Genomic DNA, 57671 nt, shown 5'->3' with positions numbered 1-57671 from the left:
CACCGAGCCGATCTCCGAGACCCGCCCAGTGTCGTTGCGCCCCAGGTCAATCAGCATCAGGTGCTCGGCGATTTCCTTGTCGTCCGACAGCAGGTCCTCTTCCAAGGCCCGGTCAGCTTCTTCCGTGGCGCCACGGGGGCGAGTGCCGGCGATCGGCCGCACGGTGATCAGGTTGTCTTCGACCCGCACCAGCACTTCCGGCGAGCTGCCCACGACATGGAAGTCGCCGAAGTTGAAGAAGTACATGTACGGCGTCGGGTTGAAACAGCGCAGCGCCCGATAGAGATCGATGGGCGCTGCCTTGAAGTCGATGGACATCCGTTGCGACGGAACGACTTGCATGCAGTCACCGGCGAGGATGTATTCCTTGATGGTATCGACGGCCCTTTCGTAATCGTCCTGGGTAAAACTGGAGCGGAATACCGGGTCGGTCGCCGACTGCTTGCTGAAGTCCAGGCCGGGACGCGGAGCGATCGGCTGACGTAACTTTTCCAGCAATGCTTGCAGGCTTTGTTGACCTTGCTCGTAGGCATCTTCCTGGGATGGATCGGCCAGGACGATGGCGTGCATCTTGCCGGCGAGGTTGTCAAAGACAACGACCGCGTCGGACACCATCAGCAAAATATCCGGCACACCCAGCGGATCAGGGTTCGGGCAGGTGCCCAGGCGTTTTTCCACGTAGCGCACGCAGTCGTAGCCGAAATAACCCACCAGGCCACCGTTGAAGCGCGGCAGGCCAGGAATGGTCGGCACGTTATAGCGGGCCTTGAAGGTTTCGACGAACGCCAGCGGGTCTTCGACTTCGAGGCTTTCGATTTCGACACCGTCGTGGGTCACGCTGATGCGATGGTCATGGACCCGCAGCACCGTGCGGCACGGCAGGCCGATGATGGAATAACGGCCCCATTTCTCGCCACCCTGCACCGATTCGAGCAAGTAGGAGTTGGGCTGGTCGGCCAACTTGAGGTAGATCGACAGCGGCGTGTCGAAGTCAGCCAGGGTTTCACAGGCAAGGGGGATGCGGTTGTAGCCGGCAGCGGCTAGACGCAGGAATTCTTCGCGGATCATGGGGTGCCTCGTGGCAAGAGGAGCTGACAGTCAGGTATGCAAACGCGCCGGATAACCGGCCAGGATCACGTCAGGTGCGCCAACGCCAGCGGGCCAGGGCCTTCATGACTTTCATCCAGAGTTTGCGAGTGACCACCACGATGGCGTTTCCAGAAGAGGATTGAACAGCGTCGGGCAACGTTATCTCAGCGGCCGGGTCCAGGCAACCGGGAATTAACAGGCGCAAATCGTCGATCACCAGCGTCGGAAACTCTTCGGCGATTGGCCGGCCGTGGTTGTAGCCGTAACTCAGCGCCACGCATTTGACCCCTGCCGCTTTCGCCGCCAGCACATCGCTGCGCGAGTCGCCGACGAACAGGGATTGGGAGGCCGGGATGTTAGCCATTTTCATCACGAAAAACAGCGCGGCCGGGTCAGGCTTTTTCTGCGGTAAGGTATCGCCACCGATGATCCAGCGGAAATAGCGACCGATCTTCATCTGGTCCAGCAACGGCGCAACGAAGCGCTCCGGCTTGTTGGTAATCAGCGCCATTTCCACGCCCTGCTTCTGCAGCCACTTGAGGGTGGAGCGCACGCCGGGGTAGACCACCGTCAGTTGGTGATTGTCTTCGTAGGCTTCATTGAACAACTCCAGCGCCCGCTCGACCTCGGCATCATCGACACCTCGGGCATCGATGTCATTGGCCAGGGCCCGGCGCACCAGCATCGGCGCGCCATTGCCGACCCAGTGGCGTACCGAATCGAGGCCGGCGGGCGGGCGTCCAAGCTTGAGCAGCATCGTGTCCACCGCCGCCGCGAGGTCCGGGACCGAATCGACCAATGTGCCATCGAGGTCGAACATCACCAGACGCGGCAAGCTGCCGGGGAACAGCTGCTCGAAGCCGCTCATGGGCGCGCCAGGGCCAGTTCGGCGCGCATTTGTGCAATCACCTCTTCGTAGTTCGGTGCATTGAAGATCGCCGAACCCGCGACGAACGTGTCGGCGCCGGCGGCGGCGATTTCACGAATATTCTTCACGTTCACGCCACCGTCGATTTCCAGGCGGATATCACGGCCCGAGGCATCGATCAACGCACGGGCTTCGCGCAGCTTGTCGAGCGTACCCGGGATGAACTTCTGCCCACCGAAGCCAGGGTTGACGCTCATCAACAGGATCATGTCGACCTTGTCCATCACGTACTTGAGCACGTCCAGCGGCGTGGCCGGGTTGAACACCAGGCCGGCCTTGCAACCGCCTTCGCGGATCAACTGCAGGGAGCGGTCGATGTGCTGCGTGGCTTCAGGGTGGAAAGTGATGTAGGTAGCACCGGCTTCGATGAAGTCACCGACAATACGGTCCACCGGGCTGACCATCAGGTGCGCGTCGATCGGCGCGGTGATGCCGTACTTGCGCAGCGCCGCGCAGACCATCGGGCCGATGGTCAGGTTGGGCACGTAGTGGTTGTCCATGACATCGAAGTGCACGATGTCGGCGCCGGCGGCCAGAACGTTGTCCACTTCTTCGCCCAGGCGGGCGAAGTCGGCGGAGAGAATCGACGGAGCAATAGCGAAGGGCTGCATGACGCACCTGTTTTGAGCGAAATCACGATGGCGCGCATTGTATACCTCAAGATTTGGCGCGCCCACCGTGGCAATCGATCAATACGCCGCGCGGTAGATCTTCTCGATATCGGCGGCGCTCAGTTTGCGCGGATTATTGCGCATCAGCCGTTCTATTCCCGCCGCTTCCACCGCCATGGATGGAATCACCTCCTCGGTCACGCCCAGGCTGCTGAGGCCGTTGGGTATTTCCACGGCGGCGCACAACGCAACCATGGCCTCCACGGCTTCGTCGGCCGCTTCAAGATCACTCAGGTGCGCGGTCTTGAGGCCCATGGCTTCGGCGATGTCACGCATGCGCTCGACACAGGCCATCTTGTTCCAGGCCATGACGTACGGCAGCAACAAAGCGTTGGCGACGCCATGGGACACGTGAAAGCGCCCGCCCAACGGATAGGCCAGCGCATGCACCGCCCCGACCCCGGCATTGCCGAACGCCATGCCGGCCATCAGGCTGGCCGTGGCCATGTCTTCGCGGGCTTGCAGGTGAGCCGGGTTGGCATAGGCCTTGGGCAGCGCGCGGGTGATCAGCTTGATTGCGCCGATGGCCAGGGCATCGGTGATTGGCGAAGCATTGAGCGACAGGTAGGCCTCGATGGCGTGTACCAGCGCATCAACGCCACTGGCAGCCGTGACGCTGCGCGGGCATGTGAGGGTCATCTGCGGACTGACCAACGCCACGTCCGGCAACAGATAATCGCTGACGATGCCTTTTTTCAGCTGCGCAGCCTTGTCGGAGAGGATCGCCACGTTGGTGACTTCCGAACCGGTACCGGCCGTAGTGGGGATGGCAATCATGGGCGGGCCTTTGCGCGGCACCTGATCGACACCGAACATATCCTGCAGCTCGCCGTGGTAACCGGCATAGACCCCCACGCACTTGGCGATGTCGATGGCACTGCCACCCCCGAGACCGATCAGGCCGTCATGACCACCGTCGCGATAGGCTTGCATGCAGTCTTCGACAATGGCGATTTCCGGGTCCGGCATGACCCGGTCGAAAATCTCGTAGTCCCGTCCGCCCAGATGTTGCAGGGCCAGTTCCACGGTGCCGGATTTAACCAACGCCGCATCGGTCACGATCAGCGGGTTGTCGACGTCCAGGCGCGTCAACTCCGCGGCCAGTTGCTCGATGGCAGCGGCACCGGTGATCAGTTTATGGGCGATCTTGAATGAGGAAAGACTCATGTGCGCGGCCTCTTATTCGAGTATGGGCTGGCACAAGGATAGCTCGGTATTGAGGGTTGTCTGCCATTCAGCGTATGAATGCGATAAGGAACCTGTGGATGAGGCCCCTGTGGGAGCGAGCTTGCTCGCGATAGCGGATCAACATTCAACTTCTGTTTTGAATGTATCACCGCTATCGCGAGCAAGCTCGCTCCCACACTGTTTTTGCTTGGGCGTCAGGCTTGGGTAGTACGCAGCTTCTCGCTACGCCCACGCAACCACTCCAGGGTCAGCAACAGGATCACCGAGAAGGCAATCAGCAGCGTTGCCGCAGCGGCGATGGTAGGGCTGAGGTTTTCGCGGATGCCGCTGAACATCTGCCGTGGCAGGGTTGCCTGCTCGGGGCCGGCCAGGAACAGGGTCACCACTACTTCATCGAACGACGTCGCGAAGGCGAACAGTGCGCCGGAGATCACGCCCGGGGCGATCAACGGCAGGGTCACCCGACGAAACGCCGTCAGTGGCGAAGCCCCAAGGCTGGCGGCGGCCCGAACCAGGTTGTGGTTGAACCCCTGCAGGGTCGCCGACACCGTGATGATCACGAACGGTACACCCAGCACGGCATGGACCACGATCAGCGAGAAGAAGCTGTTGCCCAGCCCCAGCGGTGCGAAAAACAGGTAGCTGGCTACGCCAATGATCACCACCGGCACCACCATTGGCGAAATCACCAGGGCCATCACCAACGCCTTGCCTGGGAAGTCACCACGGGTCAGGCCGATGGCCGCGAGCGTGCCGAAGACCATCGCCAGCAACGTCGCCGCCGGGGCCACGATGATGCTGTTTTTCAGCGCCCGCATCCATTCGGCCGAGGCGAAGAAATCGTGGTACCACTGCAGCGAAAAGCCCTGCAGCGGGTACACCAGGAAACTGCCGGAGTTGAACGACAGTGGAATGATCACCAGCACCGGCAGGATCAGGAACAACAGAATCAGCCCGCAGAGTGTGCGCAAGCAGTAGAACCACACCCGCTCGACGGGGGACATGTAAGGACTCACCATTTTCGATCTCCCCTTAGCTCAGGCGCAGGCGGCTGGCGCCCACCAGCCAGCTGTAAATCAGATAAAGCACGATGGTCGCCAGCAACAGCAGCCCGCCGAGCGCCGTGGCCATGCCCCAGTTGATGCTGGTGTTGGTGTAGAACGCGACGAAGTAGCTGACCATCTGATCGTTCGGGCTGCCCAGCAGCGCCGGCGTGATGTAGTAGCCGATGGCAAGGATGAACACCAACAGGCAACCGGCACCGACCCCGGCATAGGTCTGCGGGAAGTACACCCGCCAGAAACTGGCGAACGGGTGGCAGCCCAGGGAAATCGCCGCACGCATATAGGTTGGCGAGATGCCCTTCATCACGCTGTAGATCGGCAGGATCATGAACGGCAGCAGGATGTGGACCATGGAGATGTACACACCGGTGCGGTTGAACACCAGTTCCAGGGGCTTATCGATGACGCCCATGGCCATCAGCGCACTGTTGATCAGGCCACCGGACTGCAGCAACACGATCCATGCGGCGACACGTACCAGGATCGAGGTCCAGAACGGCAGCAGCACCAGGATCATCAGCAGGTTGCTCTGGCGCGAAGGCAGGTTCGCCAGCAGGTAGGCCAACGGATAGGCCAGCACCAGGCAGATAGCGGTGATCACCAGGCCCATCCAGAAGGTCCGGGTAAAGATGTCGAGGTAGATCGCCTGGTCCGGGGTGGCCGTGGCCAGTTCGCCGAGGTCATCGATGCGGTGATCGACGGCCGCCAGCAGGTAATACGGGGTGACGTTGCTGGTGTTGCGGCGGATCACCTGCCAGTACGCCGGGTCGCCCCAACGCTCATCGAGGTTTTCCAAGGCTTCTTTATAGGAAGCCGGCTCGGTGGCAAACGGCAACGCCCGAGCAGTCTTGGTCAGCAGGCTGCGATAGCCGGCCAATTCCATGTTCAGGCGCTTGGACAAGTCGCCCAGGGTCTGATTCTTGCGGGCTTCGGCCAGGTCTTCACTGGCAGCCTTGTACACCGGCTCGCCCGGCAAACCACGTCCGTCCCAGGCAGCGACGGCGGTGACCGTACGCGGCATGGCGCCCACCACTTCCGGGTTGCTGACGCTTTTGAACAGCAGCGCCACGATCGGCACCAGGAACACCAGCAACAGAAACAGCACCAGCGGCGCAATCAAGGCCTGGGCCTTCCAGCGGTTGATCCGCTCGGCGTGCTTGAGCCGTTGCTTGAGGGTGGGGCTGGTGCCCGCGTTCAGTGGAACGGCGATGGCCATGGCGAACTCCGCAAATCTTTTTGATCGTTACAGGGGCGGCGGGCCGCCTCTGTTCTTTTGAAACACCCGGGTCGATGGAAGAACCTGTGGGAGCGAGCTTGCTCGCGATGGCTGCGGCACATTCAAGTATTGATGTGCCTGACAGACCGCTATCGCGAGCAAGCTCGCTCCCACATGGATCTCATCCGGTTTCAGACCGTCGGGTTACTTCGCAGCCCAGGAGTTGAAGCGCTGCTCCAGTTGCTCACCGTTGTCAGCCCAGAAGCTGACGTCGATCTGCACCTGGTTGGCGATGTTTTCCGGGGTGGTTGGCATGTCTTTCAGGACATCCTTGGCCAGCAACGGTACAGCCTGGGTATTGGCCGGACCGTAGGCGATGTTTTCCGAGTAGGTCTTCTGCTGCTGCGGCGCCACCGAGAAGGCGATGAATTTCTTCGCCGCTTCGGCGCGGGTCTTGTCCAGGCCGCGTGGGATGGCCCAAGCGTCGAAGTCATAGATGCCGCCGTTCCACACCACTTTCAGGTTGCTTTCTTTCTGTACCGCGGCGATCCGGCCGTTGTAGGCCGAGCTCATGACCACGTCACCGGAAGCCAGGTACTGCGGTGGCTGGGCGCCAGCTTCCCACCACTGGATGTTCGGCTTGAGCTCATCGAGCTTCTTGAACGCACGGTCCTGGCCGTCTTTGCCAGCCAGCACTTTGTAGACGTCTTTCGGCGCTACGCCATCGGCCATCAGGGCGAATTCCAGGGTGTACTTGGCGCCTTTGCGCAGGCCGCGCTTGCCTGGGAATTGCTTGGTGTCCCAGAAGTCAGCCCAACTGGTCGGCGCGGTCTTGAGTTTGTCGGCGTTGTAGGCCAGCACGGTCGACCACACGAAGAAGCCCACGCCGCAAGGCTGGATAGCACCCTTGACGTAGTCTTCGGCCTTGCCGAACAGGGCCGGATCGAGTTGTTCGAACATGTCTTCGTCACAACCACGGGACAATTCCGGGGACTCGACTTCTACCAAATCCCAGGAAACGCTCTTGGTATCGACCATGGCCTTGACCTTGGCCATTTCACCGTTGTACTCGCCAGCCACGATCTTGCCATTGCCGGCCGCTTCCCACGGTGCGTAGAAGGCTTTGACCTGAGCCGCCTTGTTCGCCCCGCCGAAAGACACCACGGTCAGGTCCGGGCCCGCCGCCATCGCGCTTGCCGCACCCATCATGCCCAGTGTCAGGGCTGTGAACTTCAGGGATCTCAACATTTATTGTTCTCTCCACGTGCAGGGTTGGTGTTGGTACAGCAGGGGGCGATCAATTCGCCTCTAGAAGGGGATCGAGCGCACGCACATGCTCGACTTGCCAGCCAAGCGGAACCACGTCCCCGACGGCGAGCCCGGGATCGAGCTCGGCAATCGGTTGTTTCACAAAGAAGTCGTTCTTGCCGCAGACTTCCAGGCGAACCCGGACGTGGTCGCCCAGATAGATGAATTCCGCCACCCTCCCTGAGAAGCGGTTGACACATTGTTCGCTTGCGCCGTTGAGGCTCACCCGTTCCGGGCGGATCGACAGAGTCACCGGCTCGCCTGGCTTGCCGACATTCACCGCCAGTGCCTCGACCTTCTCACCACGCCCCAGCTCCACCAGGCAGCGCTCGCCGGTTTGGCTGTGCAGGCGGCCGTTAAGGCGGTTGTTCTCACCGATGAAGTTGGCGACAAAGGTGTTTTTCGGCTCTTCATAAAGGGTGCGCGGCGGGGCGATCTGCTGGATCTCGCCCTGGTGGAACACCGCCACACGGTCGGACATGGTCAGGGCTTCGCCCTGGTCGTGGGTCACATAGACCACGGTCACGCCCAGGCGCTGGTGCAGGTGTTTGATTTCCATCTGCATGTGCTCGCGCAATTGCTTGTCCAGCGCACCCAGGGGTTCGTCCATCAGCACCAGCTGCGGCTCGAATACCAGCGCCCGGGCCAGGGCCACCCGTTGTTGCTGGCCGCCGGACAATTGCGCCGGGTAGCGTTGGGCGAAGCTGTCCAGCTGGACCATGCTCAAGACGCGCTTGACCCGATCACTCACGTCGCTCTTGTTCAGGCCCCGCACCGTCAGCGGGAACGCCAGGTTCTCGGCGACGGTCATGTGAGGAAACAAGGCGTAGTTCTGGAACACCATGCCGATGTCGCGCTTGTGCGGTGGCACATTGTTGATCGAGCGCCCGGCCAGCAGGATCTCGCCGGCGGTTGGGGTTTCAAACCCGGCCAGCATCATCAGGCTGGTGGTCTTGCCGGAGCCGGAAGGCCCGAGCAGGGTCAGGAATTCGCCTTTGCGAATATCCAGGTTGAGGTCTTTGACGATCAGGTTCTCGCCGTCGTAGCTCTTTTGCACACCACGAAAGCTGACCAGCACATCACTGGCCCCCGCGCTTGAATCGACCTGGCTCATACCCGCACCTTTTGTATTGATGACTGCTTGTGAGTCAAGCCTAGTGGAGCCTGGGGCCCGCGCAAATCGGGACGCAGGAGAGAATCACCTCAGCGGGATGGAAGAGTCGGGGTAGGGATTGCCCTACAGGGATGGCGGGATTGGATAAGGACGGTGGGCAGTTGGCAGCGGCACGCCGCAAGTAGGGGCAAAAGCGCTATTGGGGCGTGTCGCAAATGGATATGCCGACACATTTCCCCTGTGGGAGCAAGCTCGCTCCCACAGGGGAAAATTGCGAGTCTTAGAGCAGCTTGTGCTCCATCGCATATTTCACCAGCTCTGCCAATGAGGTGATGTTGAGCTTCTGCATCAGCCGTGCCTTGTGGGTGCTGATGGTCTTGCTGCTCAGGGCCAGTTGCTGGGCTATGTCGTTGACGTTGGCGCCCTGGGCCAGGCGTTCGAAGACTGAGAATTCACGCTCGGACAGCAGCGAGTGCAGCGGTCGCGTGTCGGTCAGGCCGACCTCAAAGACCATGCGGTCGGCCAGGTCCGGGTCGATATAGCGTCCGCCGGCCGCGACCTTGCGAATCGCCATGAGCAGCAGGGCCGGGTCGCTGTCCTTGGTCGCGTAGCCGGCGGCGCCGACCTTCAGGGCGCGGGCGGCCATTTGCGCTTCGTCATGCATCGACAGCACCAGGATGGCCGGCGGATTGTTCAGCGCCCGGATCCGTGGGATCGCCTCCAGGCCGTTGACGCCTGGCATGGAAATGTCCAGCAGCACCACTTCGCAGGGCACGTGGCGCAAGGTCTCGAGCAACTGTTCGCCATTGCTCGCCTCCCCCACCACCACCAGATCCTTGGCCAGGCCGATCAACTGCTTGATGCCTTCACGGACGATGGTGTGGTCTTCGGCTACCAGTACACGGATCACGTTGTTCTCCAGATTCAGGATCTCATCGCGAGCAAGCTCGCTCCCACAGGGTGTATGTGTACATCTCAATCAATGTGGGAGCGAGCTTGCTCGCGATTGGGCCCACCCAGGCAACCCACCCATCAGGCCCCATGCAACGGCACCCGCACCGACAGGGTCGTCCCCTCCCCCGGCTCACTCTCCAGGGACAATTGCCCGCCCATGATCAACACCCGTTCACGCATGCCGACCAGGCCAAAGGAGGTTGGCCGACCCGTATCGGCAATAAATCCTACACCGTCGTCGCTGACGGTCAGGCACAATTCGTCGCCCTCCTGAACCAGCGTCAGCTCTACAGTATGCGCTTGGGCATGGCGCATCACGTTGGTCAGCGCTTCCTGGAGAATCCGGAACAGGCCAATGGCCTTGGCGTCACTCAGGGCCGGCAGATTGTCCGGCACCTGCACCAGGCATGGAATCTGCGTTCGCGCCTCGAAACGCCGAGCCTGCCATTCGATGGCCGAGGCAATGCCAGCATCCAGAATCGGCGGGCGCAACGCCGTCGCCACGTCCCGCACCAGTTGGAACAACTGGGCAATCAGGCGCTTCATGCTGTTAAGTCGCTCATGCAGGCCTGGGTCGAGTTGTGCGTAGGCCAATTCACACATGGATGTTTCTAGCTTCAACACCGTCAACATTTGGCCCAGCTCGTCGTGGACTTCCCGGGCAATACGCGCCTTTTCCTCTTCCCGCACGCTTTCCAAGTGCGCCGACAATTCGCGCAACTGTTCCCGGGAGCTGGCCAGCTCCAGCTCGATGCGCTTGCTTTCAGTGATGTCCCAGACAATTCCGTCCCAGACATAAGCGCCATCTTCGAGACGGCGGGTGATCGCCTTGATCTCGGCCCAGCGCTCCTGGCCTTCGCGGGTCAGGATGCGGCCCTGCCATGACCAGTCACTGTCGGTGTCCAGCGCCTGGTCCTGAGTGCGGTGGTAATCGGCCTTGTCCTGCGGGTGCACCAGGCTGCGCAGCCCGGTATCGCTGCGGGCCAGGGTTGCAGGGGAATAACCCACCAGGCTTTCGCTGCCTTCGCTGATGTAGGCAAAGTCGATCTGGCCGGTCACCGGCGCCCGCTCCAGGCGAAAGACCAGGCCCGGCACGTTGGCGGCGATGCCTTGCAAGCGCGCTTCACTTTCGCGTAACGCCGCCAGGGCACGTCGGCGCTCGGTCACGTCGTTGAGGTAGACCACCAGGTATTCGGCGTCGCGAAAACGCAGGAAGCTCAGGGAAACGTCAGCCGGCAAGATGCTGCCATCGGCTCGCACGCATTCGGTTTCGAAACTCTGCGGCCCCTCTTCACTGGCCCGGGCGCGCTTCCACAGATTCAGCCAGCGATCCATGTGCAAGCCCGGCTCGAAGTCGATCAAAGGGCGGTCGATGATGGCGCCCGAGGCGTAGCCAAGCATGGTTTCAGCCGCTCGGTTGGCATAACGCACGTGGCTGTCCCAATTGACCCAGAGGATGCCGACCGTACTTTGATCGATGGAAAACTGCGTCAGGCGCAAGGCTTCCTCGCTGGCAGTACGCTGGGCGATGTCCTCCCTCGCGGCACGCAAACGGCGCTCCAGTGCGCGTTGCTGGCGGCGCTGCCAGAAGACGATGGCGACGCTGCTGAGCAGCAGGGCCAGAATCAATAGGGTCAAGTTCTGCCAGAAGCCCGGGGTCTCGGTCAGGCGTGGATATTTTGGCTTGAGCCAACGGCTGTGCAGTTGCTCCAGCTCCTTGGCCGGGATCGCCTGCAATCCGCTGTCGATGATCTCGGCCAGTTCCGGCCAGTCCCGGCGCGTGGCAACCCGCAGCAACTGCGGCAGGCCGATGTCGCCCACCACCGCCAACTCGGCGAATTCGGGCTCGACCATCAGCCGCCCGAGCTGTGCCTCGTCGACCACCGCGTATCGAGCCTGCTGGGTCAGCAATAATTGCAGGGCCTCGCGCTCCATCGGTACACCTTGCAGATTCAGCGCCGGGTAGTTGCTGCGCAGGTAATCGGCCGTCGCGCTGGGCATGCGCACCGCGACCCGGGCCTGGGTGTCGATTTTTTCCAACTCCACCCCTTCGGCGCCCTTCTGCGCGCCGACGATCAATTGCGGCACGCGCATGTAGGGGTCGGAAAACTGCCAGAGCTTGAGTCCGCCCGGGGATTGGGTCAGGCCCGGAGCAACGTCCACCTCGCCGGCACGCACCGCTGCTTCCAGTTGTGCCAGGTCCTGGAAGTTGCGCCAGGTGAGTTCGACGTTCAACGCCTTGCCCAACCATTGCATCAACTCGACGTTAGTGCCAGACAAACGCTGCAGGCGCCGGTCGTATTGGGCATAGGGCGCCTGTAATACCAGGCCGACCCGCCATTGCGGATGTTGCACCAACCACTGGCGCTGCCCTGCATTCAATTGCACCCCGTGCGCCGACGGCGCGGGCGCGGCCCACGCCATCAAGGGAAGCCATAAACAGCCGATAACCCACAGGCAGCAAAAACGCATCATCGAAGTCTCATGCACTGACAAATACTGACCAACCCATTAGGCTGCCGGAAATACTTCTGGTCATGGAATATCCGATGCCCTCTGTTTATCGCCTGGCGTTGCCAGCATTGTGCCTGTCGCTGATCCTGCCAAGTGCATTTTCTGTACAGGCCAGCGAAACGGCGCCCGCCGCGCAGCAACCTGCCGAGGAAAAACCCGTCGAGCGCCAACCCTTGCTCGAACGTAGCCTGGAAGAAGCGACCGCACTTGAGCGAAAAGTCCCGGCCCAGGAACAACAACAGTTACAGACCGGCAGCGATGCCTTCCTGGCACTGTGGAAACCGGCCAATACCAGCGACCCCAGGGGCGCAGTCATCATAATCCCCGGTGCTGGCGAAACAGCTGACTGGCCTCAAGCTATCGGCCCGTTACGTAAAAAATTGCCCGATGTTGAGTGGAGCAGCCTGAGTATCACCCTGCCGGACTTGCAAAGCGACGTCATTGCACCACGCGTGGTGGAAGCACCGCCCGAGACCAAGCCGACCGATACCGCTGCCGCAGCACCGGACGCCACCACGGCGGCGCCGATCGAACAGGTCGCAGGCGGCGAAGCCGATGCGGCAGATCCTGTCGTCGCCCAAACCGATGAAGAACATGCCAAGGCCGACGCCGAGCGCATCTTCGCCCGTATCGATGCAGCACTGGCCTACGCCGAACAGCAAAGCGCACGCCGCATCGTGCTGCTGGGCCATGGCACTGGCGCCTATTGGGCGGCGCGTTACTTGAGTGAAAAGCAGCCCTCGCAGGTCGAACGCTTCGTGATGGTGGCCGCCCAGACCCCAACCACCGCCAAGCCGGCCCTGGCCGAACTGACCTCGACCTTGAAACTGGCGACCGCCGACATTTTCTACATGGACAAGCCGCTGGATCGCAACGCGGCGCTGGAGCGCTTGCAGGCGAGCAAACGCTTGAAAGGCTCGACCTTCAGCCAGGTGTCCCTCAAGGCCCTGCCGAACCCGGCGGCGGAGCAGGAGCAGCTGTTTCGTCGGGTTCGGGGTTGGTTGAATCCGCAGAAAGCGGGGGAGTAAGGCTGACTCATACCCAAGTGAAGCACTGTTGTGGCTAGGGATTTATCCCCCCGCCACAATTGCTCCCCGTGTGGCTAGCGAAAATCCCGTCGTTCCCGAATCAGTCGATAGGCGTTATGCAGTTCCCGGGTTTTGTCGGTGGCTTCACGCACCTGCAAGGGCGTTGCCCCGCTGCCGGCAATCTTGTCCGGATGATGACGACTGAGCAGGCGTCGGTAAGCGCGCTTGATCTGTGACGGTTCGCTGGTGGCCGAAACCCCCAGCAAGCGCAAGGCTTCCTGATAGGTCACCCCGCTGTTGGGCCGCGACAGTTTCTGCGGCTCGTAATCAGCCGCCAGCGCCTGAACCTGTTGCGGCGTCCAGCCCAACCAGCGCCCCCACTGGGCCACCAGTTCTCGCTCGCTGACTCCGGCACGGCCATCGGCCCAGACCATCCGCCAACACGCGCGCAATACCCCTTCAGCCGCATGCGGCTGGACAGCCAGGCGGCGCATGTAACCGCGCAAGCGATCATTCCCGGATTTACCCCGGTTGAATGCTGCGATCGCCCGGCGTTGCGCCGACTCGCTCAAGTCCAGTGCACGCATTTCCTGGCGAGCCTGCTGGATGTGGCCATCGACCACGCGGCCATCGCTTTTCGCCAGCCGCCCCAGCAATACAAACAACAACTCATCGTTGCGCAACGCCGGGCGTCCACCCAGGCGCTCACGTACCTGCGCCCAGCCCTGCAGATTCAGGCGTCGATCCAGCGCCTGTCCCAACAATGCCCCAAGCATGGCCCCCGGAATGCTGGCTATGGCAAAGCCCGCCCCGGCTCCAATCAGAGTCCCTGGCCACCACATATCAACCGCTCGCTTCTATCAAGGTTTCGACCTGCGCCAAACGCTCATGGGTGCCGACATCGACCCAATGCCCTTTGAGGTGCTCGCCACTGACGCACCCCTCGGCCATGGCCGCGCGCAACAGCGGTGCGAGCTTGAACGCACCGTCCGAGCAACCATCGAACAACCGCGGATGCAGGACGGCGATGCCGCTATAGGTCAGGTTGTCGGCAGGCGCGTGCCTATCGTGAACCTTTCCGTCGACCAGGACGAAATCGCCGTCCGGGTGATGCTCGGGATTATCGACGAGCACCAGGTGCGCGACCCCTTCGAGCGGCCGGCGCAAAGCGCTGAAGTCGTAGTCGGTCCAGACATCGCCGTTCACCACCACAAACGCTTCGTCGCCCAGCAGCGGCAAGGCCCGGAAGATTCCACCGCCGGTTTCCAGCGGCTCGCCCTCAGGGGAAAACCGAATACTCACGCCAAACCGTGAACCATCCCCCAGGTGATCTTCGATCTGCTGACCGAGCCAGGCGTGATTGATCACGATCTCGGTGAACCCGGCCCTGGCCAGCGCCCGCAGGTGGTATTCGATCAAGGGAACACCACCGACGCGAATCAACGGCTTTGGCGTGGTAAGGGTCAAGGGCCGCATGCGCTCGCCCTTGCCCGCCGCCAGAATCATCGCCTTCATGCCGTTGCTCCGGCCGATTGCCGCAGGCTGCCCAGCAGTTCATCGAGCGGTGCCAGTTCCGGACGACGGGCAATGACCGCTTCTATATAAGCAAAGAAGCGCGGCACATCACCGAGGTAGCGTGGCTTGCCATCACGATGACAAATGCGCGCGAATATCCCGATGACCTTGAGATGGCGCTGCACGCCCATCAAGTCGCTGGCCCGCAGGAAGTCCTCGAAGTCCGGCTGGACGGGAATGCCGAGGGCGCCGGCCTGCTGCCAGTAACTCTCCAGCCAGCCGCGCACACGTGCCTCGGGCCAACTGAGGAAGGCGTCCTTGAACAAGCAGGTCACGTCGTAGGTGACGGGGCCATAGACCGCATCCTGAAAATCCAGCACGCCGGGGTTCGGCACGCTGAGCATCAGGTTGCGCGGCATGTAGTCGCGGTGCACCAGCACTTTGGGCTGGGCCAGGGCGCTGTCGATCAGCAGCTCGCTGGCCTGCTGCCAGAGTTGCTGCTGAGCCGAATCCAATTCGATACCCAGCTCGCGCTTGACGTACCACTCGGGGAACAATTCCAGCTCCCGACGCAGCAACGCGACATCGTAGCTCGGCAACGGCGCAACCATCGGCAATTGCTGGAAAGCCAGCAAGGCTTGCAGGGCATCGCGGAACAAATCGTCGGCATTTTCGCCGTTGATCACGTCCAGATAGGTCTGGTTGCCCAAGTCATTGAGCAAAAGAAAGCCGCGTTCGAGGTCTTCGGCATAAATTTTTGGCACGTTAATGCCGGATTTCGCCAGCAGAAAAGCAATATCCACGAAGGGTTTGCAGTTTTCCTGGGGCGGTGGCGCATCCATTACGATCAAACTGCGACCCTCGCCTTCCCAGCGGAAATAACGCCGGAAACTCGCGTCGCTGCTGGCGGCGGTCAACGTGGCCGGGGGGACGGCGCCCCAGTCCTGTTGAGTGAAAAGGATCGGCAGTTGTTCATCGAGCCAAACTTTCAGGTGTTGCAAGCGTACATCTTGGTCGGGCATTGCAAGGGTCTCCGACGGCGCTAGCCGTCAAGCGGGTCATGCTTTATTATCCAGCATCTTTTTCAGACCATCGAGAGGCGTGCGGCCCACACCGCGGGCAGATGGCACGCAGGAAGCCCGGACTAATAAGATGGCATTGAAATCCCCCGCGTTTCGTAAAAAATTTCCGTTGCTGGTTACCGGCAGTCTGCTGGCCCTGCAACCCCTGGCCTCTTCATTCGTCGTCGCGGCGCAGCAGTATGACTGCTCCGTCTCCGCTTCGGGTGCCTGGGACTGTGCGCCCAAGACACCGGCCGCCGCGTTGCCGCCGCGTCCCGTGCATGACGGCAGTGCGGTTTCCGACAGCGGCGCGGCTCCGGCCGACAGCAGCTCGGGCGAGGAAGCCGGCGAAAAGCCGATGCTCGTTACCGAAGCCAAGGGCCGTGGCCTGAAGTCGCGCAGTGCAGACTACAGTCACCTGGATTGGGTTCCACGAGAGAACCTCACCCCTGCGCAATTGGCTGAAACCGGGCCTTACTGCTCGGGTGCCTATATCGAGCCGACCCGTCCTGGCATGAACGACAAGACGGCCAAGAGCGACGCCCCCACCTTCCTCGGCGCCAAGGCTTCACGCTATCAGCAGGAAGAACAGGTGGCGACCCTGGCCGGTGACGTGGTCATGCGCCAGGGCAGCATGCAGGTCGAGGCCGACGAGGCCAGCCTGTACCAGGCCGAAAATCGTGGCGAGCTGAGCGGCAACGTGCGGGTTCGCGACAACGGAGCACTGATCGTCGGCGACCACGCCGATGTACAGCTGGACACCGGCGAAGCCAAGGTCGACAACGCCGAATACGTGATGCACAAGTCGCGCATCCGCGGTAACGCGCTGTACGCCAAGCGCGCCGAGAACGCGATCATCCGTCTCAAGGACGGTACGTACACCACGTGCGAACCGAACAGCAACGCCTGGACGCTCAAGGGCAACAACATCACCCTGAACCCGGCCACCGGCTTCGGTACCGCGACCAACGTGACGCTGCGGGTCAAGGACATTCCAGTCCTGTACACGCCTTATATTTATTTCCCGATCGACGACCGTCGCCAGTCCGGCTTCCTGCCGCCGACCATCGGCAGCGGCAGCGACACCGGTTTCCTGCTGGTCACCCCGTACTACTTCAACCTGGCGCCAAACTACGATGCCACGTTGTACCCGCGCTACATGAGCAAGCGTGGCATGCTGATGGAAGGCGAGTTCCGCTACCTGACCAAGTCCAGCGAAGGTCAGTTCGGCGCGGCGTACCTCAACGACGAAGAAGACGAACGCGCCAAGCAGTCCGATTACAGCAAGACCCGCTACATGTACAACTGGCAACACAAAGGCGGTCTCGACTCGCGCGTGCTGACGGAAGTCGACTACACCAAGATCAGCGATCCTTACTACTTCCAGGATTTGCAGACCGACCAGATCGGTGTCGAATCCAGGGATTATGTGAACCAGCAAGGGGCCATCAGCTATCGGGGGGACAACTACGTTGCCCGCTTGAATGCCCAGGCTTACCAGATGGCGACGATTTCCAAGATCACGCCCTATGATCGTTTGCCGCAGATCACTTTCAACGGTGCGTTGCCACAGCATCCATATGGCCTGGATTTCGCTTACCAAACAGAACTGGTCCGATTTGATCGCAACTTGAGAAATGGCCTGTACAGCAACGACGAAGGCGTTACATCGCCGTGGCTGGACAACAACATCCGCGGCCTTGCGCGAGCGAACGGCAACCGCCTGAATTTGGCTCCGGTCATGAGCTTGCCGATGGAGGCGAGCTACGGCTACATCAAGCCATCCTTGAAATACCAGTACACCCAATATGACCTGGATCTGGATGGCAGAGGCAAATCGCAAATTGCGGCACAGAGCGCCGAGGCCGATCGCCTGCAGGGCACTTATAGCAGCAACCAGAGTCGCGGCATTCCGATCGCCAGCATCGACAGCGGCTTGTATTTTGATCGGAATACCCAATGGTTCGGCACCAACTATCGCCAGACCCTGGAACCACGCCTGTTCTACCTCTACGTACCGGAAAAGGATCAGAGCGATATCCCGGTTTTCGATACCAGCGAATCGACCTTCAGCTACTCCTCGCTGTTTCGGGACAACCGCTTTACCGGCTCTGACCGCGTCGGCGACGAGAACAAGCTGTCCCTGGGCGTAACCAGCCGCTGGATCGAAGAAAACGGTTTCGAGCGCCAGCGCATCAGCGTCGGCCAGGCCCTGTACTTCAAGGATCGCGAAGTCCAGCTGCCAAGCATCGACTTCAAGACACGTGAAGACGCCAAGTCGAACGTTTCCCCGTACGCACTGGAATACGAGTACCGCTGGAACCGCGATTGGCGCACCACCGCCAACTACAACTGGGATCCGGATACCCATAGCCCCCGTTCGGGCAGCGCGATGTTTCACTACCAGCCCGAAGACAACCCGAACAAGGTCATCAACGCTGGCTATCGCTATCGCAACGACCTGGTCCGCTACGATGAAACCACTGGCCAATGGCAAGTGGGCGGTGGCGACTACGGCACGCCAGGCACACCTGGCTACGTGAAGGATTACTACAAGATCAAGCAGCACGACTTCTCGGTCATCTGGCCGATCGTGCCGCAGTGGAACGTAATCAGCCGCTGGCAGTATGACTACAACCGCAACCGCACCCTGGAAGCCTTCGGTGGTTTCGAATATGACAACTGCTGCTGGAAACTGCGCCTGATCAACCGTTACTGGGTCGACTATGAAGAGTTCAGTCAGGCCGCCCCGGAAAACGAAAAAGGCGACCACGGCGTCTTCCTCCAAATTGTTCTGAAGGGACTCGGCGGCCTCACCGGCGCCAAGGTAGAGAGCTTCCTCGACAAAGGCATCCAAGGTTATCGTGAACGTGAAGACCAAGCTTTCTGATTGTCTGCGCCCGCTGATGCTGGGCGCGCTGTTCCTGGGTACCGCGGCCAACGCCGCGGTACAGTCCATCGATAAAGTGGTGGCCATCGTCGACAACGACGTGGTCATGCAGAGCCAGTTGGACCAGCGCGTCCATGAAGTGCAGCAAACCATTGCCAAGCGCGGCGGTGGCCAGCCGCCACCAGGCGTACTGGACCAGCAAGTGCTCGAACGCCTGATCGTCGAAAACCTGCAGTTGCAGATCGGCGAACGTTCCGGCATTCGCATCACCGATGAAGAACTGAACCAGGCCGTCGGCACCATTGCCCAGCGCAATAACATGAGTATCGACCAATTCCGCGCCGCCCTGGCCCGCGACGGCCTCTCCTACGAGGACGCCCGCGATCAGATCCGCCGTGAAATGGTCATCAGCCGTGTGCGCCAGCGCCGTGTGGCCGAACGCATCCAGGTGTCGGAACAGGAAGTGAAGAACTTCCTCGCCTCGGACCTGGGCAAGATGCAGCTTTCCGAAGAACTGCACCTGGCGAACATCCTGATTCCGACCCCGGAAAGCGCCAACTCCGAAGCGATCCAGAGCGCTTATCGCCAGGCGATGGATGTCTACCAGCAGCTCAAGCAAGGCGCTGATTTCGGTCAGATGGCCATTGCCAAGTCGGGCAGCGACAACGCCCTGGAAGGCGGTGACATGGGCTGGCGCAAGCCCGCTCAACTGCCGCCTCCGTTCGACCGCGAACTGAGCGCCATGGCCGTGGGCGATATCACCCAGCCAGCTCGTACGCCAGGCGGCTTCATCATCCTGAAAGTGCTGGAGAAGCGCGGTGGTGGAACCCAGGTCCGTGACGAAGTGCATGTTCGCCACATCCTGATCAAGCCAAGCGAGATTCGCAGCGAAGCCGAGACCAAGCGCCTGGCGGAGAAACTCTACGACCGCATCGAAGCGGGCGAAGACTTCGCTGAACTGGCGAAGAGCTTCTCGGAAGACCCGGGCTCGGCTCTCAACGGTGGCGACCTGAACTGGGTTGACCCGAATGCACTGGTTCCCGAGTTCCGCCAGGTCATGGCCGACACGCCGCAAGGCCAACTGTCCAAACCGTTCAAGAGCCCTTATGGCTGGCACGTGCTGGAAGTCCTTGGCCGTCGCGCCACTGACAGCACCACCCAGGCTCGCGAACAGCAAGCAATGACTGTCTTGCGCAACCGCAAATACGACGAAGAGCTGCAAACCTGGCTGCGTCAGATTCGCGACGAAGCCTACGTTGAAATCAAACTTCCTGGTGCAGACCAGGCAGCGCAGTGAAACCCAAGCGTTTCGCGCTGACCCCCGGCGAACCAGCCGGCATCGGTCCCGACCTGTGCCTGCTGCTCGCCTCGCAAGCCCAGCCACATCCCCTGATTGCCATCACCAGTCGCGACCTGCTCCTTGAGCGGGCCGCGCAACTGGGGCTGGTCGTCAACCTGTTGCCCGTGACACCGCAGGCCTGGCCGGACGTCCCGGCGCCCGCCAACAGCCTGTATGTCTGGGATACGCCCCTGGGCGCTCCGGTCGTCACCGGGCAGTTGGACAAGGCCAACGCCGCGTTCGTCCTCGAGACCCTGACCCGCGCCGGCCAAGGCTGCCTGGACGGGGCGTTCGCCGGCATGATCACCGCCCCCGTGCACAAAGGCGTGATCAACGAATCCGGGATTGCCTTTTCCGGGCACACCGAATTCCTGGCTGAACTGACCCACACCGCGCAAGTGGTGATGATGCTCGCCACCCGCGGCTTGCGAGTGGCCCTGGTGACCACTCACCTGCCCTTGCGGGACATCGCCGACGCTATCACCGCGCAACGCCTGGAGCGGGTCACGCGCATCCTGCACGCCGACCTGCAGGAAAAATTCGGCATCGCCCAGCCACGCATCCTCGTCTGTGGGCTCAATCCCCATGCCGGTGAAGGCGGACACCTGGGCCGTGAAGAAATCGACATCATCGAACCCACCTTGGAGCGCTTGCGCAGCGAGGGCATGGACCTGCGTGGCCCGTTGCCTGCCGACACTCTGTTTACCCCAAAATATCTGGAGCACTGCGACGCGGTGCTGGCGATGTACCACGACCAAGGCCTGCCCGTACTGAAGTACAAAGGCTTTGGCGCGGCGGTCAACGTGACATTGGGCCTGCCGATCATCCGCACCTCCGTGGACCATGGCACCGCCCTGGACCTGGCCGGCAGCGGCAAGATCGATACCGGCAGCCTGCAAGTCGCGCTGGAAACCGCCTACCAGATGGCCGAGACCCATTTATGACCGAGCAATACCAACACCGCGCGCGCAAGCGTTTCGGCCAGAACTTCCTGCATGACGCCGGCGTGATCGATCGCATCCTGCGCTCGATCCGGGCCAAGCCCGACGACCGCCTGCTGGAAATCGGCCCGGGCCAGGGCGCCCTGACCGAGGGCCTGCTCGACAGCGGCGCGCAACTGGACGTGGTGGAACTGGACAAGGACCTGGTGCCGATCCTCAACCAGCAGTTCGCCGGCCGGAGCAATTTCAGCCTGCATCAGGGCGACGCGCTGAAGTTCGACTTCAATAGCCTGAACGCCGCGCCGAACAGCCTGCGGGTGGTAGGAAACCTGCCGTACAACATCTCCACGCCGCTGATCTTCCACCTGCTGAGCAACGCCGGCCTGATCCGCGACATGCACTTCATGCTGCAAAAAGAAGTGGTCGAGCGCCTCGCCGCCGGCCCTGGCGGTGGTGACTGGGGTCGCCTGTCGATCATGGTCCAGTACCATTGCCGGGTCGAACACCTGTTCAACGTAGGCCCGGGTGCATTCAACCCGCCGCCGAAAGTCGACTCGGCCATTGTCCGCCTGGTGCCCCACGCCGTCCTGCCGCACCCGGCCAAGGATCATCGCCTGCTGGAGCGGGTGGTGCGCGAAGCATTCAACCAGCGCCGCAAAACCTTGCGCAACACCTTGAAACTGCTGCTCAGCAGCGCCGAAATCGAAGCCGCTGGCGTCGATGGCAGCCTGCGCCCCGAGCAGTTGGACCTGGCAGCGTTCGTGCGCCTGGCCGACAAACTCAGTGAACAAGCCGCCCCGCAAGTCGACGCCAACTGAACCGGTGACGAGCGCTATCGGGCAGTACGCTAGTCTGGTCTACTACCCGATACTTGGCCTAGACTGAACTCTTGAGTCGCGCCCGCGTCCCGCTTCGCTTTTAAGGCCTTTTTGCATGTCCGATCCTCGTTACCAGGTCGACGTCAGCGTCACCACCCGTTTTCTGGCAGAACAGTCGCAACCCGAGCATGACCGCTTCGCCTTCGCCTACAGCATTACCGTGCGCAACAACGGCTCCTTGCCGGCCAGGCTGCTGTCACGGCATTGGATCATCACCGACGGCGATGGCCATGTCGAAGAAGTGCGTGGCGAAGGTGTGGTCGGCCAGCAGCCGTTGATCGACGCTGGCAAAAGCCACAGCTACAGCAGCGGCACGGTGATGACGACCAAGGTCGGCACCATGCAGGGCACCTACCAGATGCTGGCCGAGGACGGCAAACGCTTCGACGCCGTCATCAAACCCTTCCGTCTGGCCGTGCCCGGAGCCCTGCACTGATGGCCACGTATGCGGTCGGCGACCTGCAAGGCTGCCTCGATCCGCTCAAGTGCCTGCTGGAGCGCGTTGCTTTCGATCCTCAAAAAGACACGCTGTGGCTGGTGGGCGACCTGGTCAACCGTGGCCCGCAGTCCCTCGAGACGTTGCGCTTTCTCTACAGTATTCGTCAGTCGCTGGTGTGCGTGCTGGGCAACCACGACCTGCATCTGCTGGCTGCCTGGCAGAACATCGAGCGCCTGAAAAAGTCCGACACCTTGAGCGAAATTCTCGACGCCCCCGATTGCGTTGAACTGCTGGAGTGGTTGCGCCAGCAGAAGCTCATGCACTACGACGAGGCGCGCAACCTCGCACTGGTTCATGCCGGCATTCCGCCCCAGTGGTCCCTGCGCAAGGCGCTCAAGTGTGCTGGCGAAGTCGAACAGGCATTGCGCGACGACAATCTGTTCGCCCCCTACCTGGATGGCATGTACGGCAACGAGCCGGTCAAGTGGGACAACGACCTCACTGGCAGCGCTCGTCTGCGCGTCATCACCAATTATTTCACGCGCATGCGCTTCTGCACCCGCGACGGCAAGCTCGATCTCAAGGGCAAGGAAGGCATCGAGACGGCGCCGCCCGGCTATGCCCCCTGGTTCAAGCACAGTGAGCGCAAGACCCGTAACCTGAAGATTATTTTCGGACACTGGGCGGCACTGGGCGGCCAATCCGACGAGCCCGGCGTCTTCGCCCTCGATACCGGTTGCGTGTGGGGCAGCGCCATGACCCTGATGAACGTCGACACTGGCGAGCAACTGCATTGCGATTGCGATGAACAGGGCCACGCCAAAACCCATCACCCGACCACTGCACCATTGCCGGCCGGCACTGCCGTTTGACCGGCGTTGCGCTTCAGCTACAGGAGCCCCTCATGAGCGAATTCAAACGCATCCCCCCGGAACAGGCCCAGGCCCTGCGCGAGCAAGGCGCGGTCGTCGTCGACGTCCGCGACCCAGCCACTTTTGCGGCTTCGCATATCAGTGGCTCCCGGCATCTGGATAACCATTCCATCGCCGACTTCATCCGTGCCGCCGACCTCGATGCACCTACGGTCGTGGTCTGCTATCACGGCAACTCCAGCCAGAGCGCAGCCGCCTATCTGGTCAGCCAGGGCTTCAGCGACGTCTACAGCCTGGACGGCGGTTTCGAGTTGTGGCGTGCGACTTATCCTTCAGAAACAGCGCAAGACAATCACGAATAATTTTTTATGCCGTCCAAGCCCGCGTGAACCGTGGGCTTGAGCGATGGCAGACGAACGGTCTGCCATAACTAATTACGTATTCCACCTTTACCTCCGCGATTCCGAACTATCCTTAGCCTCAGGCCATCCAAAACAGGGGAGAGCCGGTACACCGGCGCGCGGGTCATCGGGAGTCAGCTTTCAAGAACCTGTATTCTTGAAAGCATTCTGGGGGGTAAAACGGCAACTGGGTTCCCAGCGGCTGTCCAGCATCGACTGATTGATCCGACACCGGCTCCACGTATCGAGCGAGGTGACGTCATGAGCATTTTTAGCCACTTCCAGCAACGTTTCGAGTCCACGCGGCAGGAGGAATACTCGCTGCAGGAATACCTCGAACTCTGCAAGCAGGACCGCAGTGCCTATGCATCGGCTGCGGAGCGTCTGTTGCTGGCAATCGGAGAACCGGAGCTGCTGGATACCTCGACCAATTCGAGGCTCTCGCGAATCTTTTCCAACAAGGTGATTCGCCGCTATCCGGCCTTTGCGGACTTCCACGGGATGGAAGAATGCATCGAACAAATCGTGTCCTATTTCCGCCATGCCGCCCAAGGCCTGGAAGAGAAGAAACAAATCCTTTATCTGCTCGGCCCCGTGGGTGGTGGTAAATCGTCCCTGGCCGAGAAGCTCAAGCAACTGATCGAAAAAGTGCCCTTCTACGCCATCAAGGGCTCGCCGGTGTTCGAATCGCCTCTGGGTCTGTTCAACGCCACTGAAGATGGCGCGATCCTCGAGGAAGACTTCGGCATTCCACGCCGCTATCTCAATACCATCATGTCGCCATGGGCAACCAAGCGCCTGGCCGAGTTCGGCGGTGACATCAGCCAGTTCAAGGTGGTCAAGCTCTACCCATCGATCCTCAACCAGATCGCGGTGGCCAAGACCGAACCGGGTGACGAAAACAACCAGGATATTTCCGCCCTGGTGGGCAAGGTCGATATCCGCAAACTGGAAGAATTCCCACAGAACGACGCCGACGCCTACAGCTATTCGGGCGCGCTGTGCCGGGCCAACCAGGGCCTGATGGAATTCGTCGAAATGTTCAAGGCGCCCATCAAGGTGCTGCACCCACTGCTGACCGCCACCCAGGAAGGCAACTACAACAGCACCGAGGGCCTGGGGGCCATTCCGTTCACCGGCATCCTGCTGGCCCACTCCAACGAATCGGAATGGCATACCTTCCGCAACAACAAGAACAACGAGGCCTTCATCGACCGGATCTACATCGTCAAGGTGCCGTACTGCCTGCGAGTGAGCGACGAGGTGAAGATCTACGACAAGCTGCTGTTCAACAGCTCGCTGTCCAAGGCTCATTGCGCACCCGACACCCTGAAGATGCTTGCCCAGTTCACGGTGCTGTCGCGCCTCAAGGAACCGGAAAACTCCAACATCTATTCGAAGATGCGCGTGTACGACGGTGAAAACCTCAAGGACACCGATCCGAAGGCCAAGTCGATCCAGGAATACCGCGACAACGCGGGGGTCGATGAAGGGATGAACGGACTGTCCACACGTTTCGCGTTCAAGATCCTGTCCAAGGTCTTCAACTTCGACCCTCACGAGATCGCAGCCAACCCGGTTCACCTGCTGTATGTGCTGGAACAGCAGATCGAGCAAGAGCAATTCCAGGCCGAAACCCGCGAGCGTTACCTGCGTTTCCTCAAGGAATACCTGGCCCCACGCTACATCGAGTTCATTGGCAAGGAAATCCAGACGGCGTATCTGGAGTCCTACAGCGAGTACGGCCAGAACATCTTCGACCGCTACGTGCTGTACGCAGACTTCTGGATCCAGGACCAGGAATACCGCGACCCGGAAACCGGCGAAATACTCAATCGCGTGGCCCTCAACGAGGAACTGGAAAAAATCGAGAAACCGGCGGGCATCAGCAATCCGAAGGACTTCCGCAACGAGATCGTCAACTTCGTACTGCGCGCCCGGGCCAACAACAACGGCAAGAACCCAACCTGGCTCAGCTATGAAAAGCTGCGGGTGGTCATCGAGAAGAAAATGTTCTCCAACACCGAAGACCTGCTGCCAGTCATCAGTTTCAACGCCAAGGCCAGCAAGGAGGACCAGCAAAAACACAACGATTTCGTCACACGCATGGTCGAACGTGGCTACACCGACAAACAGGTACGACTGCTCTCCGAGTGGTATCTGCGGGTCCGGAAATCGCAGTAAGCAGCGGCAAGCTTCTAGCTACAGCCTGTAAGGGAACGGCGTTGAGCCCATGGCTCGACGCCACGCCCCTTGCAGCTTGAGGCTTACGACTTGAAGCTCCCCCGGAGGGGCCTATGAGCTATGTGATCGACCGACGCCTTAATGGCAAGAACAAGAGCACGGTGAACCGTCAGCGGTTTCTGCGGCGTTACCGTGACCACATCAAGAAGGCCGTCGAAGAGGCGGTCAGCCGGCGTTCCATTACCGACATGGAACACGGCGAACAGATCAGCATCCCCGGTCGCGACATCGACGAGCCGGTGCTTCACCATGGTCGCGGTGGCAAACAGACCGTCGTGCACCCCGGCAACAAGGAATTCACCAGCGGCGAGCATATCCCCCGTCCCCAGGGCGGAGGCGGCGGCAAGGGGCCCGGCAAGGCCGGCAACTCCGGCGAAGGCATGGATGAGTTCGTGTTCCAGATCACCCAGGAGGAATTCCTGGAGTTCATGTTCGAGGACCTGGAACTGCCGAACCTGGTCAAGCGCAACCTGACCGGCACCGACACTTTCAAGACCGTGCGTGCCGGGATCAGCAATGAAGGCAATCCGTCGCGCATCAACATTATCCGCACCCTTCGCTCAGCCCACGCCCGGCGCATCGCACTGTCGGGCAGCAGCCGGGCCAAACTGCGCGAGGCCAAGGAAGAACTGGCCCGCCTGAAACGCGAAGAACCCGATAATTTTGGCGACATTCAGGACCTTGAAGCGGAAATCGAGAAACTCAGCGCCCGCATCCATCGCGTACCGTTCCTCGACACGTTCGACCTCAAGTACAACCTGCTGGTGAAACAACCAAACCCCAGCTCCAAGGCGGTGATGTTCTGCCTGATGGACGTCTCCGGTTCCATGACCCAAGCCACCAAGGACATCGCCAAGCGTTTCTTTATCCTGTTGTACCTGTTCCTGAAACGGAACTACGACAAGATCGATGTAGTGTTCATCCGCCATCACACCAGTGCCCGGGAAGTGGACGAAGAGGAATTTTTCTATTCCAGGGAAACCGGCGGCACCATCGTTTCCAGCGCCCTGAAGCTGATGCAGGAGATCATGGCCGAGCGCTACCCCGCCAACGAATGGAACATCTATGCAGCCCAGGCGTCGGACGGTGACAACTGGAACGACGATTCACCAATCTGCCGCGACATCCTGATCAACCAGATCATGCCGTTCGTCCAGTACTACACCTACGTGGAAATTACTCCACGCGAACATCAGGCCTTGTGGTACGAATACGAACGGATTGCCGAAGCTTTTTCCGACACATTTGCCCAACAGCAATTGGTCTCGGCCGGGGATATATACCCGGTCTTCCGTGAACTCTTCCAGCGCAGGTTAGTGACATGACCGCCAAAAAAGAGCAGAAGCGCCAGCCCATTTCCACCGGCTCCGAATGGACATTCGAGCTGATCAAGGCCTACGACCGCGAAATCAGCCGTATCGCGGACCGTTATGCCCTCGACACCTACCCGAACCAGATCGAGGTGATCACCGCCGAGCAGATGATGGACGCCTATGCGTCGGTCGGCATGCCGCTGGGCTATCACCACTGGTCCTACGGCAAGCACTTCCTCAGTACCGAGAAATCCTACAGCCGGGGCCAGATGGGGCTGGCCTATGAGATCGTCATCAACTCCGATCCGTGCATCGCCTACCTGATGGAAGAAAACACCATCTGCATGCAGGCCCTGGTGGTGGCGCATGCCTGCTATGGGCACAACAGCTTCTTCAAGGGCAACTACCTGTTCCGCACCTGGACCGATGCCAGCTCGATCATCGATTACCTGGTGTTCGCCAAGCAGTACATCATGCAATGCGAGGAACGCCATGGTATCGACGCGGTGGAGGACCTGCTGGACTCCTGCCACGCCCTGATGAACTACGGCGTGGACCGCTACAAGCGGCCATATCCGATTTCCGCCGAAGAAGAACGCCGGCGCCAGAAGGATCGCGAAGAGCACCTGCAAAAACAGATCAACGATCTGTGGCGCACCATTCCCAAAGGTGCAGACAAGTACAACGAAAAAGACAATGCCCGATTCCCTGCCGAACCCCAGGAGAACATTCTCTATTTCATTGAAAAACATGCGCCGCTGCTTGAGCCGTGGCAGCGGGAAATCGTGCGCATCGTGCGCAAGATCGCCCAGTACTTCTATCCACAGCGCCAAACCCAGGTCATGAACGAGGGCTGGGCCACGTTCTGGCACTACACGCTGATGAACGACCTGTACGACGAGGGACTGGTCACCGACGGCTTCATGATCGAGTTCCTGACTTCCCACACCAGCGTGGTGTTCCAGCCCGGCTTCGACAGCCCGTACTACAGCGGTATCAATCCTTACGCACTGGGCTTCGCCATGTACCGCGACATTCGGCGCATGTGCGAAAACCCCACCGAGGAAGATCGTCGCTGGTTCCCGGACATCGCTGGCTCGGACTGGTTGTCCACCATTAAATTCGCCATGAGCAGCTTCAAGGACGAAAGCTTCATCCTGCAGTACCTCTCGCCCAAGGTGATTCGCGACCTGAAACTGTTCAGCATCCTCGATGACGATCAGAAAGATGACCTGCTGGTACCTGCCATTCACGATGAGGGCGGCTACCGCATCATTCGCGAAACCCTGGCGGCGCAGTACAACCTGGGCAATCGCGAGCCCAATGTGCAGATCTACAGCATTGACCGCCGCGGAGATCGCTCGCTGACCCTGCGGCACCAGGCGCACAACCGCAAACCGCTGGGCGACTCCACCGACGAAGTGCTCAAGCATCTGCATCGCCTCTGGGGTTTCGACATCCACTTGGAAACCCTGCAAGGCGACCAAGTGATGAAAACCCATCACGTGCCACCCAGAGGCGAACAAGCCGAAGGAGACTACGGTCGCCTGGATCTGGCCGTCATTCATCTTTGATCCCGTTTTCGCCTCCGGACGTCCGACGCAAAGGTTATCCTGTCGGACCAACGGAGGTTTTTTATGCAGATCTATAAAGTCGGCGGCGCCGTTCGCGACCGCCTGCTGGGCATTCCCGTCACCGACATCGATCGGGTCGTGGTGGGTGCCACCGCCGAGGAAATGCTCGCCAGGGGGTTTCGCCCAGTGGGGGCCGATTTTCCGGTATTCCTCGACCCGAAGAGCGGCGAGGAGTACGCCCTCGCCCGCACCGAACGCAAGAGCGGCCGAGGTTATGGCGGCTTCGTGTTCCATGCCAGCCCTGAAGTGACCCTGGAGGAGGACCTGGTTCGCCGGGACCTGACGATCAACGCCATGGCCGAAGATGACCACGGCAACCTGACCGATCCGTACCATGGTCAACGCGATCTGGAAGCCCGCGTGCTACGCCACGTTTCCCCCGCTTTCGCCGAAGATCCCCTTCGAGTCCTGCGGGTTGCCCGCTTCGCCGCGCGTTATGCTCCGCTGGGTTTCAAGGTGGCGGACGAAACCCTTGAACTGATGCGCCAACTCAGCGATTCCGGCGAACTGGAAGCACTGACGGCCGAGCGCAGCTGGAAAGAAATTTCCCGCGCCCTCATGGAAAAACAGCCACAGGTATTTATCCAGGTCTTGCGCGACTGCACGGCCCTCAAGGTCCTGATGCCAGAGGTCGATGCGCTGTTTGGCGTGCCCCAGCCTGAAGCCCATCACCCGGAAATCGACACCGGCGTCCATACCCTGAGCGTGCTGGAACAAGCCGCCCTGCACCAACAACCGCTGACGGTCCGCTGGGCCTGCCTGCTCCATGACCTGGGCAAAGGCCTGACACCCCGACACGAATGGCCACGACACATCGCCCATGAGCACACGGGGCTGAAGCTGATCAAAGCGGTCAACGAACGCTTCAAGGCTCCCCGCGACTGTCAGGAATTGGCGTTACTGGTTGGCCAATACCACACCCATGGTCATCGCGCGCTGGAGCTCAAGGCGTCAACTTTGCTTGAGCTGCTGCAGAGTTTCGATGTGTACCGTCGACCTCAGCGCTTCGAGGAGTTCATCGCAGCCTGCGAGATGGATGCACGGGGGCGCAAAGGGCTTGAAGACAGAAGTTATCCACAGGCTGATTATTTGCGGGGCGCAGCGGCAGCAGCCCGCGCGGTGGCGGTGCAGCCTTTGCTGGAGAAGGGCTTCAAGGGACCGGAGCTGGGTGAGGCGATCAAGCGCGAGCGCCTCAAGGCGTTGAAAGGCTACAAGGAAGCGGCGAGCTGACGGGCGTTCGTGTCAGTTTGCATTTTGGCTGGATGTTCCGCCGTCATCGCGAGCAAGCTCGCTCCCACAGGGATCTCGGTATACCTGTGTGGGAGCGAGCTTGCTCGCGATAGCGGCAGGCGCCTCAGCGCAGATTCGATGGCGTAAGCTGCTGGCCTCGCCATTCGAAAGCCACTGGCGCCAGCACTTGGTCGATCTGCGATTCCTCCCACAAAGTAGCGAAGCTTTTGCCCACGCCTGGGTGAATCCGATCCGGCGCGATCAACGACAAAGGCCATAGGACGAAGGCGTTCTTGAGGATTTCCGCGCGCGGCAGGATCAGCCCATCGAAGTTGCCGACCTGTTCGCCATACAACAACACGTCGATATCCAGCGGCAGCCCCTTGCGGTCCGGCGCATAGCGACCGTTGTCCGCCTCGATGAACTTGAGACGACGATCCAGCTCCATCAGGGGCAGATCCGTGAAGGCCGAGACGACGAAATTGAAGAATGGCCCGCTCTTGATACCCACCGGCTGGCTCTCGAACACGGCCGAACAGCGGATGTCCACCAGGAAACCGGCCAAGGCTTCAAGACCGGCGCACAGATGGGTTTGGCGCTCGATATTGCTGCCGAGCCCGAGAAAAACCTGAGTCAGCGACATCCGCGCTCGATCTCCACACCAACGCCGCTGGCCGCTGGTACGGCGCCAGGCTTGGTTAATTTCAGACGCAGCCAGGTGATCTTGAACTCGTCCATGAGCTCCTGGGCCAATCGCTCGGCAAAGGTCTCGACCAATTGGAACTGCGCCTGTTCGGCAAATGCCTGGATGCGCGACGATACGCTGGCGTAGTCGAGCGCCAGGGTCAGGTCGTCACCCGCAGCGGCCGGGCGGTTGTCCCAGGCGAAGCTCAGGTCAAGCCGCAGGCACTGTCGAATGCCTCGCTCCCAGTCGTAGGCCCCGATTACCGTGTCGACTTCCAGGCCCTCGATAAACACTCTGTCCAAGCACTCTTCTCCGCAGCACGACAAGGGCGCAATGCGCCGTTAGAATCAGGGCGTCCTCGCCCGGAATAGTTAGCATGTTTTGGTTACTGGCGATTCTCGCCTACCTGCTCGGCTCGCTGTCCTTCGCCATTTTGCTCAGCCGCCTGACCGGTCGCCCGGATCCGCGAATGAGTGGCTCAGGCAATGCCGGCGCCACCAACATGCTGCGCCTGGCCGGACGCAAACTCGCCATCCTGACCCTGCTGGGCGACCTCTGCAAAGGCCTTGTCCCGGTATTGATCGCCAGCCTCGCAGGGCTCTCGTTGCAGCAACAGGCCTGGATCGGCGTCTGCGCCGTCATCGGCCATCTATTCCCGCTGTACTTTCGCTTTCGTGGCGGCAAGGGTGTCGCCACCGCCGCCGGCATGCTGCTGGGCCTGTACCCGCCCGCCGCCCTGCTGGCTGTCTGTGCCTGGCTGCTGACGTTCTACCTGACCCGCACCAGCTCCCTGGCCGCGCTGATCGCCACACCGCTGACCCTGCCGTTGCTGGCCTGGCAGGAACCGGCGGCCTTGCTGCCAATGACCGCACTGGTAGCGCTGATCGTCTGGCGTCACCGGGGCAATCTACGCGACCTGTTCGCCGGGCGCGAACGGCATTTTTAAATGATGTTTCACAGCGGCGCCAACTGCTCCATCGGCCAGCGCGCCTGTACGCTGATCGCCAGGCTTTCGTGCTGGCCGGCCTGCAAGCGCTGACAACCGGCAAAGGCAATCATCGCGCCGTTATCTGTACAGAACTCCGGCCGGGCGTAGTAAACGTCGCCCTTCATGTCGCCGAGCATTTTCTCCAGCGATGTCCGCAAGGCCTTGTTCGCGCTCACGCCGCCTGCGATCACCAGGCGCTTGAGCCCGGCCTGCTTGAGGGCACGCTTGCACTTGATGGTCAAAGTCTCCACCACGGCCTGCTGGAACGCCAGTGAGATGTCGCAACGGGCTTGCTCACTGTCGTCCCCGACGCTGACGCACTGCTGCCAGGTGTTCAGGGCAAAGGTCTTCAACCCGCTGAAACTGAAATCGAGGCCGGGACGGTCGCACATTGGCCGCGGGAACACGAAGCGCCCATCGACCCCTTGCGTCGCAAGCCGAGAGATTTCCGGCCCACCGGGATAATTGAGGCCCATCATTTTTGCAGTTTTGTCGAACGCTTCGCCGGCAGCATCATCGAGCGTCTCGCCGAGCAACTCGTATTGGCCGATGCCATCGACCCGAATGAGCTGCGTATGGCCGCCCGATACCAACAAAGCGACGAACGGAAATTGCGGCGGTTGCGACTCCAGCATCGGCGCCAGCAGGTGGCCTTCCATGTGATGCACGCCCAGGGCCGGAATCCCCCAGGCAAAGGCCAGCGCCTGGGCACAGGAGGCGCCCACCAGCAACGCGCCCACCAGGCCCGGGCCGGCGGTGTAGGCGATGCCGTCGATCTCGGTCGGCACGCAGCCGGCTTCGGCCAGGACCTGGCGGATCAAGGGCAGCATGCGCTTGACGTGATCGCGGGAGGCAAGCTCGGGCACCACCCCGCCATAGGCGCGGTGCAGGTCGATCTGGCTGAACAGCGCATCGGCCAGCAGGCCGCGTTCACTGTCGTAAAGTGCGACACCAGTTTCGTCGCAGGAGGTTTCTAATCCCAGTACTAGCATGGGTTTGCGCCTTGTAGAGGCTGAATTCGAAGGCGCGCATAATAGTCGCCGCGTTGTGCCCCGACCAGCGGTTTTCGATCAGAGGCTTTGCATTCCGAGCGTTGAGGGGTTAACATCCGCAACCCTTAAAAACCGACGTCTTCAAGTGCTCTTTTGCCGCGAGGATGTTGACCCCGGTAATGAATGAAGGTAGCTCTGGATGCCAGCCGTCAAAGTAAAAGAGAACGAACCCTTCGACGTAGCTCTGCGTCGTTTCAAGCGCTCCTGCGAAAAAGCCGGTGTTCTGGCTGAAGTTCGTAGCCGCGAATTCTACGAGAAGCCGACTTCTGAGCGTAAGCGCAAGGCAGCAGCCGCTGTTAAGCGTCACGCCAAGAAAGTTCAGCGCGAGCAGCGCCGCGCCGTACGTCTGTACTAATACACAGACGTCCGTAGCAAGCTTCTGCCAAGCCCGGCCTTCAAGCCGGGCTTATGGCATTTGCGGAATAACGCTTGATGCTTCACTGTCAAAGCCGCAGACGCGACCAAGACAACCTGCTTCACCGCGTCAGACCTGGCTCTTTTGCCAGCGGTGCACGTCTTTCCTGACGAGCCTTCCAAGGCTACCGACGAGCACACCCTGATTCCTCTAACGACGATCAGCCCAAGGCACCTGCCTGCGTGTCCGCTTCATGAGCTATCCGAGGCCTGAACGGCCGTTACCGGATTCAGCGCAACACATTCAAACAGTCGAATACTGATAGTTATTAACGTCAGTGGATTATCGGCAGATACACTTCCCGACAGCGATGATGCAGACGACCCGGTCGAGCCACCGATTTAGCGTGCCTCAAACCCAGACCCGGTTACGCCTGCCGATTTCGGGTCCATATTTCGCGCAGTGATGATGAGAACGCCATGGCCGGGCTGATTCCCCAGAGCTTTATTGACGACCTCCTGAACCGCACCGACATCGTCGACGTGGTCAGCTCTCGCCTGCAAATGAAGAAAGCGGGCAAGAACTACACAGCTTGCTGCCCGTTCCATAAAGAAAAAACGCCTTCTTTCAGCGTCAGCCCCGACAAGCAGTTCTACTATTGCTTCGGCTGCGGCGCTGGCGGCAATGCCCTCGGTTTCATCATGGACCACGACAACCTGGACTTCCCCCAGGCCGTCGAAGAACTGGCCAAAGCCGCCGGCATGGAAATACCCCGCGAGGAAAGCGGTCGACAGCACAAGCCACGTCAACCGACCGATTCTCCGCTTTACCCCCTATTGACGGCGGCGGCGGATTTTTATCGCCAGGCCCTCAAAAGCCATCCGGCACGCAAGGCTGCGGTGGATTATCTCAAGGGCCGCGGCCTGACCGGCGAAATCGCCCGGGACTTCGGCCTCGGCTTCGCCCCGCCCGGCTGGGACAACCTGTACAAGCACCTAAGCAGCGATACGCTGCAACAGCGCGCCATGATCGACGCCGGCCTGCTGATTGAAAATGCCGAAACCGGCAAGCGCTACGACCGCTTCCGCGACAGGGTCATGTTTCCGATCCGCGACACACGCGGGCGGATCATCGCCTTTGGTGGCCGGGTGCTGGGGGACGACAAGCCGAAATACCTGAACTCCCCGGAAACCCCGGTGTTCCATAAGGGCCAGGAACTCTATGGCCTGTACGAAGCACGCAAGAACAACCGCAATCTTGATGAAATCATTGTCGTCGAAGGCTACATGGACGTTATTGCCCTGGCCCAGCAAGGCCTGCGCAACGCCGTGGCGACCCTGGGCACGGCCACCAGCGAAGAGCACATGAAGCGCCTGTTTCGCGTGGTGCCCAACGTGCTGTTCTGCTTCGACGGCGACCAGGCCGGCCGTAACGCCGCCTGGCGCGCACTGGAGGCCACCTTGCCGTGCCTGCAGGACGGACGCCGGGCACGCTTCCTGTTCCTGCCCGAGGGCGAGGACCCGGACACCCTGGTGCGCTCCGAAGGTACCGACGCGTTCCGTGCGCGGATCAACCAGCACGCACAACCGTTGGCCGACTATTTTTTCCAGCAATTGACCGAAGAAGCCGATCCACGCTCCCTCGAAGGCAAGGCCCACATGGCCACCCTCGCGGCACCGCTGATCGACAAGGTGCCCGGTGCCAACCTGCGCACACTCATGCGCCAGCGCCTGACCGAGATCACCGGCCTGAACAGCGAAGCGGTCAATCAATTGGTGCACAGCGCCCCCCAGGAGGCGCCACCGGCTTATGACCCGGGCGTCGATTACGACGCGATGCCGGATTTCGCCGACTATCATCAACCCCAACAGGATTACGCCCCCCAGCAGGAATGGACACCGAAAAAACCCGGCAGTGGCGGCAAGAAATGGGACAAGAAACCCTGGGACAAGAACGGCAAGCGCGGCGATCGCGACCAGCCACGTGCCCCGCGCGTGCCGGCCGCCGTCGAACCACCAACACTGGCCGCCTTGCGCACCTTGCTGCATCACCCGCAACTGGCAGAAAAAGTAGAGGACGCCGGGCACTTCGCCGCCGAGGACCACAGCAATACGCAATTGCTGGTTGCACTCCTTGAAGCCGTGCAGAAGAACCCCAAGCTAAACTCTTTCCAATTGATTGCACGGTGGCACGGCACCGAGCAGGGGCGTCTGTTGAAGGCCCTGGCCGAGAAGGAATGGCTGATTGAAGGAGACAACCTTGAACAACAGTTTTTCGACACCATTACTAGCTTATCCGCCCGCCAACGCGAGCGAAACCTGGAACAACTTCTGCGAAAAGCTCGTCAGAGCGAGTTGACCAGCGAAGAGAAAAACCAATTGCGCGACTTACTCAGCCGCAATGTTTGCGCATCAAACCCGACCTCAACTGGCGCGTGAGGTCACAGCTCAGGTATAATCCTCGGCTTGTTTTTTGCCCGCCAAGACCTTCAGTGGATAGGGTGTTATGTCCGGAAAAGCGCAACAGCAGTCTCGTATCAAAGAGTTGATCCTATTGGGTCGTGAGCAGGGCTACCTGACTTACGCGGAGGTCAACGACCACCTGCCGGAGGATATTTCAGATCCGGAACAGGTGGAAGACATCATCCGCATGATCAACGACATGGGGATCAACGTATTCGAGGTTGCTCCAGATAAGGATGCCCTTATGCTGGCCGACGCCGATACCGACGAGGCGGCCGCTGAAGAAGCGGCCGCAGCGTTGGCAGCGGTCGAGACCGACATTGGTCGCACCACCGACCCCGTGCGCATGTACATGCGTGAAATGGGTACGGTAGAGCTCCTCACGCGTGAAGGCGAAATCGAAATCGCCAAGCGTATTGAAGAAGGCATCCGTGAAGTGATGGGCGCAATCGCGCACTTCCCTGGCACGGTTGACCATATTCTCTCCGAGTACACCCGCGTCACCACCGAAGGTGGCCGCCTGTCCGACGTCTTGAGCGGCTATATCGATCCGGACGACGGCATTGCGCCGCCTGCCGCCGAAGTGCCGCCACCGATCGACGCGAAAGCCGTCAAGGCCGACGACGACACCGATGACGACGAGGCCGAAGCGAGCGACGACGAGGAAGAAGCCGAAAGCGGTCCGGATCCGGTCATCGCAGCACAGCGTTTCGGCGCTGTGGCCGACCAGATGGAAATCACCCGCAAGGCGCTGAAAAAGCACGGCCGCAACAACAAGCAGGCGATTGCCGAGCTGTTGGCACTGGCCGAGCTGTTCATGCCGATCAAGCTGGTACCGAAGCAATTCGAAGGCTTGGTCGAGCGTGTTCGCAGTGCCCTGGATCGCTTGCGCCAGCAAGAGCGCGCGATCATGCAGCTTTGCGTGCGTGACGCCCGCATGCCGCGTGCCGATTTCCTGCGCCAGTTCCCTGGCAACGAAGTCGACGAAAGCTGGACCGATGCACTGGCCAAGGGCAAGAGCAAATACGCCGAAGCCATTGCCCGCCTGCAACCGGACATCGTTCGTTGCCAGCAGAAGCTCAGTGCGCTGGAGGCCGAGACTGGCCTGAGCATCGCCGAGATCAAGGACATCAACCGTCGCATGTCGATCGGCGAGGCCAAGGCCCGTCGCGCGAAAAAAGAGATGGTCGAAGCGAACTTGCGTCTGGTGATCTCCATCGCCAAGAAGTACACCAACCGCGGCCTGCAATTCCTCGACCTGATCCAGGAAGGCAACATTGGCCTGATGAAGGCGGTGGACAAGTTCGAATACCGTCGCGGCTACAAGTTCTCGACCTATGCCACCTGGTGGATCCGTCAGGCGATCACTCGCTCGATCGCCGACCAGGCCCGCACCATCCGCATCCCGGTGCACATGATCGAGACGATCAACAAGCTCAACCGTATTTCCCGGCAGATGCTGCAGGAAATGGGTCGCGAACCGACGCCGGAAGAGCTGGGCGAACGCATGGAAATGCCTGAGGACAAGATTCGCAAGGTATTGAAGATCGCTAAAGAGCCGATCTCCATGGAAACCCCGATCGGTGATGACGAAGACTCCCATCTGGGTGACTTCATCGAAGACTCCACCATGCAGTCTCCGATCGATGTTGCCACTGTCGAGAGTCTCAAGGAAGCGACTCGCGAAGTACTCTCCGGCCTCACTGCCCGTGAAGCCAAGGTACTGCGCATGCGCTTCGGCATCGACATGAATACCGACCACACCCTTGAGGAAGTCGGTAAGCAGTTCGATGTAACCCGTGAGCGGATTCGTCAGATCGAAGCCAAGGCGTTGCGCAAACTGCGCCACCCGACGCGAAGCGAGCATCTGCGCTCCTTCCTCGACGAGTGACCTTCAAAACCCCCGGCCCTGCCGGGGGTTTTGTTATGCACAGATAAAATCCCCTTCGTTACGCTCCTCAGCACCCTGTTGCCCGTCTACACTCGAATCATCCTCCCCAAGCCATGTCGAGACAGTGATGCCCAGACTGACGGCCGCGCTTTTGCTGTCATTGATGACCTGGACCGCAACAGCTGGCGCGTTGACGCTCACCGACGAGGAGCTCCGCTGGCTCAAGGACCACCCAGACCTGCGCCTGGGTGTCGATGCCTCATGGCCGCCGTTTGAGTTTCGTGACGACCAGGGCCGCTATCAGGGCCTGGCTGCCGACTACGTCGAGATCATTCGTGAACGGCTGGCCATCAAGCTCACCCCCATCGAGCCAGCCAGCTGGACCGCCGTGCTGGAGCAGGTCGTACAGGGAAAGATAGACCTTTTGCCGGGCATCATGTCCACGCCGGAACGCCAGAATTACCTGGCGTTTACCCGGCCTTACCTGGATTTCCCCATTGTCATCCTGGCCCATCGCGGTGGCGCCCAGCCGCACAACCTCAAGGAGCTGTACGGGCTGAAAATCGCCGTGGTGGAGAACTATGCCCCCCATGAATTGCTGCGCAACCACCATCCCGACCTGAACCTCGTGGCGCTGCCCAACGTCAGTTCAGCCCTGCAAGCCCTGGCAACCGACGAGGTGGACGCGGTAGTGGGAGATCTGGCCTCCAGTGTCTGGAGCCTGCGTCAACTCAAGCTCGAAGGCCTTTATGTCAGCGGGGAAACACCGTATCGCTATCAGTTGGCAATGGCCGTCCCTCGAGACAACAAGATATTGGTGGGCATCCTGGACAAGGTCATGGCGGACATGAGCCCGGCCGAAGTTGCCGAGATCCAGCAGAAATGGGTTGGCAATGTACATGACTACCGCCAGCTCTGGTCAGACTTGCTGCTTTACGGCCTGCCTGCGTTGCTGCTCCTGGTCGGCATACTGGCGGTGGTGATTCGCATCAACCGCCGACTGAGCTCGGAAATCGCCCGGCGGGTCGAGCTGGAACAGGAACTGCGCAGCAGCGAATACCATTACCGTGGGCTGGTAGAGAGCTTGTCAGCCATCGCCTGGGAGGCAAGGGTCAGCGACTTCACTTACAGCTACGTGTCACCCCACGCCGAAGACTTGCTGGGCTATCCCCTTTCCCATTGGCTGATACCGGGCTTCTGGCGCAACATCATTCATCCCGCCGACCTTATCCGTGCCCAGACCTACTGCGATCATGAAGTGCTGGCGGGTCGCGACCACTGCATCGATTATCGCGTGATCACCGCCGACGGCCGCTGCCTGTGGGTGCGCGATATTGTCAGCCTGATCGAACACGGGCACGAACCGGTTATGCGTGGGTTGATGATCGACATCAGCGAAGCCAAGCGCACCGAGGAAGCACTGCGCCTTTCGGAGCAGAAATTTGCCTCGGTGTTCCGTCAGTGCCCGGACATCCTGGTGATTGCACGGCTGTTGGACGGTTGTCTGCTGGAGGTCAACAAGGCCTTCGAAGAACAGGTCGGCCTGAGTGCCGCCGAGGTGGTGGGACGCAACGCAACCGAACTGAATATCTGGGGCATCCAAGGCGTGGGGCCGGCCCTGTTGCAGCGCTTGCAGGCCGGCAGCATTCGCAACCTGGAAATGCCCTTTCGCCGTAGCAACGGCCAGGTGTTCACCGGACTGATCTCTGCCGAGCCCTTCGATCTCGACACGACGCCAGCCCTGGTCGTGGTGGTGCGGGACATCAGCCAGCTCAAGGAAACCCAGCAGCAATTGCAGACATCCGAAGAGAAGTTTGCCAAGGCGTTCCACGCCTCGCCCGATGGCCTGTTGTTGTCCCGGCAAAGCGACGGCCTGCTGATCGAAGTCAACGAAGGCTTCAGCCGCATTACCGGTTTCAACAGTGCCCTGTCGGTGGACCGCTCTACCCTGGACCTGGGCATCTGGGTCAACCTCAACGAGCGAAAGCAGATGCTGGACCTGCTGAAGCGGGACGGCTTCGTCAGGGACTTCAGTTGCCATATCCGTCGCAACGACGGGCAGATCCGGCTCTGCGAAGTCTCCAGTCGCCCGCTACCCATCGGCAACGAAGACTGCATGCTGACCATCGCCCGGGACATCACCGAACGCCATCTCATGCAGGAGAAACTGCAACAGGCCGCCACCGTATTCGAAAGCACGGCCGAAGGCGTGCTGATCACCGATACGCAACAGCACATCAGCGCGGTGAACCGAGCCTTCACCGAAATCACCGGCTACAGCGAAACCGAAGCCTTGGGCCATACACCTCGGTTGTTGGCTTCCGGCCTGCACGACAGCGCGTTTTACGCCGCGATGTGGCACCAGTTGACGGCCGAAGGGCACTGGCAAGGAGAGATCTCCAACCGGCGCAAGAACGGCGAGCTGTACCCCAGTTGGCTGACCATCAGCGCGGTGCGCAATCGGGACCGACAGATCACCCATTTCGTCGCGGTCTTCGCCGATATCTCCAGCCTCAAACACGCCCAGGCCCGGCTCGACTACCAGGCCCACCACGACCCGCTGACGGGCCTGCCAAATCGCACGCTGTTCGAAAGCCGCTTGCTGGCGGCTCTCAATGGCCAGCAGGAAAACGGTGGCCAGGGCGCCGTGCTGTTCCTGGACCTGGACCGCTTCAAGCACATCAATGACAGTCTCGGGCACCCGGTCGGCGACCTGTTGCTCAAGGGCATTGCCGTACGCTTGCGCGAGCAGTTGCGCGACATCGACACCGTGGCGCGCCTGGGCGGCGACGAGTTCATTATCCTGCTGCCGGGCCTGCAACAGCCCAGCGACGCCGAGCACATCGCCCAAAAACTGTTGAACTGCTTTGGCGCGCCGTTCCAGGCCGGCGAGCACGAGTTCTTCATCAGTGCCAGCATCGGCACCAGTCTCTACCCGCAGGACGGCTGTGACGTCGCCACGCTGGTGAAGAATGCCGACGCGGCGATGTACCGCTCCAAGGCCAAGGGACGCAACCGGGTGGAAAGCTACACCCGTGACCTCACCGCCCAGGCCAGCGAGCGAGTGGCCTTGGAGCATGAACTACGGCGGGCGATCGAACGCAACGAGTTGTCATTGTCCTTCCAACCCAAAATCAGCCTCATCGACAACCAACTGGTGGGTGCCGAAGCATTGATCCGCTGGACGCACCCCACGTTCGGCGACGTGCCGCCGGAACACTTCATCCCTCTGGCGGAAGAAAACGGCATGATCCTGCAAATCGGCGACTGGGTGTTGGAGCGCGCCTGCCGGCAGTTGTGCGAATGGAATGACGCCTACGACAGCCTCGGCCCCCTTTCGGTCAATCTGGCCGGGGCCCAACTGCGCCAACCCAATCTACTGGGGCGCATCGAACAACTGCTGCGCGAGAACCAGCTCGAACCCGGCTTATTGCAACTGGAAATTACCGAAAACTTCATCATGAGCCAGGCCGAAGAGGCCCTGACGGTGCTGCACCAACTGAAAAAACTCGGCGTGCAATTGGCCATCGACGACTTCGGCACGGGCTATTCCTCTCTGAGTTACCTCAAGCGCCTGCCACTGGACATCCTCAAGATCGACCAATCCTTCGTCCGCGGCCTGCCCGACGACCCCCACGACGCGGCCATCGTGCGGGCAATCATCGCCCTGGGCCGCAGCATGCAATTCACCGTCATCGCCGAGGGCGTCGAAACCCTGGCCCAGCAGCAATTCCTGACCGAAGAAGGTTGCGAACAGATCCAGGGCTACATCGTCAGCCTGCCTCTGTGCGCCGATGAGTTTGCCGCAACGTTTCTTCGCATGACCGTTTCGGATTTTTCGGATAGCACAGCCGAGAAACCGTCGTTATAATCCGCGGCCTACTGAGGGCCTATAGCTCAGTTGGTTAGAGCAGAGGACTCATAATCCTTTGGTCCACGGTTCGAGTCCGTGTGGGCCCACCAATTCGAAAGCCGCGCATTGCGCGGCTTTGTCGTTTTTGAGACTGTGGACTTTGCGCACCAGGCGAAAGTTTTCATAAACGGCTCTGCAAACAGGTAGTCCCCGACGAGCCTCCCACTGTCGCCTTCAGGCGTTGCAACCCGCAGCACAAACACTGCGCATCCCAAGTCCCTTGAAGGCAGCGACCCGATTGAACATCGACACACGCATCAAATTCCGTCATCTGGTGTGTTTTCTCGAAGTGGCGCGCCAGGGAAGCCTGGCCCGTGCGGCAGACAAACTGGCAATCAGCCAACCGGCACTTTCCAAGACATTGAAGGAGTTGGAAACGTTGCTGGCCGCCGTGCTGTTCGAACGAAGCAAGAAGGGGACGACGCTGACGGAAGCCGGCGCAGCTTTTCTGCGATATGCGGGGCCGAGCGTGCAAGCGCTGCGCGAGGGGGTCAACAGCCTGCGCGCTGGTGTCCACGAGCCCGTTGCCATCAGCGTTGGCGTGCTGTCCACGGTTGAAAGCCTGTTGGTCCCTGAGGTTGTCTGTCGACTGCATGCTCGACATCCGGCCCTGGTTATCAGCGTGGTGACCGGCCCCAGTGCGCATTTGCTATCGCAACTGCGCGTCGGTGAACTGGACCTGGTGGTTGGCAGAATGACCGATAGCCCATTGATTCATGGGCTGGCGTTCGAACACCTCTACAGCGAGTCCATGACCCTGGTGGTGTGTAACAACCATCCTGTGCTCGCGAATCCACAGGGGCACAGGAATCTCGAAGACTATCCCTGGGTGCTTCCATTGGCGGGGACGACCATCCGTAAATTCGCCGACGCCCTGTTTGTTCAGCACGGCATTACCCCATCACGCCAACGCCTTGAAACCCTATCGGTCGCGTTGAGTCGACGCTACGTACAATGCAGCCAGGCCATCTGGGTTGCGCCTTTCGACGCGGTCCGGCAGGACTTGAAACAAGGCGCTTTGGTGGAGCTGGAATTAGGGGCACGGGAACCAGGCGGTTCCGTGGGGCTGTGCACCAATCCCGCGTTGCCGGTGACACCCCAGGCACAGTGGTGCATGGAGGTTCTTCGCGAAGTCGGGCAGGAATACCTCGAAGGAAAATATCCATAACCATTTGGATATGGATCAAGTCGGTTTTTTCAATTTTTGGTTGGGCCGCGCAAGAGGAAACTGGGCTACCAGTCGCTGCCAACGCAGCGCTTGCCTTTGCCAAACCATAACAATAGGAAAAATCGACATGTCTGATGCGCATGACAGCCGCTTCGTCATTCGTGACCGTAATTGGCACCCCAAAGCCCTGACACCTGACTACAAGACTTCGATCCTGCGATCACCGCGCCAGGCCCTGGTGAGTATTCCCCAGTCGCTGTCGGAAACCAGCGGGCCGGATTTTTCCCATCTGAAAATGGGCCAGCACGATAACGATCTGCTGCTCAATTTCAATCACGGCGGCTTGCCCATCGGCGAACGCATCATCGTCGCGGGCCGGGTCTGTGACCAATTCGGCAAACCGGTTCCCCATACCTTGGTGGAAATGTGGCAAGCCAATGCGGGTGGGCGTTACCGGCATAAGAAAGACAGTTATCTGGCGCCGCTTGATCCCAATTTCGGTGGGGTCGGCCGCGCGCTGACTGACCGTGACGGCAACTACAGTTTCCGCACGGTCAAACCGGGTCCCTACCCATGGCGCAACGGCCCCAATGACTGGCGGCCGGCACACATCCATGTCTCCATCAGTGGTCCGTCCATTTCCACGCGCTTGATAACTCAACTGTATTTCGAAGGCGATCCGCTCATTCCCATGTGTCCGATCGTCAAGACGATCGCGAATCAGGAGGCGGTGCAGAGCTTGATCGCCAAGCTTGATATGAGCATGGCCAATCCTATGGATTGCCTGGCTTACCGCTTTGATATTGTTCTGCGCGGACAGCGCAAGACCCACTTCGAAAACCGCTGAGGAGGCATGCGCATGTCCATTCAACTTCTACCTGAAACCCCTTCGCAAACTGCCGGCCCTTATGTGCATATCGGCTTGGCGCTGGAGGCGGCTGGTAATCCGCCGCGAGAACAGGAAATCTGGAATGAAATGGCCAAGCCTGGCGCGCCAGGTGAGCACATCGTACTGATGGGCCACGTTCATGACGGCAACGGCCATTTGATTCGTGACGCGTTTCTGGAGTTCTGGCAGGCGAATCCGCAAGGCGTCTACGACAGCGCATACGATCTGGAAAAGCCCTTCAACTGTTTTGGCCGTACTGCCACCGCCGAAGACGGAACGTGGATCATCAAGACCGTAAAACCCGGCACAGTGAAGAACGCCGCAGGTTTTCCCATGGCCCCGCATATCAACGTTTCCCTGTTTGCTCGCGGGATCAACATTCACTTGCAGACCCGCCTGTATTTCGACGATGAATCCGAGGCGAACGCCGTGGACCCCATCCTGGGTCTGATCGAGCAGTCGCCGCGTCGCGAATCCCTGATTGCCAAGCGCTCCACGCTGGATGGCAAGTTGGTTTACCGGTTCGACATTCATGTGCAGGGTGAATCAGAAACGGTGTTCTTCGATTTTTAATCGCCACTCGTACAGTGCCGAGGCGTGAGCACTCGAGTTGTCTAGATGCCGCCCGCCCCTAAAACCAGACCCATCAAGGTCTGGTTTTTTGTCGAATTCAGCTTTGAAGACTGACGTTTTTTTGATCGCCATAGCAACTCTGGCAACCAACCGCTCCCCGCCCTTGCCCCTGTACTCACCTGTAGTAATACTCTGTGAGGTTCACCCTCCCCACGCCTAAGCCCTTGCAGCTTCCTCACTGAGACGCCCATCATCGCCAGCCCCAGCCTCTCTCGACTGTTTCTTGAACTGTTCTGGCAACTCGGCATCCTGCTGGCGCCAGCCTTTTTCGTCACCTTGCTGCCGCCCCCATTGGCTTTGCTGGCGGTGGTATGCCTCGGGCTGCTGATGGGGCTTGCCGCCCGCCTGAGCTTTTTGGCGATGGGCCGAGGCATCGCCCGGCTGACGGTCGGCGCTGTGTTTGGCCTGGGTTTCAGCCTGGGCCGGGCGTTGCCTGAGTGGTGGGGCATCTTGGTAGCGATCGTCGGCATCATGGTCGGGCTCGCCTGCGTCAGTAGCTGGGAGAGGCGCCTTGGGTTGACACCCATTTCCAGCAAAGGGCCGAGTGCCTGGGGCGGAAACGAACCGCTGCTGACCCCTGAAGGCGAGCCGATCCGAGCGTTCAACCACGGCGAAATCGCCATGGGCGGCCCGACTTATTGCGACTATCTGTTCCCCGACGGCGTGCTCCTGCAAGGCCTGGGCTCTTCGGCCGTGTTCTCCAGCGACGGACGTTATTTCGCGGCACCGGTACCGTCCCGGCAGGCATGGGGATTGGTGGTGCTCGACCGTCAGCAACGCCAGTTGTACCGCTGCGCCGACAGCGAACTCTGGGAGTTGGACGCTTTTGACCTCGACCTGTTAAGCGGACGCCATAGCCCACTGGTGGATAACAGCGTTCGCGAAACCCGGCTCGATGAGCTGTTGCAAACGGCCAGCGTCACCCCCCTGGTGCCTGTCGGCGATCTGTGGCTGGAGTCCGATTGTCACCCTGAGCAAACCTTCGAACGACGCTCCGTTGATGGCCGGCAATGCCTACAGGGCAATATTTTTTTGCCCTCGACCTTTGGTGACCTGGCCCAGCCACTGGATCCCCTGCTTTCGCCACGCTATACCGTCAGCGTCAACGGACAAACCTCCAACCTGCTGATGGCGGCAGACGCACCGTTGGTGTGGAGCACCGATCAACGCGCCCTGGTGTGCCTGGCCCAGGCGCGTAATCCTCAAGCAGATGGCGACCAGTATTGGTTGTGGCAGCTCGACAAAGGCTGGCGCGCCTTGCCGTTGCCGTGGGTGAAAAGTGCGACTGAACCGTCCTTCTACTGGCATGAGTTGCTGAGCCTCGACGCGCACCATGTGCATATCGGCGCGTACCTCGACTATCCGCGACCGGGTTCCGGCCGGTATGGCTACCGTCTGGACAGCATTCATAGCGACACCGAAACCCAGGCCGGTCACGACGCCCAGGGTCGGGTAAACGTCGCTGAATTCACACTGACCCGCACGGCCATTGTGATGCCGTTGGACAGCCGAGGCCTGCGCGGTGACTCGTACATCGAGACGCAACCGATGCTGGGTGGCGCATGCGCTCAGCTCATCTGGCTTTGCGACAATCGCGAGGGGCTTGGCGGTTATCGCAGCCAGATTGGTGATTGGCACTTGCCAGGCAGTTGGCTGCTGGATCATCGCATCTCTGACTGCGGGCGTTACCTGGCGCTGCTGCCCTTTGCAGACTCAACGACAGTGGCCACCCATGCGGTCATTGCAGATGTGAGGGATCGACGCCTGCTGGAAGGGCCCGCCATGTGGGTGGAACGAATACTCGATTTTCGTGACGGTCGGTTGAGTCTGGCAGTGGTGGCCGGTCGTCTTGATCACGACCTGGACAGCAGCGCGCTGCAACGCTTCAACATCCCTGCGCCGCCGATCGGCAGCGACCCTTCGTTCTTTCATCCCAACGAGCAATCCCGGCTGTTCTACAACACTGTGGACCTGCAGGTGACCGACTCACAACTGCACCGCGTTGCTCCCTGGCGCCTGGTGGATTGTCCACAAGTGGCCAACGCCGACGGTGACTTCATCCAGCCCGCCCCCGACCATCAGGACGCCGCCTGGCTGTTCGGCAGCGAAACGGAATATGCCGACAGTTGGGTGCGTGCGCAGACGCCCCGGCTCGGAGGCCATTTGCTGACAGCCTCAGGCTGCGCGTTGGTCGACCTGGCACCGTCGATGATCTGGTCGACGGATAGCCGTTACCTGGCCCTGACCTGTATGGCAACCGATGTGACAGAACAGTGTGGAAGTTATCGAGGCTGGCAATTACTGCTCCTGGATGTCCAGGAACACACGTTGCGGGTGCATCCGCAGTGGCTGGGCAACCGGCCGCTGTTTGAAAGCTTCGACGCCGGGCAGCTGCATGTACGGTGTTTCGAGCGCGATTGGGAAGCGCAAGATGATGACGACCCAGGCTCAGTGCAGTCGTTCTCACTGCATCTCCTGTTGCAGTTGCCCACCGAACAGCTGGTTTGCCAGGACGGTTTCTGGTTCAGGACTTCACAGATACACCTGGCCTCCGCCTGGCGCGCACTGGCTTTGCCTGCCATTGGCTATTTCGCACGTGAGAGCCTGTAACATGCTCGCCATCGAATGCCTGCGCCGGAGCCCACTTTGACTGACACCCGCCCTCCCGTCCTCGACGAAATCGACCGGCAGCTGATCGCGGCGCTGCAAATCAACGCCCGGGAAAGCGTCGCCATGCTCGCCCGGCAACTGGGTATCGCCCGCACGACCGTGACCTCGCGGCTGGCACGCCTGGAAAAGACCAAGGTGATTACCGGGTATGGCGTGCGCCTGGGGCAACGAGTGATTGACGGCGGCTTGCAGGCTTACGTCGGCATCAAGGTCCAGCCGCGTTCCGGCAAGGACGTGTTGCGGCGCTTGAGCGCCATGGCCCAGGTACAGCAGCTGTGCGCGGTCAGCGGTGAGTTCGACTATGTCGCCTGGTTGCGCACGGACTCGCCGGAACAGCTGGACCAGTTGCTGGACCAGATCGGCAGCGTGGAAGGCGTGGAGAAGACCACCACCTCGATCATCCTCAGCAGCAAGATCGATCGAGGCCAGCCAGTCTAAGCCCTGCGTCACTTAACCTGTGGGACCGGTTTCGTCATTATGATTTACGAATAGGTCAAAATGACTGACTCATGCTCAAAACGACGACATATTGTGTCTTATTAACGTGTTCCACCCTCCCTAGAATGGCTGGCATCTTTCCTATACTCAGACGCGAACACCGCGTCGAGTCGCCCATCAAGGTCAGCCATGAACAAGAACAATCGCCACCCAGCAGACGGTAAGAAGCCCATCACCATTTTCGGGCCGGACTTTCCTTTCGCCTTTGACGACTGGATCGAGCATCCGGCTGGCCTGGGCAGCATTCCCGCCCACAACCACGGTACCGAAGTGGCGATCGTCGGGGCCGGGATCGCCGGTCTGGTGGCGGCGTACGAGCTGATGAAGCTGGGTCTCAAGCCCGTGGTCTACGAGGCGTCGAAGATGGGTGGGCGCCTGCGCTCACAAGCATTCAATGGCGCCGAGGGGGTGATCGCCGAGCTGGGCGGCATGCGTTTTCCGGTGTCCTCCACCGCGTTCTACCATTACGTCGACAAGCTGGGTCTGGAGACCAAACCGTTCCCCAACCCGCTGACCCCGGCGTCCGGCAGCACTGTCATCGACCTGGAAGGCCAGACCTACTACGCGCAGAAACTGGCGGACCTTCCCGCACTGTTCCAGGAAGTTGCCGACGCCTGGGCCGATGCGCTGGAGGATGGCTCGCGCTTCGGCGACATCCAGCAGGCGATCCGCGACCGCGACGTGCCACGCCTCAAGGAGCTGTGGAACACCTTGGTGCCACTGTGGGACGACCGCACCTTCTACGACTTCGTCGCCACCTCCAAGGCCTTTGCCAAGCTCTCTTTCCAGCACCGCGAAGTGTTCGGCCAGGTCGGTTTCGGCACCGGCGGCTGGGATTCGGACTTCCCCAATTCGATGCTGGAAATCTTCCGTGTCGTGATGACCAACTGCGACGACCACCAGCATTTGGTGGTCGGCGGCGTCGAGCAGGTGCCCCACGGCATCTGGAACCACGTGCCGGAACGCTGCGTGCACTGGCCGCAAGGGACCAGCCTGAATTCGTTGCACCTGGGCGCCCCACGCAGCGGCGTGAAGCGCATCGCCCGTGCGGCTGATGGCCGATTCAGCGTGACCGACGTCTGGGACAACACCCGCGAGTACGCCGCGGTGCTGGTCACCTGCCAGAGCTGGCTGCTGACCACCCAGATCGAATGTGAAGAAGCGCTGTTCTCGCAAAAAATGTGGATGGCCCTGGACCGCACCCGCTACATGCAATCGTCGAAGACCTTCGTGATGGTCGACCGGCCATTCTGGAAGGACAAGGACCCGGAGACCGGCCGCGACCTGATGAGCATGACCCTGACCGACCGTCTTACCCGTGGCACCTATCTGTTCGACAACGGGGACGACAAGCCAGGGGTGATTTGCCTCTCGTATTCCTGGATGAGCGACGCGCTGAAAATGCTGCCGCACCCGGTGGAAAAACGCGTGAAGCTGGCCCTCGATGCCCTGAAGAAAATCTATCCCAAGGTGGACATCGCCGCCCGGATCATCGGCGATCCGATCACCGTGTCCTGGGAAGCCGACCCGCATTTCCTCGGCGCATTCAAGGGCGCCCTGCCCGGCCACTATCGTTACAACCAGCGCATGTATGCGCATTTCATGCAGGACGACATGCCGGCCGAACAACGCGGGATCTTTATCGCTGGTGATGACGTCTCATGGACACCGGCCTGGGTCGAAGGCGCGGTACAGACCTCACTCAATGCCGTGTGGGGGATCATGAAACACTTCGGCGGTGAAACTCACGCCGAGAACCCGGGTCCAGGTGATGTGTTCCACGAGATCGGTCCGATCGCCCTGCCCGAATAAAAGGAGTTTTCGATGCGTGTAGCCCTCTACCAATGCCCACCGCTGCCACTGGATCCGGCCGGCAACCTGCAACGCCTGCACCAGGTGGCGCTGGAAGCCAGGGGCGCCGATGTGCTGGTGCTGCCGGAGATGTTCATGACCGGCTACAACATCGGCGTCGACGCGGTGAATGTATTGGCCGAGGTCTACAACGGCGAATGGGCGCAACAGATCGCCCGCATTGCCAAGGCCGCCGGCCTGGCGATTGTCTACGGCTACCCTGAACGCGGCGAAGACGGGCAGATCTACAACGCCGTGCAGCTGATCGACGCCCAGGGCGAGCGCCTGGCCAACTACCGCAAGAGCCACCTGTTCGGTGACCTCGATCACGCCATGTTCAGCGCCGGCGACGCCGCATTGCCCATCGTGGAGCTCAACGGCTGGAAGCTCGGCCTCCTGATCTGCTACGACCTGGAATTTCCGGAAAATGCCCGCCGCTTGGCCCTGGCCGGTACCGAGCTGATCCTGGTGCCGACCGCCAACATGCAACCCTACGAGTTCATCGCCGACGTCACCGTGCGAGCCCGGGCCATCGAGAACCAGTGTTTCGTGGCGTACGCCAACTACTGCGGCCACGAAGGTGAATTGCAGTACTGCGGCCAAAGCAGCATCGCCGCACCGAATGGCAGCCGCCCGGCCCTTGCGGGGCTGGATGAGGCCTTGATCGTCGGAGAACTGGATAGACAACTGATGGAAGACTCCCGCGCGGCCTACAACTACCTGCACGATCGCCGCCCAGAGCTTTACGACGATCTGCACAAACACTGATTGAGGATTGAGAACGCGGCCTAATCCGCTAGCATGAGCGCATCTTTGTTCTGGAAGCGCTCATGCCGGCCCCCGACTCCCTCCGCCCCCACACTGAAACCCTGGCCAACGGCTTGCAGGTGACATTGCGTCACGTCCCAGGCCTCAAGCGCAGCGCTGCAGTACTGCGAGTCGCGGCTGGCAGCCATGACGCGCCCCTGGCCTGGCCGGGATTGGCGCACTTGCTCGAACATCTGTTCTTTCTCGGCACCGAGCGTTTTCCCGCTGGGGAGAACCTGATGGCCTACGTGCAGCGGCACGGCGGCCAGGTCAACGCGCGTACCAGCGAACGCACCACGGATTTTTTCTTCGAATTGCCACCCGCAACCTTCGCCGACGGACTGGAACGACTGGGGGACATGCTCGCTCACCCACGCCTGGATGAGGCCGATCAGTTGCGCGAACGGGAAGTGCTGCACGCCGAGTTCATCGCCTGGTCCCAGGATGCTGCAGCCCAGCGACAGCTTGCCTTGCATGACGGCCTGTCGGCGCCCCATCCGCTGCGGGGTTTTCACGCCGGCAATCGCGATAGCCTGGCGGTGACGCGAGCCGAATTCCAAAGCGCATTGCACGACTTCTATCGCCGCTTTTACCAGAGCGGCCAGATGATCCTGAGCCTGGCCGGCCCGCAAAGCATCGACGCCTTGAAAACGCTGGCTGATCAGTTCGACAACCACATACCTGCCGGCGAAGCGCTTGCCAGGCCGGCACCGCCAAAACTGATGGCATCGTCCCAGACGAGTTATCAACAGGCCCGCGAGGGTTGCCTTGATCTGCTGTTCGCCTTCGAAGACTTGCCTGCCGCCTCGCCTCAAGCCCTGGATTTTCTGTGTACGTGGCTGAACTCCAGCAAACCGGGCGGCTTGCTCGCCACGTTGCGTCAGCGCGGCCTGGCTGACAGCCTCAAGGCCACCGCGCTGTATGAGTTTGCCGGGCAGGCGCTGCTGCACATCGGATTCAAGCACGCCAACGCTCAGACAGCGGCGCAGATCCAGCCGTTGCTGCACGACTGGCTGGGGTTCTTTGCCGCCCAGGACGACTGGGCGCCGTTGCGCCAGGAGTTCACCGCACTGTTGCTGCGCCGGAAGGAGACAGGATCGGCCTTGCAGTTGGCCCGCTGGGATTGTGAAGGACGTGACAGGCCGCTGTTGGCAAACGATCTCCTGAGGCTCAGGGAAATCCTCACGCAACTGCACCCTGCCGATAACGTAGCGGGGCAATGGCAACTGCCCGCGCCCAATCCGTTCCTGCAAACATCAAGCGAAGCGCCCCGCGCCGGGCTGATACGCGGCCAGACCAGCGCCCATCGCGGCTTGCGAACCTTCGCCCAGGATCGCTCCCGGGGTCGCCGGGAACGCTCGCCCATGCAGTTCAGCCAGGCGCTGCCAGACAACGGTCGTGAAGGCGCGGTGTACCTGCGTTGGCAACTGACAACCCAGGCACCGCTCGACTTTCAATCCAGGCTCGACCGACACCTGCAGGATGTGCGAGAGGATGCTCGCCTGGCCGGCGTGGACGTCAGCTTCGAGCCCTCCGGTCATCAATGGCTACTGAAACTGGTTGGCTTACAGGCGCCGATACCGTTGGTGCTCGAACACGTTCTGACGAAGCTTGCGCAACCGCTGCCAATGGCCCTGGCCAGCCACGAAACCCCGCCGATGCCGATTCGGCATCTGTTGAAGGAGCTGCCAGATCACTGCCGTCACAACCGGCAAGCGTCGGCGTTACCAGTGCCCGACAGCGACCAAAGTGTGTGGATCACGGCACGATGGGACGGGTTGTCCATCGGCCTGTCGGCGGCCACCCAAGGGGCGTTGGGCCCAGCGTTGGCCCGGGTGCCGGGCACCGCCAGCGATGAAGCCGACCTGGCGCCGGCGCCTCGCGGGCAACGCCTCTGGCATGAGCTCCAGACTCACGGCGAAGAACCGGCCGTGCTGTTGTTTTGCCCGACAGCCACCCCGACGCTGGCCGACGAAGCCACCTGGCGGCTGCTAGCACAGCTGTGTCAGACGCCGTTCTACCAGCGCCTGCGCGTGGAGTTGCAGTTGGGTTATGCGGTGTTCAGTGGGTTGAAGCAGATCGACGGGCAAACCGGGGTGTTGTTCGGCGTCCAATCACCCAGCCTGTCTGCGACGCAACTGAGCGTCCACATCGAACAGTTCCTGCTCGGGTTACCAGCATTGCTCCAGCAGCTCGATGATGTCTCCCTGACCGGCCAGCAGCAGGCGCTTGCCGCCCAACTCCAGAGCACCGCCCTGCCCTGCGCCCAGGCCGCCGAACTGCTCTGGCAGGGCAAGCTGGCCGGCCGCCCGTCGGATTATCTTGAGCAACTGTCCGCTGCCATCGTGTGCCTGGATCGCACCCAGCTACAAATGGCCGCCCAACGCCTGATCGAGGCTGAAGGGGGATGGTATTGCCTGAGCAACGGAGCCTGCCCGGGAGAGCGCTGGCAAGCGGCGCAATGATCATTGCAGGGGCCGTAATGAGCTTTCTTCGAGAATCGCGGCGAACGAAGATGTCAGATTTAGTAACATAGGCGCCTAAGCATCTGAACATCTCCGAACGGAGGTGGACTATATGTATAGGTCTCAACCGTTCTATCTAACGAAAGCATCCCAACCAAAGGAGTATTCCCATGTCTTGGTCCAAACCCGCATATATCGACCTGCGTATCGGTTTCGAAGTCACCATGTACTTCGCCAGCCGTTGAATGCTGCAGGCGGTTAAGCACGCAGCACTACGCCTCGGCCAGCCGAGGCGTTTTTATTTCGGTTTGCAGATGGAGCAGCCATGTTCGTCCAGATTCTAGGTTCTGCCGCCGGTGGCGGTTTCCCCCAGTGGAACTGCAACTGCGCCAATTGCGCAGGTTTTCGCGACGGCAGCCTGCGGGCCCAGGCACGCACCCAATCGTCCATCGCCCTGTCCGATGACGGTGTGAACTGGGTGCTGTGCAACGCCTCCCCGGACATTCGCGCCCAGCTCCAGGCGTTCGCCCCGATGCAACCGGGCCGGGCCCTGCGCGACACGGGCATTGGCGCGATCATCCTGATGGACAGCCAGATCGACCACACCACCGGCCTGCTCAGCCTGCGTGAAGGTTGCCCACATCAAGTCTGGTGCACCGACATGGTCCATGAAGACCTGAGCACGGGCTTTCCGCTGTTCAACATGCTGACCCACTGGAACGGCGGGTTGAGCTGGAATCGCATCGAACTCGACCAGAGCTTCACCATCGCCGCCTGCCCGAACCTGCGCTTCACCCCGCTGCCCCTGCGCAGCGCCGCACCGCCCTATTCACCGCATCGCTTCGACCCGCATCCGGGCGACAACATTGGGTTGATCGTCGAAGACCTGCGCACAGGTGGCAAGCTGTTCTATGCCCCGGGCCTGGGCAAGGTCGACGAGTCGTTGTTGGAGATCATGGCCGGCAGCGATTGCCTGCTGGTGGACGGTACGATGTGGGACGACGATGAAATGCAGCGCCGTGGCGTCGGCACCCGCACTGGCAGGGAAATGGGCCACCTGGCCCAGAATGGCCCCGGCGGTATGCTGGAAGTACTGGAACAAGTACCTGGGCCGCGCAAGGTCCTTATCCATATCAACAACACCAACCCGATCCTGGACGAAGACTCGCCCGAGCGGGCTGAACTTGTACGTCGAAAGATTGAAGTGTCTTACGACGGAATGAGTATTGAGTTGTAAGAAGGGCGGAACGATTGTGGGAGCGAGCTTGCTCCGGGCGGCGATCCGACGATGGGGCCAGCCCTGACGCCACAGAACCCACGGGCATTTCCCGGAGAACCAAAATGACTGACATCCCCCTGTCCCCCGCCGAGTTCGAAGCCGCCCTGCGTGCCAAGGGCGCGTATTATCACATCCATCACCCGTATCACGTGGCGATGTATGAAGGCCGCGCGACTCGCGAGCAGATCCAGGGCTGGGTCGCGAACCGTTTTTACTACCAGGTGAATATCCCGCTCAAGGATGCCGCGATCCTGGCCAACTGCCCGGACCGGGAAATCCGCCGCGAGTGGATCCAGCGCCTGCTCGACCACGACGGCGCTCCCGGCGAAGACGGCGGCATCGAAGCCTGGTTGCGGCTGGGCCAGGCGGTGGGCCTGGACCCCGATCAACTGCGCTCCCAGGAGCTGGTGCTGCCCGGGGTGCGTTTTGCGGTGGATGCCTACGTCAACTTCGCCCGCCGGGCCTGCTGGCAAGAAGCCGCCAGCAGCTCGTTGACCGAACTGTTCGCCCCGCAGATCCACCAGTCGCGCCTGGACAGTTGGCCCCAGCATTACCCATGGATAGACCCGACCGGCTATGAATACTTCCGCACCCGCCTGGGCCAGGCCCGGCGTGATGTGGAACATGGCCTGGCGATCACCTTGCAGCACTACACCACTCGCGCAGGTCAGGAGCGCATGTTGGAGATTCTCCAGTTCAAACTGGACATCCTCTGGAGCATGCTCGACGCCATGAGCATGGCCTACGAATTGAACCGCCCGCCCTACCACAGCGTTACCGGGCAACGGGTGTGGCACAAAGGGATCACCTTATGAGTTTCGATCGCAGCAAAACCCCGCGCTGGCGCCCCGGCTATCGCTTCCAGTACGAACCGGCCCAGAAAGGCCACGTGCTGCTCTATCCTGAAGGCATGATCAAGCTGAACGACAGCGCTTCGCTGATCGGTGGCCTGATCGACGGTGAACGGGATGTCGCGGCCATCATCGGCGCGTTGGCGAAGCAGTTTCCCGACGTGCCGGAACTCGGTGACGACATCGAGCAATTCATGGAGGTCGCCCTTGCACAGCATTGGATCGAACTTGCCTGACACCACCGGTCTGCCGCCCAAGCCTGAAGTCGGCCTGCCGCTGTGGTTGCTGGCGGAGCTGACCTATCGCTGCCCGCTGCAATGCCCCTATTGCTCCAACCCGCTGGACTTCGCCGAGCAAGGCCAGGAGCTGAGCACCGAGCAGTGGTTCAAGGTCTTTCGCGAAGCCCGCGAGATGGGCGCCGCGCAGCTGGGTTTTTCCGGCGGCGAGCCGTTGGTGCGCCAAGACCTGGCCGAGTTGATCGGCGAGGCACGCCGGCTGGGTTTCTATACCAACCTGATCACCTCCGGCATCGGCTTGACCGAGCAGAAAATCAGCGACTTCAAGAAGGCCGGCCTGGACCATATCCAGATCAGTTTCCAAGCCAGCGACGAGCAGGTGAACAACCTCCTGGCAGGCTCGAAGAAAGCCTTCGCGCAAAAACTGGAAATGGCCCGGGCGGTAAAGGCCCACGGTTATCCGATGGTGCTGAACTTCGTGACCCATCGGCACAACATCGACAAGATCGATCGCATCATCGAGCTGTGCATCGCCCTGGAAGCCGACTTCGTCGAGCTCGCCACATGCCAGTTCTACGGCTGGGCGCAGCTCAACCGCGTTGGCCTGCTGCCCACCCGGGAACAACTGGTACGCGCCGAGCGTGTCACCAACGAATACCGCGCCAAGCTGGAAGCGCAAGGCAACCCGTGCAAGCTGATCTTCGTCACGCCGGACTACTACGAAGAACGCCCCAAGGGCTGCATGAATGGCTGGGGCAGCATTTTCCTCACCGTCACGCCGGACGGCACGGCATTGCCCTGTCACGGTGCCCGCCAGCTGCCGGTGCAATTTCCCAACGTGCGCGACCACAGCATGCAGCACATCTGGTACGACTCGTTCGGCTTCAACCGCTTCCGCGGTTATGACTGGATGCGCGAACCGTGCCGCTCCTGCGATGAAAAAGAAAAGGACTTCGGCGGCTGCCGCTGCCAGGCGTTCATGCTCACAGGCGACGCCAGCAACGCCGACCCGGTGTGCAGCAAGTCCGAACATCACGGTGTGATTCTCAAGGCGCGGGAAGACGCCGAGCACGCTACGCAAACCATTGAACAATTGGCCTTTCGCAATGAACGAAACTCGCGCCTCATCGCCAAAGGCTGAGCCTTTCAGCGCCGCCCAGGCCGTCGCCGCCGGCACCGACTTCGCCGAACTGCAGCTCGGGCCGTTGGGCCTGTTCTGGAATGAATACCGCCCCGCAGACGGCGCCTGCCGGATCTGGCATTGGCAAGACGCCATGCCCCGCTGCCTGACACCGGACGGGTTCAGCGCGCGCAGCCGGGTCTATGAATACGGCGGTGGATCATTCTGCCTGAGCCACGACGGTGTGCTGTTCGTCAATGAGGCCGACCAGCAGCTGTACCACCAATCCCTGAACGACGAACACCCCGTGGCGCTGACCTCGGGTGACTGCCGTTATGGAGATCTAGGCTTCGCCGACGGCCAGGTATTGGTGGTGGAAGAACAGGCCAACCAGCATCGGCTGGTGTCGATCGGCTTGGCGGATCATCAGCGGCATCTGCTGGCCGAAGGTGCAGATTTCTATGCTTCGCCGACCCTGAGCCCGGACGGTCAGCGGCTCGCCTGGATCGAGTGGAGCCGTCCGCATCAACCCTGGACCGCAACGCGGTTGATGCTGGCCGAGCGCAACGCTACGGGTTGGGGGGCGCCGCGCTGTGTCGCGGGCAACGGTGAAGAAGAGTCCATCCAGCAACCGCGCTTCGATGCGACCAGTCGTCTTTATTGCCTGACTGATCGCGGGGGTTATTGGCAGCCTTGGGTGGAGTCGGCCCAGGGCCTGGAACAGCTGCCTGCCGCCCAAGCCGATCACGCCCCAGCGCCGTGGCAACTGGCTGGCTGCACCTGGCTGCCGCTGGGCGAACACACGTACCTGGCCAGTTGGACCGAAGCAGGTTTCGGGCGCCTGGGTCTATGCCACGGTGACGATGTCGATGAAGACTTCACCGGCCCCTACACCCGCTTTCGCAGCCTGGCGCTGGATGAACGGTTCATCTACGCCGTTGCAGCCTCGCCGACCCGGCCATCGGCGGTCATTGCCATTGAGCGGCATAGCCACGAAGTGGCCGTGCTGGCCGGCGGCGTCACGCCCTTGCCTATCGAGCAGATCAGCCGTCCTCGAACCCTGCGCTATCCATCCGCGTCAGGCGAGGCCCACGGGTTCTTCTACCCGGCCATGAACGCACCCGCAAAGCCACCATTGGTGGTGTTCATTCACGGCGGCCCCACCTCGGCCTGTTATCCCCTGTTCGACCCGCGTATCCAGTATTGGACCCAGCGTGGCTTTGCCGTCGCCGATCTCAACTACCGCGGCAGCAGCGGCTATGGCCGGGCCTATCGGCAGGCGTTGCATTTGAATTGGGGCGTGGTGGATGTCGAGGACGCCTGCGCGGTGGTCGCGTATCTGGACGAACAAGGCCTGGTCGATGGCCGACGTGCGTTCATTCGAGGCGGCAGTGCCGGTGGCTACACGACGCTCTGCGCCCTGGCATTCCATGATGTATTCCGCGCCGGCGCCAGCCTCTATGGCGTGAGCGATCCTGTCGCCCTGGCCCGTGCTACGCACAAGTTCGAAGGTGATTACCTGGACTGGCTGATCGGCGATCCGCAACAAGACGTCGAACGTTACCGCGCCCGTACCCCGCTGCTGCACGCCGGGAACATTCGCGTGCCGGTGATCTTTTTCCAGGGTGAACTGGACGCCGTGGTCGTGCCGCAGCAAACCCGCGACATGGTCAACGCTTTACAGGCCAACGGCGTGGCGGTCGAGGCGCACTACTATCCCGATGAACGCCACGGTTTTCGCAAGGCCGCGAACCAGGCCCATGCGCTGGAGCATGAGTGGTTGTTCTATCGCAAGGTGATGGATAGCGACCTGTAGGACGCAAAAAACTGTGGGAGCGAGCTTGCTCTCGATAGCGGTGTGTCAGTCGATGAAAATGTTGACTGGGCCATGGCTATCGCTAGCAAGCTCGCTTGTATGTTTAGACTTGAAGGGGTGGGCGGGACTAAAAGCTCGATTCCGACTCTAGCCAGTACGGACCGTGGGAGACTTCTCGTCCCGCCCTTTCTACCCAAAGCGCCAATAAGGA

At 60.9% G+C, this 57671-nt stretch carries 47 protein-coding genes and 1 tRNA gene (1 of these 48 running past the window's edge); 32 read left to right on the top strand and 16 right to left on the bottom strand.

The features are described from left to right. The 10 genes from trpE to F7R20_RS29950 form a co-directional block, all read right to left on the bottom strand. A protein-coding gene (trpE, locus tag F7R20_RS29995) for an anthranilate synthase component I (protein ID WP_003206140.1) crosses the window boundary here: on the bottom strand, positions 1-1068 show its 5' portion. 414 nt of this gene lie to the left of the window's left edge; only the first 1068 of its 1482 coding nucleotides appear in the window; its start codon is at positions 1066-1068; its stop codon lies off the left edge, out of view. 70 nt (positions 1069-1138) lie between these two features. Further along, positions 1139-1957, bottom strand: coding sequence for a phosphoglycolate phosphatase (locus F7R20_RS29990; protein WP_003206141.1), 819 nt, complete (start codon positions 1955-1957; stop codon positions 1139-1141). Continuing rightward, positions 1954-2628, bottom strand: coding sequence for a ribulose-phosphate 3-epimerase (rpe, locus tag F7R20_RS29985; protein WP_003206143.1), 675 nt, complete (start codon positions 2626-2628; stop codon positions 1954-1956). Before rpe ends, F7R20_RS29990 begins: the two co-directional genes overlap by 4 nt. A 78-nt stretch (positions 2629-2706) precedes the next feature. After that, on the bottom strand, positions 2707-3855 hold the full coding sequence (locus F7R20_RS29980; RefSeq protein ID WP_003206146.1) for an iron-containing alcohol dehydrogenase: 1149 nt from the start codon (positions 3853-3855) through the stop codon (positions 2707-2709). A 215-nt stretch (positions 3856-4070) separates the two neighbouring features. After that, the gene (locus F7R20_RS29975) at positions 4071-4895 is read right to left on the bottom strand and encodes an ABC transporter permease (RefSeq protein WP_003206148.1); all 825 of its coding nucleotides are present in this window, start codon (positions 4893-4895) and stop codon (positions 4071-4073) included. 13 nt (positions 4896-4908) lie between these two features. After that, complete coding sequence (locus F7R20_RS29970) at positions 4909-6156, bottom strand: ABC transporter permease (protein WP_003206151.1); 1248 nt, start codon at positions 6154-6156, stop codon at positions 4909-4911. A gap of 204 nt (positions 6157-6360) precedes the next feature. After that, complete coding sequence (locus tag F7R20_RS29965; protein ID WP_003206153.1) at positions 6361-7404, bottom strand: ABC transporter substrate-binding protein; 1044 nt, start codon at positions 7402-7404, stop codon at positions 6361-6363. Between the two features lie 49 nt (positions 7405-7453). Then, positions 7454-8578 (bottom strand): ABC transporter ATP-binding protein, encoded by a 1125-nt coding sequence (locus tag F7R20_RS29960; protein WP_003206154.1) that lies wholly within the window; start codon positions 8576-8578, stop codon positions 7454-7456. Positions 8579-8858: 280 nt separating this feature from the next. Next, a complete protein-coding gene (locus tag F7R20_RS29955; protein ID WP_003206156.1) occupies positions 8859-9488 on the bottom strand; it encodes a response regulator in 630 nt (209 codons plus the stop codon). Between the two features lie 122 nt (positions 9489-9610). Next, entirely contained in the window at positions 9611-12007 is a 2397-nt protein-coding gene (locus F7R20_RS29950; RefSeq protein ID WP_033028154.1) for a PAS domain-containing sensor histidine kinase, read from the bottom strand. Positions 12008-12081: 74 nt separating this feature from the next. Between F7R20_RS29950 and F7R20_RS29945 the strand changes: the two genes are divergently transcribed. Further along, entirely contained in the window at positions 12082-13074 is a 993-nt protein-coding gene (locus tag F7R20_RS29945; RefSeq protein ID WP_003206158.1) for an alpha/beta hydrolase family protein, read from the top strand. A gap of 74 nt (positions 13075-13148) precedes the next feature. On the opposite strand, the gene F7R20_RS29940 is transcribed toward F7R20_RS29945, so the two are convergent. Genes F7R20_RS29940 through F7R20_RS29930 form a run of 3 tightly spaced genes read right to left on the bottom strand, consistent with a single transcriptional unit; the run spans position 13149 to position 15611 of the window. Then, the gene (locus F7R20_RS29940; protein WP_003206161.1) at positions 13149-13916 is read right to left on the bottom strand and encodes a TerB family tellurite resistance protein; all 768 of its coding nucleotides are present in this window, start codon (positions 13914-13916) and stop codon (positions 13149-13151) included. Between the two features lies 1 nt (position 13917). Beyond that, positions 13918-14589: an N-acetylmuramate alpha-1-phosphate uridylyltransferase MurU gene (murU, locus tag F7R20_RS29935; RefSeq protein ID WP_003206162.1), complete on the bottom strand. Its 672-nt coding sequence runs from the start codon at positions 14587-14589 to the stop codon at positions 13918-13920. Next, a complete protein-coding gene (locus tag F7R20_RS29930) occupies positions 14586-15611 on the bottom strand; it encodes an aminoglycoside phosphotransferase family protein (RefSeq protein WP_003206163.1) in 1026 nt (341 codons plus the stop codon). The genes murU and F7R20_RS29930 overlap by 4 nt, the downstream gene beginning before the upstream one ends. Before the next feature lie 130 nt (positions 15612-15741). Between F7R20_RS29930 and F7R20_RS29925 the strand changes: the two genes are divergently transcribed. The 11 genes from F7R20_RS29925 to F7R20_RS29875 all read left to right on the top strand — a co-directional run bounded on the left by F7R20_RS29925 (position 15742) and on the right by F7R20_RS29875 (position 29831). Next, positions 15742-18540, top strand: coding sequence for an LPS-assembly protein LptD (locus F7R20_RS29925; RefSeq protein ID WP_003206165.1), 2799 nt, complete (start codon positions 15742-15744; stop codon positions 18538-18540). Beyond that, the gene (surA, locus tag F7R20_RS29920) at positions 18521-19837 is read left to right on the top strand and encodes a peptidylprolyl isomerase SurA (protein ID WP_013694355.1); all 1317 of its coding nucleotides are present in this window, start codon (positions 18521-18523) and stop codon (positions 19835-19837) included. Before F7R20_RS29925 ends, surA begins: the two co-directional genes overlap by 20 nt. Beyond that, complete coding sequence (pdxA, locus tag F7R20_RS29915; RefSeq protein ID WP_003206168.1) at positions 19834-20823, top strand: 4-hydroxythreonine-4-phosphate dehydrogenase PdxA; 990 nt, start codon at positions 19834-19836, stop codon at positions 20821-20823. Before surA ends, pdxA begins: the two co-directional genes overlap by 4 nt. Then, positions 20820-21638 (top strand): 16S rRNA (adenine(1518)-N(6)/adenine(1519)-N(6))-dimethyltransferase RsmA, encoded by an 819-nt coding sequence (gene rsmA, locus F7R20_RS29910; protein ID WP_003206170.1) that lies wholly within the window; start codon positions 20820-20822, stop codon positions 21636-21638. The genes pdxA and rsmA overlap by 4 nt, the downstream gene beginning before the upstream one ends. Before the next feature lie 115 nt (positions 21639-21753). Beyond that, positions 21754-22134, top strand: coding sequence for a Co2+/Mg2+ efflux protein ApaG (gene apaG / locus F7R20_RS29905; RefSeq protein WP_003206172.1), 381 nt, complete (start codon positions 21754-21756; stop codon positions 22132-22134). Next, complete coding sequence (locus tag F7R20_RS29900; RefSeq protein ID WP_003206174.1) at positions 22134-23009, top strand: symmetrical bis(5'-nucleosyl)-tetraphosphatase; 876 nt, start codon at positions 22134-22136, stop codon at positions 23007-23009. Before apaG ends, F7R20_RS29900 begins: the two co-directional genes overlap by 1 nt. 32 nt (positions 23010-23041) lie before the next feature. Then, positions 23042-23371 (top strand): thiosulfate sulfurtransferase GlpE, encoded by a 330-nt coding sequence (glpE, locus tag F7R20_RS29895; RefSeq protein WP_003206176.1) that lies wholly within the window; start codon positions 23042-23044, stop codon positions 23369-23371. 300 nt (positions 23372-23671) lie between these two features. Next, positions 23672-25594 carry a PrkA family serine protein kinase gene (locus tag F7R20_RS29890; protein ID WP_003206178.1) on the top strand — a complete coding sequence of 641 codons (1923 nt, stop codon included), beginning with the start codon at positions 23672-23674 and terminating at the stop codon, positions 25592-25594. Positions 25595-25707: 113 nt separating this feature from the next. Next, positions 25708-26979: a YeaH/YhbH family protein gene (locus tag F7R20_RS29885; protein ID WP_003206179.1), complete on the top strand. Its 1272-nt coding sequence runs from the start codon at positions 25708-25710 to the stop codon at positions 26977-26979. Then, a complete protein-coding gene (locus F7R20_RS29880; RefSeq protein ID WP_003206181.1) occupies positions 26976-28541 on the top strand; it encodes a SpoVR family protein in 1566 nt (521 codons plus the stop codon). The genes F7R20_RS29885 and F7R20_RS29880 overlap by 4 nt, the downstream gene beginning before the upstream one ends. A gap of 63 nt (positions 28542-28604) precedes the next feature. Further along, positions 28605-29831, top strand: a complete 1227-nt coding sequence (locus F7R20_RS29875; protein ID WP_003206183.1) for a multifunctional CCA addition/repair protein — start codon at positions 28605-28607, stop codon at positions 29829-29831. 124 nt (positions 29832-29955) lie between these two features. On the opposite strand, the gene folK is transcribed toward F7R20_RS29875, so the two are convergent. Together folK and folB are read right to left on the bottom strand one after the other, a co-directional pair. Continuing rightward, complete coding sequence (folK, locus tag F7R20_RS29870) at positions 29956-30474, bottom strand: 2-amino-4-hydroxy-6-hydroxymethyldihydropteridine diphosphokinase (RefSeq protein ID WP_003206185.1); 519 nt, start codon at positions 30472-30474, stop codon at positions 29956-29958. Then, positions 30465-30818 carry a dihydroneopterin aldolase gene (gene folB / locus F7R20_RS29865; RefSeq protein ID WP_003206187.1) on the bottom strand — a complete coding sequence of 118 codons (354 nt, stop codon included), beginning with the start codon at positions 30816-30818 and terminating at the stop codon, positions 30465-30467. The genes folK and folB overlap by 10 nt, the downstream gene beginning before the upstream one ends. Before the next feature lie 74 nt (positions 30819-30892). Between folB and plsY the strand changes: the two genes are divergently transcribed. Next, the gene (gene plsY / locus F7R20_RS29860; RefSeq protein WP_003206189.1) at positions 30893-31462 is read left to right on the top strand and encodes a glycerol-3-phosphate 1-O-acyltransferase PlsY; all 570 of its coding nucleotides are present in this window, start codon (positions 30893-30895) and stop codon (positions 31460-31462) included. Positions 31463-31470: 8 nt separating this feature from the next. On the opposite strand, the gene tsaD is transcribed toward plsY, so the two are convergent. Further along, the gene (gene tsaD / locus F7R20_RS29855; RefSeq protein ID WP_003206192.1) at positions 31471-32496 is read right to left on the bottom strand and encodes a tRNA (adenosine(37)-N6)-threonylcarbamoyltransferase complex transferase subunit TsaD; all 1026 of its coding nucleotides are present in this window, start codon (positions 32494-32496) and stop codon (positions 31471-31473) included. 199 nt (positions 32497-32695) lie between these two features. Here tsaD and rpsU point away from each other — a divergent pair, with 199 nt between their 5' ends. From rpsU to F7R20_RS29760, 19 genes are all read left to right on the top strand, one after another. After that, on the top strand, positions 32696-32911 hold the full coding sequence (gene rpsU, locus F7R20_RS29850) for a 30S ribosomal protein S21 (protein WP_002551877.1): 216 nt from the start codon (positions 32696-32698) through the stop codon (positions 32909-32911). Between the two features lie 479 nt (positions 32912-33390). Then, positions 33391-35349 (top strand): DNA primase, encoded by a 1959-nt coding sequence (gene dnaG, locus F7R20_RS29845; RefSeq protein ID WP_003206194.1) that lies wholly within the window; start codon positions 33391-33393, stop codon positions 35347-35349. Between the two features lie 67 nt (positions 35350-35416). Further along, positions 35417-37264 carry an RNA polymerase sigma factor RpoD gene (gene rpoD / locus F7R20_RS29840; protein ID WP_003206198.1) on the top strand — a complete coding sequence of 616 codons (1848 nt, stop codon included), beginning with the start codon at positions 35417-35419 and terminating at the stop codon, positions 37262-37264. 127 nt (positions 37265-37391) lie between these two features. Then, a complete protein-coding gene (locus F7R20_RS29835) occupies positions 37392-41135 on the top strand; it encodes a bifunctional diguanylate cyclase/phosphodiesterase (protein ID WP_003206201.1) in 3744 nt (1247 codons plus the stop codon). A gap of 15 nt (positions 41136-41150) precedes the next feature. Further along, a tRNA-Ile gene (locus F7R20_RS29830) sits at positions 41151-41227 on the top strand. Between the two features lie 188 nt (positions 41228-41415). Next, positions 41416-42345, top strand: a complete 930-nt coding sequence (gene pcaQ, locus F7R20_RS29825; RefSeq protein WP_003206203.1) for a pca operon transcription factor PcaQ — start codon at positions 41416-41418, stop codon at positions 42343-42345. Between the two features lie 127 nt (positions 42346-42472). Then, positions 42473-43192, top strand: a complete 720-nt coding sequence (gene pcaH / locus F7R20_RS29820) for a protocatechuate 3,4-dioxygenase subunit beta (RefSeq protein WP_003206205.1) — start codon at positions 42473-42475, stop codon at positions 43190-43192. Positions 43193-43204: 12 nt separating this feature from the next. Further along, complete coding sequence (gene pcaG, locus F7R20_RS29815; protein WP_003206206.1) at positions 43205-43807, top strand: protocatechuate 3,4-dioxygenase subunit alpha; 603 nt, start codon at positions 43205-43207, stop codon at positions 43805-43807. Positions 43808-44194: 387 nt separating this feature from the next. After that, entirely contained in the window at positions 44195-46477 is a 2283-nt protein-coding gene (locus F7R20_RS29810; RefSeq protein ID WP_232002281.1) for a hypothetical protein, read from the top strand. A gap of 36 nt (positions 46478-46513) precedes the next feature. Next, the gene (locus F7R20_RS29805) at positions 46514-46975 is read left to right on the top strand and encodes an Lrp/AsnC family transcriptional regulator (RefSeq protein WP_003206209.1); all 462 of its coding nucleotides are present in this window, start codon (positions 46514-46516) and stop codon (positions 46973-46975) included. 189 nt (positions 46976-47164) lie between these two features. Continuing rightward, the gene (locus F7R20_RS29800) at positions 47165-48847 is read left to right on the top strand and encodes a flavin monoamine oxidase family protein (protein ID WP_003206211.1); all 1683 of its coding nucleotides are present in this window, start codon (positions 47165-47167) and stop codon (positions 48845-48847) included. Between the two features lie 12 nt (positions 48848-48859). Further along, positions 48860-49654 carry a carbon-nitrogen hydrolase family protein gene (locus tag F7R20_RS29795; RefSeq protein ID WP_003206212.1) on the top strand — a complete coding sequence of 265 codons (795 nt, stop codon included), beginning with the start codon at positions 48860-48862 and terminating at the stop codon, positions 49652-49654. Positions 49655-49716: 62 nt separating this feature from the next. After that, positions 49717-52158, top strand: coding sequence for a pyrroloquinoline quinone biosynthesis protein PqqF (gene pqqF, locus F7R20_RS29790; protein WP_003206213.1), 2442 nt, complete (start codon positions 49717-49719; stop codon positions 52156-52158). Positions 52159-52328: 170 nt separating this feature from the next. Further along, complete coding sequence (pqqA, locus tag F7R20_RS29785; protein ID WP_003177660.1) at positions 52329-52403, top strand: pyrroloquinoline quinone precursor peptide PqqA; 75 nt, start codon at positions 52329-52331, stop codon at positions 52401-52403. A gap of 80 nt (positions 52404-52483) precedes the next feature. Next, positions 52484-53395 (top strand): pyrroloquinoline quinone biosynthesis protein PqqB, encoded by a 912-nt coding sequence (gene pqqB, locus F7R20_RS29780; protein ID WP_003206215.1) that lies wholly within the window; start codon positions 52484-52486, stop codon positions 53393-53395. Positions 53396-53499: 104 nt separating this feature from the next. Continuing rightward, the gene (pqqC, locus tag F7R20_RS29775; protein ID WP_003206216.1) at positions 53500-54252 is read left to right on the top strand and encodes a pyrroloquinoline-quinone synthase PqqC; all 753 of its coding nucleotides are present in this window, start codon (positions 53500-53502) and stop codon (positions 54250-54252) included. Beyond that, on the top strand, positions 54249-54524 hold the full coding sequence (pqqD, locus tag F7R20_RS29770; RefSeq protein ID WP_003206218.1) for a pyrroloquinoline quinone biosynthesis peptide chaperone PqqD: 276 nt from the start codon (positions 54249-54251) through the stop codon (positions 54522-54524). Before pqqC ends, pqqD begins: the two co-directional genes overlap by 4 nt. After that, positions 54496-55665: a pyrroloquinoline quinone biosynthesis protein PqqE gene (gene pqqE, locus F7R20_RS29765; RefSeq protein ID WP_003206220.1), complete on the top strand. Its 1170-nt coding sequence runs from the start codon at positions 54496-54498 to the stop codon at positions 55663-55665. Before pqqD ends, pqqE begins: the two co-directional genes overlap by 29 nt. Continuing rightward, positions 55631-57460 carry a S9 family peptidase gene (locus F7R20_RS29760; RefSeq protein ID WP_003206222.1) on the top strand — a complete coding sequence of 610 codons (1830 nt, stop codon included), beginning with the start codon at positions 55631-55633 and terminating at the stop codon, positions 57458-57460. The genes pqqE and F7R20_RS29760 overlap by 35 nt, the downstream gene beginning before the upstream one ends. Positions 57461-57671 lie beyond the last annotated feature (211 nt).

It is taken from the genome of Pseudomonas brassicacearum subsp. brassicacearum, assembly GCF_008801605.1.
GTDB lineage: Bacteria > Pseudomonadota > Gammaproteobacteria > Pseudomonadales > Pseudomonadaceae > Aquipseudomonas > Aquipseudomonas brassicacearum.
Note: the sequence above shows the minus strand (reverse complement) of the source record. Positions and strands in the feature narration are given on the sequence as shown.

Bases quoted from the DNA above. Each gene is read 5' to 3' on its own strand.
- folK (WP_003206185.1), bottom strand. From the start codon at position 30,474: ATGTCGCTGACTCAGGTTTTTCTCGGGCTCGGCAGCAATATCGAGCGC.
- F7R20_RS29965 (WP_003206153.1), bottom strand. From the start codon at position 7,404: ATGTTGAGATCCCTGAAGTTCACAGCCCTGACACTGGGCATGATGGGT.
- F7R20_RS29930 (WP_003206163.1), bottom strand. From the start codon at position 15,611: ATGCCCGACCAAGATGTACGCTTGCAACACCTGAAAGTTTGGCTCGAT.
- rpoD (WP_003206198.1), top strand. From the start codon at position 35,417: ATGTCCGGAAAAGCGCAACAGCAGTCTCGTATCAAAGAGTTGATCCTA.
- pqqC (WP_003206216.1), top strand. From the start codon at position 53,500: ATGACTGACATCCCCCTGTCCCCCGCCGAGTTCGAAGCCGCCCTGCGT.
- F7R20_RS29900 (WP_003206174.1), top strand. From the start codon at position 22,134: ATGGCCACGTATGCGGTCGGCGACCTGCAAGGCTGCCTCGATCCGCTC.
- F7R20_RS29760 (WP_003206222.1), top strand. From the start codon at position 55,631: ATGAACGAAACTCGCGCCTCATCGCCAAAGGCTGAGCCTTTCAGCGCC.
- F7R20_RS29980 (WP_003206146.1), bottom strand. From the start codon at position 3,855: ATGAGTCTTTCCTCATTCAAGATCGCCCATAAACTGATCACCGGTGCC.
- F7R20_RS29875 (WP_003206183.1), top strand. From the start codon at position 28,605: ATGCAGATCTATAAAGTCGGCGGCGCCGTTCGCGACCGCCTGCTGGGC.
- F7R20_RS29940 (WP_003206161.1), bottom strand. From the start codon at position 13,916: ATGTGGTGGCCAGGGACTCTGATTGGAGCCGGGGCGGGCTTTGCCATA.
- F7R20_RS29975 (WP_003206148.1), bottom strand. From the start codon at position 4,895: ATGGTGAGTCCTTACATGTCCCCCGTCGAGCGGGTGTGGTTCTACTGC.
- rpe (WP_003206143.1), bottom strand. From the start codon at position 2,628: ATGCAGCCCTTCGCTATTGCTCCGTCGATTCTCTCCGCCGACTTCGCC.
- apaG (WP_003206172.1), top strand. From the start codon at position 21,754: ATGTCCGATCCTCGTTACCAGGTCGACGTCAGCGTCACCACCCGTTTT.
- dnaG (WP_003206194.1), top strand. From the start codon at position 33,391: ATGGCCGGGCTGATTCCCCAGAGCTTTATTGACGACCTCCTGAACCGC.
- glpE (WP_003206176.1), top strand. From the start codon at position 23,042: ATGAGCGAATTCAAACGCATCCCCCCGGAACAGGCCCAGGCCCTGCGC.
- F7R20_RS29800 (WP_003206211.1), top strand. From the start codon at position 47,165: ATGAACAAGAACAATCGCCACCCAGCAGACGGTAAGAAGCCCATCACC.
- F7R20_RS29835 (WP_003206201.1), top strand. From the start codon at position 37,392: ATGCCCAGACTGACGGCCGCGCTTTTGCTGTCATTGATGACCTGGACC.
- F7R20_RS29950 (WP_033028154.1), bottom strand. From the start codon at position 12,007: ATGATGCGTTTTTGCTGCCTGTGGGTTATCGGCTGTTTATGGCTTCCC.
- F7R20_RS29810 (WP_232002281.1), top strand. From the start codon at position 44,195: ATGGGGCTTGCCGCCCGCCTGAGCTTTTTGGCGATGGGCCGAGGCATC.
- F7R20_RS29880 (WP_003206181.1), top strand. From the start codon at position 26,976: ATGACCGCCAAAAAAGAGCAGAAGCGCCAGCCCATTTCCACCGGCTCC.
- F7R20_RS29990 (WP_003206141.1), bottom strand. From the start codon at position 1,957: ATGAGCGGCTTCGAGCAGCTGTTCCCCGGCAGCTTGCCGCGTCTGGTG.
- rpsU (WP_002551877.1), top strand. From the start codon at position 32,696: ATGCCAGCCGTCAAAGTAAAAGAGAACGAACCCTTCGACGTAGCTCTG.
- pqqF (WP_003206213.1), top strand. From the start codon at position 49,717: ATGCCGGCCCCCGACTCCCTCCGCCCCCACACTGAAACCCTGGCCAAC.
- F7R20_RS29890 (WP_003206178.1), top strand. From the start codon at position 23,672: ATGAGCATTTTTAGCCACTTCCAGCAACGTTTCGAGTCCACGCGGCAG.
- murU (WP_003206162.1), bottom strand. From the start codon at position 14,589: ATGAAGGCGATGATTCTGGCGGCGGGCAAGGGCGAGCGCATGCGGCCC.
- pcaH (WP_003206205.1), top strand. From the start codon at position 42,473: ATGTCTGATGCGCATGACAGCCGCTTCGTCATTCGTGACCGTAATTGG.
- F7R20_RS29960 (WP_003206154.1), bottom strand. From the start codon at position 8,578: ATGAGCCAGGTCGATTCAAGCGCGGGGGCCAGTGATGTGCTGGTCAGC.
- plsY (WP_003206189.1), top strand. From the start codon at position 30,893: ATGTTTTGGTTACTGGCGATTCTCGCCTACCTGCTCGGCTCGCTGTCC.
- F7R20_RS29795 (WP_003206212.1), top strand. From the start codon at position 48,860: ATGCGTGTAGCCCTCTACCAATGCCCACCGCTGCCACTGGATCCGGCC.
- rsmA (WP_003206170.1), top strand. From the start codon at position 20,820: ATGACCGAGCAATACCAACACCGCGCGCGCAAGCGTTTCGGCCAGAAC.
- F7R20_RS29945 (WP_003206158.1), top strand. From the start codon at position 12,082: ATGCCCTCTGTTTATCGCCTGGCGTTGCCAGCATTGTGCCTGTCGCTG.
- pqqD (WP_003206218.1), top strand. From the start codon at position 54,249: ATGAGTTTCGATCGCAGCAAAACCCCGCGCTGGCGCCCCGGCTATCGC.
- F7R20_RS29925 (WP_003206165.1), top strand. From the start codon at position 15,742: ATGGCATTGAAATCCCCCGCGTTTCGTAAAAAATTTCCGTTGCTGGTT.
- F7R20_RS29885 (WP_003206179.1), top strand. From the start codon at position 25,708: ATGAGCTATGTGATCGACCGACGCCTTAATGGCAAGAACAAGAGCACG.
- pqqB (WP_003206215.1), top strand. From the start codon at position 52,484: ATGTTCGTCCAGATTCTAGGTTCTGCCGCCGGTGGCGGTTTCCCCCAG.
- F7R20_RS29970 (WP_003206151.1), bottom strand. From the start codon at position 6,156: ATGGCCATCGCCGTTCCACTGAACGCGGGCACCAGCCCCACCCTCAAG.
- pcaG (WP_003206206.1), top strand. From the start codon at position 43,205: ATGTCCATTCAACTTCTACCTGAAACCCCTTCGCAAACTGCCGGCCCT.
- tsaD (WP_003206192.1), bottom strand. From the start codon at position 32,496: ATGCTAGTACTGGGATTAGAAACCTCCTGCGACGAAACTGGTGTCGCA.